Source organism: Pseudarthrobacter polychromogenes (genome assembly GCF_014644495.1).
Classification (GTDB): domain Bacteria; phylum Actinomycetota; class Actinomycetes; order Actinomycetales; family Micrococcaceae; genus Arthrobacter; species Arthrobacter polychromogenes.
Window position 1 is genome coordinate 1 of the sequence record NZ_BMKU01000013.1, and the last position, 53,178, is coordinate 53,178.

At 65.9% G+C, this 53,178-nt stretch carries 63 protein-coding genes; 39 read left to right on the forward strand and 24 right to left on the reverse strand.

Annotated elements, in window-relative coordinates:
- The 6 genes from IEX43_RS16940 to IEX43_RS16965 all read left to right on the forward strand — a co-directional run.
- Positions 1-645 (forward strand): lipoyl synthase (locus tag IEX43_RS16940; protein ID WP_188812871.1); only part of this gene is annotated, 645 nt, incomplete at its 5' end.
- Between the two features lie 53 nt (positions 646-698).
- Positions 699-1,532: a methylenetetrahydrofolate reductase gene (locus tag IEX43_RS16945; protein WP_188812873.1), complete on the forward strand. Its 834-nt coding sequence runs from the start codon at positions 699-701 to the stop codon at positions 1,530-1,532.
- Entirely contained in the window at positions 1,522-3,012 is a 1,491-nt protein-coding gene (gene cycA, locus IEX43_RS16950; protein WP_229666513.1) for a D-serine/D-alanine/glycine transporter, read from the forward strand. Before IEX43_RS16945 ends, cycA begins: the two co-directional genes overlap by 11 nt.
- Positions 3,009-3,929, forward strand: a complete 921-nt coding sequence (gene purU, locus IEX43_RS16955) for a formyltetrahydrofolate deformylase (protein ID WP_188812875.1) — start codon at positions 3,009-3,011, stop codon at positions 3,927-3,929. The genes cycA and purU overlap by 4 nt, the downstream gene beginning before the upstream one ends.
- 5 nt (positions 3,930-3,934) lie before the next feature.
- Positions 3,935-4,153, forward strand: a complete 219-nt coding sequence (locus IEX43_RS16960) for a hypothetical protein (RefSeq protein WP_188812878.1) — start codon at positions 3,935-3,937, stop codon at positions 4,151-4,153.
- 43 nt (positions 4,154-4,196) lie between these two features.
- Complete coding sequence (locus tag IEX43_RS16965) at positions 4,197-4,427, forward strand: hypothetical protein (protein ID WP_188812879.1); 231 nt, start codon at positions 4,197-4,199, stop codon at positions 4,425-4,427.
- A gap of 9 nt (positions 4,428-4,436) precedes the next feature.
- Here IEX43_RS16965 and IEX43_RS16970 read toward each other — a convergent pair whose 3' ends face one another.
- From IEX43_RS16970 to IEX43_RS16980, 3 genes are all read right to left on the reverse strand, one after another.
- Complete coding sequence (locus IEX43_RS16970; protein ID WP_188812881.1) at positions 4,437-4,601, reverse strand: hypothetical protein; 165 nt, start codon at positions 4,599-4,601, stop codon at positions 4,437-4,439.
- A gap of 252 nt (positions 4,602-4,853) precedes the next feature.
- Complete coding sequence (locus IEX43_RS16975; protein WP_188812883.1) at positions 4,854-5,276, reverse strand: universal stress protein; 423 nt, start codon at positions 5,274-5,276, stop codon at positions 4,854-4,856.
- Positions 5,277-5,324: 48 nt separating this feature from the next.
- A complete protein-coding gene (locus tag IEX43_RS16980; RefSeq protein WP_188812885.1) occupies positions 5,325-5,834 on the reverse strand; it encodes a hypothetical protein in 510 nt (169 codons plus the stop codon).
- Between the two features lie 229 nt (positions 5,835-6,063).
- Between IEX43_RS16980 and IEX43_RS16985 the strand changes: the two genes are divergently transcribed.
- From IEX43_RS16985 to IEX43_RS16995, 3 genes are all read left to right on the forward strand, one after another.
- Positions 6,064-7,272 (forward strand): aspartate transaminase, encoded by a 1,209-nt coding sequence (locus IEX43_RS16985; protein WP_188812887.1) that lies wholly within the window; start codon positions 6,064-6,066, stop codon positions 7,270-7,272.
- A 27-nt stretch (positions 7,273-7,299) separates the two neighbouring features.
- On the forward strand, positions 7,300-7,977 hold the full coding sequence (locus tag IEX43_RS16990; protein WP_188812889.1) for a 4-carboxy-4-hydroxy-2-oxoadipate aldolase/oxaloacetate decarboxylase: 678 nt from the start codon (positions 7,300-7,302) through the stop codon (positions 7,975-7,977).
- Positions 7,978-8,072: 95 nt separating this feature from the next.
- Positions 8,073-8,798 carry an AAA family ATPase gene (locus IEX43_RS16995; RefSeq protein ID WP_188812891.1) on the forward strand — a complete coding sequence of 242 codons (726 nt, stop codon included), beginning with the start codon at positions 8,073-8,075 and terminating at the stop codon, positions 8,796-8,798.
- A 392-nt stretch (positions 8,799-9,190) separates the two neighbouring features.
- On the opposite strand, the gene IEX43_RS17000 is transcribed toward IEX43_RS16995, so the two are convergent.
- A complete protein-coding gene (locus IEX43_RS17000) occupies positions 9,191-10,111 on the reverse strand; it encodes a LysR substrate-binding domain-containing protein (protein ID WP_188812893.1) in 921 nt (306 codons plus the stop codon).
- Between the two features lie 312 nt (positions 10,112-10,423).
- Between IEX43_RS17000 and IEX43_RS17005 the strand changes: the two genes are divergently transcribed.
- From IEX43_RS17005 to IEX43_RS17060, 12 genes are all read left to right on the forward strand, one after another.
- Positions 10,424-11,509 carry an ABC transporter substrate-binding protein gene (locus IEX43_RS17005; RefSeq protein ID WP_141000423.1) on the forward strand — a complete coding sequence of 362 codons (1,086 nt, stop codon included), beginning with the start codon at positions 10,424-10,426 and terminating at the stop codon, positions 11,507-11,509.
- A gap of 49 nt (positions 11,510-11,558) precedes the next feature.
- Complete coding sequence (locus tag IEX43_RS17010; protein ID WP_188812895.1) at positions 11,559-12,683, forward strand: ABC transporter ATP-binding protein; 1,125 nt, start codon at positions 11,559-11,561, stop codon at positions 12,681-12,683.
- Positions 12,680-13,600, forward strand: coding sequence for an ABC transporter permease (locus IEX43_RS17015; RefSeq protein WP_188812897.1), 921 nt, complete (start codon positions 12,680-12,682; stop codon positions 13,598-13,600). The genes IEX43_RS17010 and IEX43_RS17015 overlap by 4 nt, the downstream gene beginning before the upstream one ends.
- A 2-nt stretch (positions 13,601-13,602) precedes the next feature.
- Complete coding sequence (locus tag IEX43_RS17020; protein WP_188812899.1) at positions 13,603-14,433, forward strand: ABC transporter permease; 831 nt, start codon at positions 13,603-13,605, stop codon at positions 14,431-14,433.
- Between the two features lie 298 nt (positions 14,434-14,731).
- A complete protein-coding gene (locus IEX43_RS17025; protein WP_188812901.1) occupies positions 14,732-15,520 on the forward strand; it encodes a LamB/YcsF family protein in 789 nt (262 codons plus the stop codon).
- Between the two features lies 1 nt (position 15,521).
- Complete coding sequence (locus IEX43_RS17030) at positions 15,522-16,253, forward strand: 5-oxoprolinase subunit B family protein (RefSeq protein WP_188812903.1); 732 nt, start codon at positions 15,522-15,524, stop codon at positions 16,251-16,253.
- Positions 16,250-17,263: a 5-oxoprolinase subunit C family protein gene (locus IEX43_RS17035; RefSeq protein ID WP_188812905.1), complete on the forward strand. Its 1,014-nt coding sequence runs from the start codon at positions 16,250-16,252 to the stop codon at positions 17,261-17,263. Before IEX43_RS17030 ends, IEX43_RS17035 begins: the two co-directional genes overlap by 4 nt.
- Before the next feature lie 56 nt (positions 17,264-17,319).
- Positions 17,320-18,660: an MFS transporter gene (locus IEX43_RS17040; protein WP_188812907.1), complete on the forward strand. Its 1,341-nt coding sequence runs from the start codon at positions 17,320-17,322 to the stop codon at positions 18,658-18,660.
- A 65-nt stretch (positions 18,661-18,725) separates the two neighbouring features.
- Positions 18,726-19,475, forward strand: a complete 750-nt coding sequence (locus IEX43_RS17045; RefSeq protein ID WP_188731576.1) for an SDR family oxidoreductase — start codon at positions 18,726-18,728, stop codon at positions 19,473-19,475.
- A gap of 36 nt (positions 19,476-19,511) precedes the next feature.
- A complete protein-coding gene (locus IEX43_RS17050; protein WP_188812909.1) occupies positions 19,512-20,456 on the forward strand; it encodes a 2-hydroxyacid dehydrogenase in 945 nt (314 codons plus the stop codon).
- Positions 20,453-21,223: an SDR family oxidoreductase gene (locus tag IEX43_RS17055; RefSeq protein ID WP_188812911.1), complete on the forward strand. Its 771-nt coding sequence runs from the start codon at positions 20,453-20,455 to the stop codon at positions 21,221-21,223. Before IEX43_RS17050 ends, IEX43_RS17055 begins: the two co-directional genes overlap by 4 nt.
- Positions 21,223-22,317, forward strand: coding sequence for an L-idonate 5-dehydrogenase (locus IEX43_RS17060; protein ID WP_188812912.1), 1,095 nt, complete (start codon positions 21,223-21,225; stop codon positions 22,315-22,317). Before IEX43_RS17055 ends, IEX43_RS17060 begins: the two co-directional genes overlap by 1 nt.
- A 65-nt stretch (positions 22,318-22,382) precedes the next feature.
- Here IEX43_RS17060 and IEX43_RS17065 read toward each other — a convergent pair whose 3' ends face one another.
- Both IEX43_RS17065 and IEX43_RS17070 read right to left on the reverse strand, forming a co-directional pair.
- Entirely contained in the window at positions 22,383-24,092 is a 1,710-nt protein-coding gene (locus IEX43_RS17065) for a DUF5671 domain-containing protein (RefSeq protein ID WP_188812914.1), read from the reverse strand.
- Positions 24,089-24,553, reverse strand: a complete 465-nt coding sequence (locus tag IEX43_RS17070; RefSeq protein WP_104189438.1) for a hypothetical protein — start codon at positions 24,551-24,553, stop codon at positions 24,089-24,091. The genes IEX43_RS17065 and IEX43_RS17070 overlap by 4 nt, the downstream gene beginning before the upstream one ends.
- A 138-nt stretch (positions 24,554-24,691) precedes the next feature.
- Between IEX43_RS17070 and IEX43_RS17075 the strand changes: the two genes are divergently transcribed.
- Entirely contained in the window at positions 24,692-25,375 is a 684-nt protein-coding gene (locus tag IEX43_RS17075) for an NADPH-dependent F420 reductase (protein ID WP_229666514.1), read from the forward strand.
- Positions 25,375-26,520 carry a luciferase domain-containing protein gene (locus IEX43_RS17080; RefSeq protein ID WP_188812916.1) on the forward strand — a complete coding sequence of 382 codons (1,146 nt, stop codon included), beginning with the start codon at positions 25,375-25,377 and terminating at the stop codon, positions 26,518-26,520. Before IEX43_RS17075 ends, IEX43_RS17080 begins: the two co-directional genes overlap by 1 nt.
- A gap of 127 nt (positions 26,521-26,647) precedes the next feature.
- On the opposite strand, the gene IEX43_RS17085 is transcribed toward IEX43_RS17080, so the two are convergent.
- The 3 genes from IEX43_RS17085 to IEX43_RS17095 all read right to left on the reverse strand — a co-directional run bounded on the left by IEX43_RS17085 (position 26,648) and on the right by IEX43_RS17095 (position 27,876).
- Positions 26,648-27,052 (reverse strand): Hpt domain-containing protein, encoded by a 405-nt coding sequence (locus tag IEX43_RS17085; RefSeq protein WP_188812918.1) that lies wholly within the window; start codon positions 27,050-27,052, stop codon positions 26,648-26,650.
- A 143-nt stretch (positions 27,053-27,195) separates the two neighbouring features.
- A complete protein-coding gene (locus tag IEX43_RS17090; RefSeq protein WP_188812920.1) occupies positions 27,196-27,390 on the reverse strand; it encodes a helix-turn-helix transcriptional regulator in 195 nt (64 codons plus the stop codon).
- 3 nt (positions 27,391-27,393) lie between these two features.
- Complete coding sequence (locus tag IEX43_RS17095; protein ID WP_188812922.1) at positions 27,394-27,876, reverse strand: hypothetical protein; 483 nt, start codon at positions 27,874-27,876, stop codon at positions 27,394-27,396.
- 136 nt (positions 27,877-28,012) lie between these two features.
- Here IEX43_RS17095 and IEX43_RS17100 point away from each other — a divergent pair, with 136 nt between their 5' ends.
- The 4 genes from IEX43_RS17100 to IEX43_RS17115 all read left to right on the forward strand — a co-directional run bounded on the left by IEX43_RS17100 (position 28,013) and on the right by IEX43_RS17115 (position 31,041).
- Positions 28,013-28,813: an oxygenase MpaB family protein gene (locus IEX43_RS17100; RefSeq protein WP_188812924.1), complete on the forward strand. Its 801-nt coding sequence runs from the start codon at positions 28,013-28,015 to the stop codon at positions 28,811-28,813.
- Entirely contained in the window at positions 28,806-29,723 is a 918-nt protein-coding gene (locus tag IEX43_RS17105; protein WP_188812926.1) for a DUF817 domain-containing protein, read from the forward strand. Before IEX43_RS17100 ends, IEX43_RS17105 begins: the two co-directional genes overlap by 8 nt.
- Positions 29,720-30,517 (forward strand): GNAT family N-acetyltransferase, encoded by a 798-nt coding sequence (locus IEX43_RS17110; RefSeq protein ID WP_188812928.1) that lies wholly within the window; start codon positions 29,720-29,722, stop codon positions 30,515-30,517. Before IEX43_RS17105 ends, IEX43_RS17110 begins: the two co-directional genes overlap by 4 nt.
- Positions 30,518-30,603: 86 nt before the next feature.
- Positions 30,604-31,041, forward strand: coding sequence for a VOC family protein (locus tag IEX43_RS17115; RefSeq protein WP_188812930.1), 438 nt, complete (start codon positions 30,604-30,606; stop codon positions 31,039-31,041).
- A gap of 14 nt (positions 31,042-31,055) precedes the next feature.
- Here IEX43_RS17115 and IEX43_RS17120 read toward each other — a convergent pair whose 3' ends face one another.
- Positions 31,056-31,940, reverse strand: a complete 885-nt coding sequence (locus IEX43_RS17120; RefSeq protein WP_188812932.1) for a helix-turn-helix transcriptional regulator — start codon at positions 31,938-31,940, stop codon at positions 31,056-31,058.
- A gap of 151 nt (positions 31,941-32,091) precedes the next feature.
- Between IEX43_RS17120 and IEX43_RS17125 the strand changes: the two genes are divergently transcribed.
- Both IEX43_RS17125 and IEX43_RS17130 read left to right on the forward strand, forming a co-directional pair.
- Positions 32,092-33,132, forward strand: coding sequence for an NAD(P)-dependent alcohol dehydrogenase (locus IEX43_RS17125; RefSeq protein ID WP_188812934.1), 1,041 nt, complete (start codon positions 32,092-32,094; stop codon positions 33,130-33,132).
- Positions 33,133-33,240: 108 nt separating this feature from the next.
- Positions 33,241-33,420 (forward strand): hypothetical protein, encoded by a 180-nt coding sequence (locus IEX43_RS17130; protein ID WP_188731601.1) that lies wholly within the window; start codon positions 33,241-33,243, stop codon positions 33,418-33,420.
- A gap of 23 nt (positions 33,421-33,443) precedes the next feature.
- Here the strand turns inward: IEX43_RS17130 and IEX43_RS17135 are convergent, their stop codons facing one another.
- The 4 genes from IEX43_RS17135 to IEX43_RS17150 form a co-directional block, all read right to left on the reverse strand.
- Positions 33,444-34,481 (reverse strand): nitronate monooxygenase, encoded by a 1,038-nt coding sequence (locus tag IEX43_RS17135; RefSeq protein ID WP_188812936.1) that lies wholly within the window; start codon positions 34,479-34,481, stop codon positions 33,444-33,446.
- Positions 34,482-34,510: 29 nt separating this feature from the next.
- Positions 34,511-35,332, reverse strand: coding sequence for a CPBP family glutamic-type intramembrane protease (locus IEX43_RS17140; protein WP_188812938.1), 822 nt, complete (start codon positions 35,330-35,332; stop codon positions 34,511-34,513).
- Positions 35,333-35,543: 211 nt separating this feature from the next.
- Positions 35,544-35,741: a hypothetical protein gene (locus IEX43_RS17145; RefSeq protein ID WP_188812940.1), complete on the reverse strand. Its 198-nt coding sequence runs from the start codon at positions 35,739-35,741 to the stop codon at positions 35,544-35,546.
- 299 nt (positions 35,742-36,040) lie between these two features.
- Positions 36,041-36,292: a hypothetical protein gene (locus IEX43_RS17150; protein WP_188812942.1), complete on the reverse strand. Its 252-nt coding sequence runs from the start codon at positions 36,290-36,292 to the stop codon at positions 36,041-36,043.
- Positions 36,293-36,626: 334 nt separating this feature from the next.
- Between IEX43_RS17150 and IEX43_RS17155 the strand changes: the two genes are divergently transcribed.
- Positions 36,627-37,361 (forward strand): GAF and ANTAR domain-containing protein, encoded by a 735-nt coding sequence (locus tag IEX43_RS17155; RefSeq protein ID WP_188812944.1) that lies wholly within the window; start codon positions 36,627-36,629, stop codon positions 37,359-37,361.
- Between the two features lie 8 nt (positions 37,362-37,369).
- The gene (locus IEX43_RS17160; RefSeq protein ID WP_188812946.1) at positions 37,370-37,954 is read left to right on the forward strand and encodes a hypothetical protein; all 585 of its coding nucleotides are present in this window, start codon (positions 37,370-37,372) and stop codon (positions 37,952-37,954) included.
- A 56-nt stretch (positions 37,955-38,010) separates the two neighbouring features.
- On the opposite strand, the gene IEX43_RS17165 is transcribed toward IEX43_RS17160, so the two are convergent.
- Complete coding sequence (locus tag IEX43_RS17165; RefSeq protein ID WP_188812948.1) at positions 38,011-38,739, reverse strand: Type 1 glutamine amidotransferase-like domain-containing protein; 729 nt, start codon at positions 38,737-38,739, stop codon at positions 38,011-38,013.
- Between the two features lie 101 nt (positions 38,740-38,840).
- Between IEX43_RS17165 and IEX43_RS17170 the strand changes: the two genes are divergently transcribed.
- Both IEX43_RS17170 and IEX43_RS17175 read left to right on the forward strand, forming a co-directional pair.
- Complete coding sequence (locus IEX43_RS17170; protein WP_188812950.1) at positions 38,841-39,173, forward strand: ArsR/SmtB family transcription factor; 333 nt, start codon at positions 38,841-38,843, stop codon at positions 39,171-39,173.
- A gap of 12 nt (positions 39,174-39,185) precedes the next feature.
- Complete coding sequence (locus IEX43_RS17175; protein WP_188812952.1) at positions 39,186-39,683, forward strand: SRPBCC family protein; 498 nt, start codon at positions 39,186-39,188, stop codon at positions 39,681-39,683.
- 94 nt (positions 39,684-39,777) lie between these two features.
- Here IEX43_RS17175 and IEX43_RS17180 read toward each other — a convergent pair whose 3' ends face one another.
- On the reverse strand, positions 39,778-40,293 hold the full coding sequence (locus IEX43_RS17180; RefSeq protein ID WP_188812954.1) for a PaaI family thioesterase: 516 nt from the start codon (positions 40,291-40,293) through the stop codon (positions 39,778-39,780).
- Positions 40,294-40,454: 161 nt separating this feature from the next.
- Between IEX43_RS17180 and IEX43_RS17185 the strand changes: the two genes are divergently transcribed.
- Positions 40,455-41,048, forward strand: a complete 594-nt coding sequence (locus IEX43_RS17185; protein WP_188812956.1) for a DnaJ family domain-containing protein — start codon at positions 40,455-40,457, stop codon at positions 41,046-41,048.
- A gap of 59 nt (positions 41,049-41,107) precedes the next feature.
- Here the strand turns inward: IEX43_RS17185 and IEX43_RS17190 are convergent, their stop codons facing one another.
- Complete coding sequence (locus IEX43_RS17190) at positions 41,108-41,713, reverse strand: GNAT family N-acetyltransferase (protein ID WP_188812959.1); 606 nt, start codon at positions 41,711-41,713, stop codon at positions 41,108-41,110.
- A 292-nt stretch (positions 41,714-42,005) separates the two neighbouring features.
- Here IEX43_RS17190 and IEX43_RS17195 point away from each other — a divergent pair, with 292 nt between their 5' ends.
- Positions 42,006-43,328 carry an HNH endonuclease gene (locus IEX43_RS17195; protein ID WP_188812961.1) on the forward strand — a complete coding sequence of 441 codons (1,323 nt, stop codon included), beginning with the start codon at positions 42,006-42,008 and terminating at the stop codon, positions 43,326-43,328.
- Between the two features lie 8 nt (positions 43,329-43,336).
- Here IEX43_RS17195 and IEX43_RS17200 read toward each other — a convergent pair whose 3' ends face one another.
- Positions 43,337-45,514 (reverse strand): transglycosylase domain-containing protein, encoded by a 2,178-nt coding sequence (locus tag IEX43_RS17200; protein ID WP_188812963.1) that lies wholly within the window; start codon positions 45,512-45,514, stop codon positions 43,337-43,339.
- 177 nt (positions 45,515-45,691) lie between these two features.
- Between IEX43_RS17200 and IEX43_RS17205 the strand changes: the two genes are divergently transcribed.
- Positions 45,692-46,318, forward strand: a complete 627-nt coding sequence (locus IEX43_RS17205; RefSeq protein ID WP_188812965.1) for a PadR family transcriptional regulator — start codon at positions 45,692-45,694, stop codon at positions 46,316-46,318.
- Between the two features lie 46 nt (positions 46,319-46,364).
- On the opposite strand, the gene IEX43_RS17210 is transcribed toward IEX43_RS17205, so the two are convergent.
- The 3 genes from IEX43_RS17210 to IEX43_RS17220 form a co-directional block, all read right to left on the reverse strand.
- Entirely contained in the window at positions 46,365-47,675 is a 1,311-nt protein-coding gene (locus tag IEX43_RS17210) for an ammonium transporter (RefSeq protein ID WP_377102863.1), read from the reverse strand.
- Positions 47,676-48,044: 369 nt separating this feature from the next.
- On the reverse strand, positions 48,045-48,839 hold the full coding sequence (locus IEX43_RS17215; protein ID WP_188812969.1) for a carbon-nitrogen hydrolase family protein: 795 nt from the start codon (positions 48,837-48,839) through the stop codon (positions 48,045-48,047).
- A gap of 23 nt (positions 48,840-48,862) precedes the next feature.
- The gene (locus tag IEX43_RS17220; protein WP_104189493.1) at positions 48,863-49,099 is read right to left on the reverse strand and encodes a DUF2630 family protein; all 237 of its coding nucleotides are present in this window, start codon (positions 49,097-49,099) and stop codon (positions 48,863-48,865) included.
- Between the two features lie 57 nt (positions 49,100-49,156).
- Here IEX43_RS17220 and IEX43_RS17225 point away from each other — a divergent pair, with 57 nt between their 5' ends.
- On the forward strand, positions 49,157-49,555 hold the full coding sequence (locus tag IEX43_RS17225; RefSeq protein WP_104189495.1) for a DUF3592 domain-containing protein: 399 nt from the start codon (positions 49,157-49,159) through the stop codon (positions 49,553-49,555).
- Between the two features lie 11 nt (positions 49,556-49,566).
- On the opposite strand, the gene IEX43_RS17230 is transcribed toward IEX43_RS17225, so the two are convergent.
- From IEX43_RS17230 to IEX43_RS17240, 3 genes are all read right to left on the reverse strand, one after another.
- Positions 49,567-49,905, reverse strand: coding sequence for a DUF202 domain-containing protein (locus IEX43_RS17230; RefSeq protein WP_188812971.1), 339 nt, complete (start codon positions 49,903-49,905; stop codon positions 49,567-49,569).
- A 3-nt stretch (positions 49,906-49,908) separates the two neighbouring features.
- Positions 49,909-50,313 (reverse strand): YidH family protein, encoded by a 405-nt coding sequence (locus IEX43_RS17235; RefSeq protein ID WP_104189497.1) that lies wholly within the window; start codon positions 50,311-50,313, stop codon positions 49,909-49,911.
- Positions 50,314-50,387: 74 nt separating this feature from the next.
- Entirely contained in the window at positions 50,388-50,726 is a 339-nt protein-coding gene (locus IEX43_RS17240) for a YnfA family protein (RefSeq protein WP_188813053.1), read from the reverse strand.
- A 91-nt stretch (positions 50,727-50,817) separates the two neighbouring features.
- Here IEX43_RS17240 and IEX43_RS17245 point away from each other — a divergent pair, with 91 nt between their 5' ends.
- Positions 50,818-51,849: an LLM class flavin-dependent oxidoreductase gene (locus tag IEX43_RS17245; protein ID WP_188812973.1), complete on the forward strand. Its 1,032-nt coding sequence runs from the start codon at positions 50,818-50,820 to the stop codon at positions 51,847-51,849.
- A 222-nt stretch (positions 51,850-52,071) separates the two neighbouring features.
- Entirely contained in the window at positions 52,072-53,169 is a 1,098-nt protein-coding gene (locus IEX43_RS17250) for a ferredoxin reductase (protein WP_188812974.1), read from the forward strand.
- The last annotated feature ends 9 nt before the right edge of the window (positions 53,170-53,178 follow it).

Genomic DNA, 53,178 nt, shown 5'->3' on the forward strand with positions numbered 1-53,178 from the left:
GGCGTGGCCCGCGACGACCTCGAAGACGAGGGCGTGTGGCTGTACGCCGAAACGGTCCGGAAGATCCACGAGCTGAACCCCGGCACCGGCGTTGAACTGCTGATCCCGGACTTCTCCGGCAAACCCGGGCACATCAAAGCGATCTGCGATTCAAAACCTGAAGTGTTCGCGCACAACGTGGAGACCGTGCCGCGGATCTTCAAGCGGATCCGCCCGGCGTTCCGGTACGAGCGGTCCCTGGATGTGATCACGCAGGGCCGGAACCTGGGCATGGTGACCAAGTCCAACCTGATCCTGGGCATGGGCGAGACCCGCGAGGAGATCTCCGAGGCCCTGCGGGACCTGCATGAGGCCGGCTGCGACCTGATCACCATCACCCAGTACCTGCGCCCGAGTGAGCGGCACCTGCCGGTGGACCGGTGGGTCAAGCCGCAGGAATTCGTGGACCTCCAGGACGAGGCCACCGAGATCGGGTTCCTCGGCGTCATGTCCGGACCCCTGGTCCGTTCCTCCTACCGCGCCGGCCGGCTCTGGGCCACCGCGATGCGGAAGAAAGGCTGGGACATCCCCGCCGAACTCGCCCACATCGAGTCCTCCGGCAGCACCCGCCAGGAAGCCAGCTCACTCATCGCCAACACTGCGTGAGGCGGAACAGCCAGCGCTGAATCTCTCTGAAAACTGAAGCAAAGACAGGACCAATGATGTTCCCCGTCAGAATCGAAATCATTCCCTCCGAGGGAATCGTTGAGCAGGTCCGGGCCCGGGTGTCCGCGGCCACGCCGCTGAGCGTCACCTGCCTGCCGCACCACGGCATCGAGCGGACCATGCGCACCGCCGTGGAGCTGAGCGACGCGGGCTACCAGGTGGTCCCGCACCTCGCCGCCCGGGGCATCCGCAGCCGTGCAGAGCTCACCGAGATCATCCGCGGCTGCGATGCTGCGGGAATCCGTGAAGTCTTCGTCATTGGGGGAGACCGGAAGCAGCCTGCGGGCACCTACGACTCGGCGCTTCCGGTCCTCGAGGACATCGCCCAGTACACCAGCGGAATGATGCGCGTGGGCGTGGCCGGCTACCCGGAGGGCCACCCGCTGGTCAGCCCCCTGGACCTGCTGGACGGGCTGCTGGCCAAGCAGCACCTTGCCTCGCACGTGGTCACTCAGATGTGCTTTTCCGCCGGAAAGATCCACGACTACGCCGCGCTCCTGCGCCGCGAAGGCGTCCACCTGCCCCTCTGGGCGGGCGTGGCGGGGTCCGTCCCGCGGACCAAGCTGGTGGCACTCGCCACGCAGATCGGCGTCGGAAGTTCCCTGAGGTTCCTTAGCCGCAAGGGCCCGCTGGCCCGCAAACTCCTCAGCGGCGACCGGTACTCACCGGACTCCCTGGTGGCCGGGCTCGAAAACACGCCCGGCACCATCGCCGGCATCCACCTTTACAGCTTCAACAGCCTCGATGCGGTCCCCAACGATGCGGCCGCTTCTTCCCCTTCCGCACTCCAGACAGCTTTGATCCGAGGAGCAGCACGTGACAACTAGCCCTGTGACAACCCACCAGGAGCCGCATCTCGAGCGGCAGCTCACCAACAGGCACATCCAGCTGATCGCCATTGGCGGCGCCATCGGCACCGGCCTGTTCATGGGCTCGGGCAAAACCATTTCCGCAGCCGGACCATCGGTCATTTTTGTCTACATGATCATCGGCTTCATGCTGTTCTTCGTCATGCGGGCCATGGGCGAACTGCTGCTGAGCAACCTGAACTACAAGTCCTTCAGCGACTTCGCGGCGGACCTCCTGGGCCCCTGGGCGGGCTTCTTCACGGGCTGGACCTACTGGTTCTGCTGGGTGATCACCGGCATCGCGGACGTGATCGCTATAGCCGGCTACTCCAAGGAACTCTGGCCCGGCCTGCAGCTGTGGATCCCGGGGCTGGCCACGGTGGCCATTCTCCTGCTCCTGAACCTGGTGACGGTCAAGGCGTTCGGCGAGACCGAATTCTGGTTCGCGCTGATCAAGATCATCGCCATCGCGGCGCTGATCATCGTGGGCATGTTCATGATCTTCACCGGTTTCCAGTCCGACGCCGGCCCTGCCACCTTCACGAATTTGTGGAGCCACGGCGGGATGTTCCCGAACGAGTTCATGGGTTTTGTGGCCGGCTTCCAGATCGCGGTGTTCGCGTTCGTAGGCATTGAGCTGGTGGGCACCACAGCCGCCGAAGCGAAGGACCCGGAGAAGAACCTGCCCCGGGCCATCAACTCCATCCCCATCCGCGTGCTGCTCTTTTACGTGGGCGCCCTGATCATCCTGATGTCCGTCACCCCGTGGACCCAGTTCCAGGCCGGCCACAGCCCGTTCATCGCCATGTTCTCCCTGGCCGGCCTTGGTGCCGCCGCCACCGTGGTGAACCTGGTGGTGCTCAGCTCGGCCATGTCCTCGGCCAACTCCGGCATCTACTCCACCTCCCGCATGGTCTACGGCCTGGCACAGGAGGGGGACGCGCCGTCGGTCTTCCGCCACCTGTCCGCCCGCAAGGTCCCGCAGAACGCCCTGTTCCTCTCCTGCGTCCTGCTGCTTTCCGGCGTCATCCTGATGTACGCGGGCCAGGACATCGGCAAGGCCTTCGAAATGGTCACCACCGTCTCCGCCGTCTGTTTCGTCTTTGTCTGGTCCATCATCCTGGCCAGCTACCTGGCATTCCGGCGCCGGCGCTCCCACCTGCACGAGGCGTCCAAATACCGGATGCCCGGCGGGGTTCCCATGGTGTGGGTGGTGTTCGCATTCTTCGCCTTCGTCCTGTGGGCGCTGACCACGCAGGAGGACACCCTGCTGGCGCTGCTGGTCACGCCGGTGTGGTTCCTCATCCTCGGTGCCGCCTGGCTGGTGCTGCGCCGCCGCCCCGCGCACCTGGCCCGGTACGCCACGTTCAAGTCCGAGCTTGCCCAGGACCTGGATACCGAGGCGTCCGCAATTGACCGCGACTTTGACGACGCGTTGAACGATGGAGTGAAGAAATGAGCACGGTACCGGACACAACCCTCCCCAGCTCCCCGGCAGGTGCCGCGGCGCAGGACCAGCCAACCGCCGTCGAGCATGTCCTGACGGTTGACTGCGTGGAGTCACCCGGCATTGTCCACGCGATCTCGGAATTCCTGCTGCAGCAGGGGTGCGACATCATCGACATCAAGCAGTACGGGGACAAAGCGCAGGGGCACTTCTTTATGCGCGTGCACTTCGCCTCGGCGCAGGAACGGCAGAGTACCGGGGACCTGCGCCGCGGCTTCGCGCACGTTGCGGAGAAGTGGCAGATGAACTGGCAGCTGGAGCCGCACGGCCGGAAGCGCCGCGTGCTGGTGATGGTGTCCAAGATGGGCCACTGCCTCAACGACCTGCTGTTCCGCGCCCGCACCGGCGATATCCCGGTGGAGATCGTCGCCGTCGTCTCCAACCACCGCGACCAGGAAGGCCTGGTCCAGTGGCACGGCATCCCGTTCTTCCACGTGCCGGTCACCAGGGACACCAAGGCCGACGCCGAAGCCCGGCTCCTGGAGCTCGTGGACGCGTTCGACGTCGAACTCGTGGTCCTGGCCCGGTACATGCAGGTGCTCAGCGATGAGCTCTCGGCCAGGCTTGCGGGCAAAACCATCAACATCCACCACTCGTTCCTGCCGAGCTTCAAGGGTGCCAAGCCCTACCACCAGGCGTATGAACGCGGCGTAAAGACGGTCGGAGCCACCGCGCACTACGTCAACGCGGAGCTGGATGAGGGGCCGATCATCTCCCAGCAGGTCATCGAGGTGGACCACACGTATACGGCCGATGACCTGGTGGCCGTGGGCCGGGACGCAGAGTGCGTGGCCCTCCGGAACGCCGTCCGCTGGCACTGCGAGGGCAGGATCCTGCTGCTGGGCAACCGGACCGTGGTCCTGCGGTAGGCGCCATGAAACCGAGCGAACCACACAGCTGGCGGCGGGTGTCCTGGAACGCGCTGCCCGCGGGCCAGCCGGTGCGCCTCTCGCAGGACGGGCAGGCCATCGGCTGCGGCGTGGTGGACGGGACCACACCGGACGGCTCCATCATCTGGGTGGTCCTGGACGGCTGGCGCGAGCGCCGGATGTTCCACCGGGAGGACTTCGTCAAGGTGGAGATCAAGGGCTAGGCACGGCTGTTGACCGTTCCCGCGCAACCGGCAACGATGAAGTATGACTGACACCGCAGATGCCCCTTCTGGCGACGACGGCGCGGAGGAGGTTGCTGGCGTGGAGACGGTGGAGAGCATCGCGGACGAGATCCGTGACGAGATCCGCCTGGGCCACGTCCAGGACGACGTAAGCCACGTGCTCGAGGAACGCTTCGACGAGGCGGGCATCAGCCTGCGTCCAGAGGCCGTGGACGACCTTGCCGAGGACATCGAGAAGGATGCCTCGACCTAGGAATCCAGGCTAGGGCCAGTCGGCCAGGCGAAACTGCACGGGCTGCCGGATGCCGACCAGGAGGTCGCCGGTCCACTCGGCGACTGTGCGCTGCCGGCCCTCCAACGGATCCGAAATATCGGGCTGCTGAACATCCTCGCGGGCAGTCTGCGTAGCGTCGTCCGAGCGTTCCATGTATCCCCCTTGGCGTGCTGTTGAAGCTAACCGTAGGCAGGCCGGGACGGCAACGGAAGAGGGTTTATCTATCGACGGGATAAACTTGGCAAATCTTGAGCAAGAGGCGCATAAAGCAAGCGGACGACGGCGGGAGGTCCCGCCGTCGTCCGCTGTCCTTTTGCCCCGCTGCGGGAGTTTTTGTCCAGATATGCAGGGCTTAAGGCCCTTCAACCCTGCGTATCTGGACAAAAACTCTAAGGGTGGGGAGGGCTAGTCGTCGTAGGTGTTGGCGATGTAGACGTCGCACGGTGCGTTGTGCGCCACGCTGTTTGCCACGCTGCCGAGGAGCCGGCCGATGCCGCGCATGCGCCGGTTGCCGACGACGATCAGCCGGGCGTCGAGGCGCATGGCTTCCTTGATGAGGGCGTCAGCGGGCTTGCCGCGGGCGGCGAAGTAGCTGATCTCCACTCCCGGCCGCGTCTCGCCGAGGGATTTGGCGACCGTTTCGGCAGCCTCGGAGTTCCAGACCTTCACTTCATCCGAGCCGACGCCGAAGGTCTCGGACCGGTCCGAGTCGAATGCGGTGACGATGTGGAGGGAACCTCCCAGCGACTTTGCGAGGCCCAGCGCCACTTCCGCAGCCTTCCGTGCTGACGGGCTGCCGTCCACACCTACAACAACTACTCCGCTCATGCTTTGCTCCTTCGTTCTGTGTCCGTGGTTCAACGTCCACTGGCCAGTCTAGAGAAGTCCGGGCTGAAGACCCCACGTCATTTTGCGGATGTCCCCACTTTGCAGTCCGCTCACCGCGGCGAGCTCGAAGTCATCCATGATGCCGAGGCGGCGGGCGCAGGCCAGGAGGCTCAGCCGCCGCTCCTCCAGGGCAGCCTTTGCTTCTCCGAGTTCGGCCAGCTCCAACTTCAGCCCCACGATGACAGCCAACTGCTGATCAGGGTGTGCCCCGGACGGCAGCAGGTCATCAAAGGACAGGCCGATGGTGCGGATGGTCCAGCGGGAAAGCCCTGCAGCCTCGGCCAGGCGCGTCACCTTGATCCCGTCCCGGAGCGCCTGCGCGATGTGCTGGTTCAGGCGGACGGAGAGCGGACGGCTGCTGCTGGCGTTGAAGGCGATGCGCTGCCGGTTCGCCTTGAGCAGCCTGCGGAGCTTGTCCGCCTGCCGGGCGGCCGGGTCGGGTTTCGGCATTCCGCGGTAGCGGTAGTAACCGGCATCGTCCTGATGCGTAACGCTCACGATCACTCCTCGGTTCGGTGTGCCGCTGAACGGGCCGACGTACCTAGAAGGCTAGGCAGTAAGGCTCCGGGGCGGAAATACCAATAGTGCGTGGACCCATAACCGGAACGTGTGGGTGGGCCAGCCATAAGGGACGCTTATCCGCCCACGCACTTTAGGTCTTATCCACAGCAGCGGGATTTCCCTAGTGTCGAAGGAAACGAGCTCCTGACTCCCCTAGGAAGAGACCATGCCAGAATTTGTACCTGCCTCGCGGGTATCCCGCATCAAGTCCTCGGCCAGCGTGGCCGCCGCGGCCCGGGTGCGTGAGCTGAAGGCGGAAGGACGCCGCATCCTTGACCTGACAGTCGGCGAGCCGGACTTCGACACCCCGGAACACATCAAGGCGGCCGCCGTGGAGGCCATCACCCGCGGCGAAACCAAGTACACGTCCGTCACTGGAACTCCTGCACTGCAGCAGGCCATCCTCAAAACCCTCGAACTGCGCACGGGCCTGCACTACGCGCCGGCTGAGATCACCATCGGCGGAGGAGCCAAGCAGGTCATCTTCACCGCTTTCATGGCCTCCCTCAACGCCGGTGACGAAGTGATTGTCCCCGCCCCCTACTGGGTTTCGTACCCGGACATGGTGCTTGCCAACGACGGCACTCCCGTCGTGGTTCCCTGCGGCGAGGACTCCGGATTCAAGCTCACACCCGAGGCGCTTGCCGGTGCCATCACCGGCCGGACCAAGTGGGTCATCCTCAACGCACCGTCCAACCCCACCGGCGCCGTGTACTCCCGTGCCGAACTGCGGGCGCTCGCCGACGTCCTTGCCGTTCACCCGCACGTCTCTGTCCTTGCGGACGAAATCTATGACCAGATCTACTTCGGCGAAGGCAAGCTGGCCAGCCTGGTGGAGGTGGCCCCGGAACTCAAGGACCGGGTCCTGGCCGTCAACGGCGTGTCCAAGGCCTACGCCATGACCGGCTGGCGGCTGGGATACGCTGCCGGGCCGGCGCCGCTGATTGCCGCCATCAACAAGCTGCAGTCGCAGATTTCCTCCTGCCCGTCTTCCGTGAGCCAGGCCGCCGCTGCTGCCGCACTCACCGGCAGCCAGGACTTCGTCCGGGACAGCGTGGAGACCTACCGCAAACGGCGGGACACCGCCGTCGCCGCCCTGAACGCCGTTGACGGCCTGTCATGCACGACGCCGGACGGCGCCTTCTACACGTACGTGAACTGTGCGGGGGTCATCGGCAAAACAACGCCCGAAGGACAGGTCATCAGTAACGACCAGGACTTCACCCTCTACCTGCTTGATGCAGCCTCCGTGGCTGTGATCCAGGGCTCCGCTTACGGCCTGGGCCCGTACTTCCGGATCTCCTACGCAACCAGCCTGGACGTCATCGAGGAATCCATCGCTGCCATCGACAAGGCCGTCCAAGCCCTCACCTGACCCAACCCCACCGAAGGAAACAACGCCGTGATCCACGTCAAAACCACCATCGACCGCCCCAGCGCCGACGCCGTCAGCCGGCTGGCGAAGTTCTCGTCAGCCACCATCCACGAGGCACAGGGCCGTAGGGGCGCACTGAGCTCCCGCATCAAGCCCATCGACAGGTCCATGTCCTTCTGCGGCCCCGCCACCACCGTCCGCTGCGCACCGCGTGACAACCTGATGCTCCAGGTGGCCATCCACTACGCCCAGCCCGGGGACGTCATCCTGGCTTCCGCTGGGGAATACGAGGAAGCCGGGACGTTCGGCGACGTCCTGGGCAACGCCATGAAGGCCAAGGGCCTGGCCGGCCTGGTGACGGACTCCGGTGTCCGCGACACCCAGGACCTCATTGAACTCGGACTGCCCGTCTTTTCCGGCAGCGTGTCCATCAAGGGCACGGTCAAGGAGACCATTGGCCCCATCAACCACCCGGTGGTCTTTGGTGACGAAATCATCTATCCCGGTGACGTCCTGCGGGGCGACGCCGATGGTGTGGTGGTGGTCCGCAGGGACGAGATCGAGGAGGTCATCCGCCTCTCCCAGGAACGTGACGACGCCGAGCGTGACCTCATTGACCTGTACAAGGCAGGCGGCACCACCATCGATCTCTGCAACCTCACGGACGTCCTGAAGGCCAAGGGCCTGCTGGTGGAACAGGCCTAGCTGGGCTCTCCATCAGAGCACGAGCGTCAGCCGCCGGCCGGGCAATGGCCGGCGGCCTGCGCTTTCCCCGCCGCGCCGGCTGCGAGAATGGGCGCATGCCCCTCGACAGATTTCCGATCCGCCGGCTGGAAGAGGATCCATCCAACGTCCTTGACCGTCGGCAGTGGCCGGCAGTCCTGCCGCCGGTGGCACAGGTACTGGACGACGGGCTCGAACTGACGTCAGCCACCGTCCTGGTGGGCGAGAACGGTTCAGGGAAATCAACGATCGTGGAAGCGATAGCCCTGGCGTACGGTTTGTCTCCCGAAGGCGGGTCAACCGGTGCGCGGCACAGCACCAGGGCCAGTGAATCCCTGCTGGCCGATCACCTGCAGCTTGTCAGGAATGCGGGCACCACCAGGCGCGGTTACTTCCTGCGGGCCGAAACAATGCATGGCTTCTTTACCTACCTGGAGAAAAATCCCAGCACCTCGGGCCGGGACGATATCCGCTTCCACGACATGTCCCACGGGGAGTCGTTCCTGGGACTCGCGATCAACAGATTCCGCGGGCGGGGGCTGTGGGTGCTGGATGAGCCGGAGTCCGCATTGTCCTTCAGCGGGTGCCTGAGCCTCCTCGGAGTCCTGAAAGACCTCCTGGCGTCCGGGGAATCCCAGGTGATCATGTCCACGCACTCGCCGGTTCTTGCGGCCCTTCCGGGAGCCCGGATCCTGGAAGTAGGGCCGTGGGGACTACGCCCTCGGGGCTGGGAGGAGCTGGACCTCGTGGGCAGCTGGCGGTCGTTCCTTGATGCACCCCAGCGGTACCTCCGGCACCTCTAGTCCAGGCCGGAGCAGTGGGACCGTGCGGCCTACTGCGCGGGCAGTGGATACTCCGGCGGACCGAATGACGCATCCTCCAGGTGCCACACGGTGGACCCCCGGCCGCCGGCCGGCATGATGCTGCCTTCGAACACAAACACAGGCTCAACGGACCGGTCCTCCGGCCGCCAAAAACCATTGGCGGGGCAATGGAATCCGGTTCTGGCCATCAAACCCGGGCTTTTACCCGAATTTCTCCCCAAGGTGTTTATCTTTTTCACGGCGCGCTCCCATTGATCCGCACAAAAATTAATTCGCCGCAATTGTCCGGCTTTTCTTAGATTCTAGGATCGGCGGAGCGGGAATACTAAGACCAATGATGAGTGACGCGATAAGTGGAACCTATGGACCAGCTACCGTGAATATTTGCTGCTGAGCATTTCCTGCAGCATTTCCTTCACTACGAGCAGGACCGCGGACGCCGCCTCGGACAGCGGGTCATGATCGGGGGTGCACAGCGCAATCTTGCACTGCAACGCCGGATCCACAATGCGCAGCACCTGGAAGTCCTCCTCGTGGAACAGGGCGTCCGCAGCCGACTTGGGCATGATGGTGGCACCAAGATCGGCCCGCAGCAGCCGGGCAAGGGAGGGGACGGACTCCACTTCCCCCACCAGCCGGAGCTTCAGGCCCTTGCTGGCGAAGCCGGCCTCCACCGCCTGGCGCAGGGTGTGGATCTGCTCGGGCAGGAACAGCCCGTGGCGGGCCACCTCCTCAAGGGTGATGCCGCCGTCGGCCTGCTGCACCCCTGCCCTGCCCGCGTTGACCACGAAGTGCAGGTCCTCCACGATCATCGTGGTGAACTGCACGCCGCGGATAGGGCCGGGCTCGTAGATGAGTGCCATGTCCAGGCGGCCGTTCTTGATGGCCTCGCTGAGCACGCCGCCGTAGATTTCCGTGACGTGCAGGACGATGTCCGGGTACCGGCTGGCCACCTCGCTGATGATCCGCGGCGTCAGGCTTGAAGCCATGCTGTAGGGCGCAATCGCAATTGACACGCGGCCGGATGGTGCCGCCCCGGACCTGGCGACGTCCTGCCGTGCCTGGTCCACCAGCCGCAGGATGGACTGGGCATGCCGGTACAGCGTGTGCCCGGCGGCGGTGGGCTTTACCCCCTGCTTGCTGCGGATCAGCAGGCGCTGCTTGAGGTCGTTCTCAAGCGCCGAAACCTGCTGGCTCAGGGCCGGCTGGGCCACATGCAGCGCTGCCGCGGCCTTGGTGATGCTTCCTGAATCCACAATCTGCACGAAGTACGCAAGCTTCCGCGTATCCATGGCCGCCTTCTCTCTTTGCGGCGTCCTGAACCCCTAAAGGTCATAACCGGATGCTATGGAGGGATACGCAACTGGTCTTTGTGTGATGCATATCTCTGACACTAGGTTGAACCCAGAACGCTATTTCATGAGCAATTCATTCTACCCCGGCCAGGCATGCGATTTAACGATGACGTCAGACGCGTTCTGCATAAAGCCGGTGTTTACCGGAATAGGCGTTTTCTTTTACATATCCGAAATATGCACTCAATAGCTTCAAAGCATCCAAGGGTCCGCTACCAGCCCGGATTCTTCTTGAGAAAGAGACAGCAAATGCGAGCAACTATCAAAGGCAAAATGGCGGCCGTGGCCGCCCTCTCCGCAGCGGTTCTGGTCCTTTCCGGCTGCGGGGGCGGCAGCGAGGCAGCCGGCAGCGGCGGAAGCGCCACCTCGGGCGAGGTAAACCTCATTGCCTACTCGGGTGTCTGGCAGGACCAGTACACCGCTGCAGTGATCGAACCCTTCCAGGCCAAGTACCCGGACATCAAGATCAACTACGCCTCCAAGCGGTCTTCCGCCGAAATGCTCAGCGCCCTCCAGGGCCAGAAGAACAACCCCGCTACCGACGTCGCCATCATGGACAACTCCGTGTCCACCACCGGCAACAAGCAGGGCCTGTTCGAGAAGGTAGACGAGGAAAGCGTCCCGAACCTTGCCAACGTCCCGGAAAAGTTCCAGGACAAGGAAGGGTACGGACCGGTGGCGATGCTCGACGCCGTAGGCCTGGTGTACGACACCGCCACGTTCCCCGAGGCCCCGGACAGCTGGAAGGTCCTCTGGGACCCGGCCTACGCCGGCAAGATCAACGTCAACGCCCCGCCCTCCCTGCTGGGCCTGTCCCTGACCGCCATCACCTCCAAGATGGAGGGCGAGGACTACACCCAGGGCATTGACTCCGCCGTGACCCGCCTCAAGGAAATGGCGCCCGGCGTCCAGACGTTCGCACCCAACCCGGACGAATACCAGAACGTCATCACCGGCCAGACCGTCCTTGGCCTTGGCCAGAACGCCCGCGGCCAGTTCTACAGCGACCAGAGCAACAAGAAGATGGGCGTCACCTTCCCCAAGGAAGGCACCGTCTACCAGATCAACACCATCAACCTGGTGAAGGACGCCCCGCACTCCGAGGCTGCCAAGACCTTCGTTGACTACGCACTGTCCGCAGAGGCACAGACGGCCTTCGCCAAGGCACTGTTTTACGCACCCTCCGTCACCAATGCGGAACTGCCCGCCGATGTGAAGGACCGCGTAGTTCCCACCGACGGCTCCCTCAACATCGTCCCGCTGGACGTCGAATTCCTGTCCTCGGCCCGCGACAAGTGGACCGACACCTGGAAGCGCCAGATCATCACCAACTAGCGCCTGCCGGCGCCCCCTCCCCAACTTCCCCTTCAGGAGAACTGAAACCGTGACTGAACCCAAACTGTCGATCGTTGATCTGACCAAAAGATACGCAGCAGATCTTGACCCCGCCGTCGACCGCCTGAACATGGAAGTTGAGGAGGGGCACCTGGTGGCACTCCTCGGCCCGTCCGGCTGCGGCAAGACCACCACCCTCCGGATGGTTGCCGGCCTCATGGACCCCACCGCCGGCTCCATCGTGGTGGACGGCAAGGAAATCACCCACACCCCGGTGAACAAGCGCGGCATGGGCATGGTGTTCCAGTCCTACGCCCTGTTCCCGCACATGAATGTGGAGCAAAACGTGGCGTTCGGCCTGGAAATGCGCCAGGTTTCCAAGGCTGAGCAGAAGGCACGGGTGGCGGCCGCCCTGGACATGGTCCAGCTGGGCCACCTCGGCAAGCGGCAGACCAAGGAGCTTTCCGGCGGCCAGCAGCAGCGGATCGCCCTGGCCCGCGCCCTGGTGGTGGAGCCCACCCTGCTCCTCCTGGATGAACCCCTGTCCAACCTGGATGCCAAACTCCGCGAAACCATGCGCACCGAAATCCGATCCATCCAGCAGCGCACCCGGGCAACCACGCTCTTCGTCACGCACGACCAGGACGAGGCCCTGGACATGGCTGACCGGATCGCCGTGATGAACGGCGGCCTGATCGAACAGTTCGGCTCGCCCACCGAGGTGTACGAGCGGCCGCGCACGCATTTCGTCGCCAACTTCATTGGCCAGGCCAACTTCCTGGCCGCCCGCGTCGGCGCGGAAACGGGACGGGCCAACCTGGCAGGCGAAAGCTACTACAAGGTGGACGTGGACGGCCTGGGCCGGTTCGGCGCCATTGGGTCCGCCGGCCTGTCAGGCAGCAGCCACGAACTGGTCATCCGCCCGCACCGGCTCAATGTGTCCCTGCACCCCGGCGCAGCGCAGGCACCACTCGCCGGCACCATTGAACGGGTCAGCTACACCGGCGATGCGCTTGCCGTCGCGGTCCGCGTCGGGGACCAGCAGCTGCACGCGCAGATGCTGACCAGCAGCGGCGACCTGCCCCGCATCGGAGACGCCGCCTACCTCTCCTGGGCGGCCGACGACGCCTACCTCCTCCCAGCAGCCGCCCAGCCGGGGAGGCTGGCAGCATGACGGTCCTGGAAGCCCCCGCCGCGCCGGAACGGCCCAGGGCCCAGGACGAGGGGCAGCTCGAACGGGCCACCGAGCGGCGAAACCGGCGCACCTACCTGGCGCTGCTGCTTCCGGGCCTGCTCGGCCTGCTGGTCAGCTTCGTCTTCCCGCTGGCGTACATGGTCCGGATGTCCTTCAACCAGGGCGCACCGGACGGCGTCATCGTCGAGACGTTCACCCTGGACACCTACATCCAGCCCCTCACCGACCCCTACTACTGGCGGGTCACGCTGGACACCTTCCAGATGGGCGTCACCGTCGGCATCCTCTGCGTCATCGTGTCCTACCCGGTGGCCCTCTTCCTCGCACGGAGCACCAGCAAATGGCGCGGCCTGCTCATCGCCATCGCCATCGCCCCGCTGCTCACCTCCGCCGTGGTCCGCACCTACGGGTGGATGGTCATCCTGGGAACCAACGGGCTGATCAACTCCTCGCTCGGCGGCCTGGGCCTGATCGACACACCCCTGAAGCTCACCAACAACATGACCGGCGTGACCATCGGCCTGGTGGAAATCTTCATGCCGTACGCAATCCTTGCCATGATCTCCGGGTTCGGCAGGCTAAGCCCCCAGCTTGAAGAGGCCGCCGGTTCCCTCGGAGCCAGCAAATTCAAAGTCTTCACCCGGGTAACACTGCCGCTGTGCCTTCCCGGCCTCCTGACGGCGTTCCTGCTGGTCTTCGTCCTCTCCATCAGCACCTTCATCACCCCGCGGCTCCTGGGCGGCGGCAGCGTGCAGGTGCTGGCCACCGAGATCTACGACCAGACCACCGGCTTGCTCAACTGGCCGTTCGCCGCCGCCCTGTCCGTCATCCTGCTGGTGCTCTTCGGCCTGATCATCGCCGTCTACCAGCGCCTCACCAAGAAAATCGGAGGCTGACCGTGAGCAGTGCCAACGCAAGCAGCGCCAAAGTCTTCAAACCGCGCTTCAACCCCGCCAAACCCGCCTTCGGCGCGCTGGTGTTCCTGCTGTACCTGTTCCTGCTGGCACCGCTCCTCATTGTGTTTGTGGTGTCCTTCGCGTCCAACCAGTACCTGTCCTTCCCGCCGGAGGGGATCACCCTGAAGTGGTACGAGATGCTGCCCCAGGAAAGCACATTCATGGAGGGCATGAAGGTCAGCCTGATCGTGGCCGTCATCGTCACGCTCATTGTCCTCGCGCTGGGTGTGCCGGCGGCGCTCGCGCTGGACAGGTTCGAATTCAAGGCCAAGGCCGCCGTGCAGTCGTTCTTCCTCTCGCCGCTGCTGATCCCCAGCATCGTCCTTGCCCTGGGCATGGTGCTGCTCTTCGGTCCGTTGGAACTGAACAACACCTACGCCGGCATCATCATCGGCCACGTGGCTATCACCATCCCGTTTGTCATCAGGACCACCCTGATGAGCCTGGCCACGACGGACACGTCCTGTGAGGCGGCCGCACGCATCCTGGGCGCCGACTCCTGGACGGTGTTCCGCCGCGTGACCCTTCCCATCATCCAGCCGGGCGTGATCGCCGGCGGCGTCATCGCCTTCATCGTCTCCTTCGATGAAGCCGTGATCTCACTGTTCGTGGCCGAATCAGGCCTGCCAACCCTCCCCGTGCAGGTGCTGAGGTACGTGGAAAACTCCGCGGACGCCGCCGTCGCAGCCCTCTCCGTGATCCTCATCCTCATCTCTCTTGCCGTGGTGGTGGTCGTGGAACGCGTCATGGGACTGCGCAAAGCCCTGCGCTGACTCCTCCTGCCCGTACAACCAAACAGTCCCGCCCGTACAACCAAACAGTCCTGCCCGGTCCGCACCAGCGGGCCGGGCAGGACGCCGTCCAGAAGAGGCACAGGTCATAACCGGCACCTATCCCGTGACACCGATTACGTCTTTGTGTGATCAAAGTCCCGGTGCCAGACTTTTTCTACAAGCCCGGTAATCCGGGCCCGGGACCGCAGCCCCATCCGGCTGGTCCACAGACTTCCGCTTCCGGCAGCTGCCGCTTCCCCTGGCCAGCGCCGCGCCACCACCCCCAAGGAGGGCTCACATGGGACCCATCGTTGATCTCGTTGCAGATCTTGGAGAAGGCTTCGGCACGTACTCCATGGGCGACGACGCGGCCCTCCTGGAAGTAGTGTCCAGCGCTAACATCGCCTGCGGCTTCCATGCAGGGGACCCGGACATCATGAACACCACGGTCGCCGAGTGCGTGCGCCGCGGCGTCAGCATCGGTGCCCACCCCAGTTTCCCGGACCTGCGCGGCTTCGGCCGGCGCACCATGGACCTCACCGCTGAGGAAGTCCGCAACGACGTCCTGTACCAGTTCGGAGCCCTCGGCGCCTTCGCCGCCTACCATGGCGCCGCCGTCGTGCACCTCGCACCGCACGGACGCCTGGGCAACCTCGTAGCCACCCGGCCCGACTATGCCCAGGCCGTGGCGGACGCCGCAGCACGCGTCAGCCCGGACCTCATTGTCCTGGCCCAGGACGGCGAGCTTGCAGACGCCGCAAAAGCGCGCCAGCTGCCCGTGGGCATTGTGGGCATCGCAGACCGCGCCTACGAGGCGGACGGCACCCTGGTGCCACGCAGCCGCCCCGGCGCCGTCATCCACGATGCCTCCGCCATCGTGGACCGCACCATCCGCATGGTCTGCGAGGGCGTGATCGAAACCGTCGCCGGAACCGACCTGCCGATCGTCGCCGACACCATCCTGCTCCACGGGGACACTCCGGGCGCGGTCCGGCTGGCACGCCAGGTCCGCAGCGAACTGGAGCGCGCCGGTGTGACCATCGCCCCGCTCGCCCAGGTCCTGGCCGCCAAAGTGGAAGCCGCCTGACATGCCCGCCGTTTCCACACCAGCGCTGCCTCCGGTGGAGGTCTTCGAATCCGGGGACGCTGCCCTGCGCGTCGTCGCATCTTCCGCGGACCGGGAGGCCAACTGGGCCACCGTCCATGCCCTTGCCGAGTGGCTGGACGCCGCCGGAGCCGACGGCGTCCACGGCGCGGTGCCGACGTACGACTCCCTGCTCGTGGAGTTCGACCCCGGCGTCACCTCCGCCCGCCAGGTCCGGGCCTTCGTACTGCTGGGCCTGCGCCAGCTCGAATTCACCGGCGCGCCCGCCCGCGCCCCCCGCGAGTTCAGCGTCCCGGTGGTCTACGGCGGCGAGTACGGACCCGACCTGGAACGCGTAGCTGAACAGCAGCAGCTGTCAGTCGAGGAAATCATCACGCTGCACACGGCCAAGTCCTACGTGATCCGCTGCCTGGGCGCACCCGCCGGATCGCCCATGATGGACGGCCCCGACTTCCCGCTGCCGGTCCCGCGTCTCAAGGACCCCCGCCTCTCCGTCCCTGCCGGGGCTGTGTCCGTGGCCGGCCGCCAGGCAGTGATCGCCCCCGCGGCCGCACCCGGCGGATGGTGCGTCATTGGCCAGACCCCGCTCACCGTCCTCGACGCAGCGGCCGAACCGCTGGTTCCCTACGTCCCCGGCGACGTGCTGCGGTTCCACCGGATCCCGCCGGAGGACTTCGCCACGTACGCCGGCCGGAAACTGGAGGCAGCACGATGAACGGTTCCCTGGTCATCCAGCAGCCCGGCAACTCCGTGGTCACGGACCTTGGCCGCTTCCGGGGACCCCGGTTCGGGCTGCCCGTGAACGGCGCGCTGGACCAGTTCTCGGCCCGGGCGGCGAACATCCTCGCCGGCAACGCGGACAACTCACCGCTCCTGGAAATCACTGCCCTCGACTTCCGGATGCGCGCCACCACGGACATCCTGATCGCCGTCACGGGAACGCCCCTGCACCTCACAGTGGGCGGGCGCGAGTGCCAGCAGTGGGAGCCAGTGTCCGTGCGGGCGGGGGAAACAGTGGCGCTGCGCCGGCTCGACGGCGGCCTCCGGGCCTACGTAGCGGTCCACGGCTCAGTGCACGCGCCGGTCCTCCTGGGCAGCTGCGCGCCGGACACCGTGGTGGGATTCGGGCTTCGGCTTACGGAAGGCACGGAACTGAGGACCTTCAAGAGCGTCCCGCCCATCCGGCAGCCGTACTTCGACCTGCCGCTGTTCCGCCTGGGCCTGACCCGCCCGGAGTTCCACAGCACCGCAGTGGTGGATGTGACGGACGGCCCCGATGTGGACGAATTCGGCGGGACCGCGGACCTGCTCTACAGCACCGAGTACACCGTCAGCGGCCGGAGCAACCACATCGGGCTGCGGCTGGGAGGGGCACTTCCGGAACGCCAGTCCACCGCCGAGGTGCTGTCCAGGGGAGTCCCGGTCGGAGCCATCGAGGTGCCCTCCCGGGAGGAACTCCTGGTTCTGCACCGTGGACGCGGGGTAACCGCCGGCTACCCCGTCCTGGCCGTGGTGACCAGCCGCTCGCTGGACGTCCTGGCGCAGGCCCGGCCCGGCCACAAGATCACGTTCCGCAAAACCACCGTCCCGGAGGCAACAGCGAAACATCGGGCAGCGCTGAGGGAACTGGAAACCCTCCGCTCCACGGTGGGCACCGTTTTCTCCCTCCTCGGCGTGGGAGGTCCCCCGGGCCCGCCCCGGCTTGCACCCGCCGCCGGAAGCTGAAGACTCTCGCTTCCCCCGAAAAGCATTGTTACCATCCCCTTTAAGTAAGGAACGCCATGTCCACCTCAACGCATGCGGCCCAGCCGCACCAGGAGCGGCTCAGCAGCAAGCAGACCCGCAAGGTCGTCACGGCCGGCTGCGTCGGCATTTTCGTGGAACTTTATGACAACGGCATCTTCGCCTTTATGGCCGGAACGCTTGCCCTCGTCTTCCTGGCCCCCGGAAACCCGGACAACGCACTCCTGTTTGTCTTCGCCGGCTACGCCGTCTCCTTCTTCGTGCGCCCCCTCGGCGCCGTCGTCTGCGGTTACCTCGGTGACCGGATCGGGCGGCAGAAGCTCCTGGTGTTTGTCATCCTGCTGATCAGCGTTGCGACCGCGGGCATCGGCCTGCTGCCGCCGTACGCGGCCATCGGCGTCGCGGCCCCCATCCTGCTCGTACTGCTCCGCATGCTCCAGGGCTTTTCCGTTGGCGGTGAAGCTGCAGGCGCAATGACCTTCCTCGCCGAGCACGCTCCCGAGGGCAAGCGCGGCGTCATCACCTCATACGCCCAGATCGCCTCCTTCGCAGCCCTCCTGACCGGCACCCTGGTTGCCTACTCCATGTCCCCCTGGCTCACCCAGGAAGCGATCGACGGCGGTGGCTTTGGGTCATTCGCTTGGCGTATCCCGTTCCTGGTGGCCATCCCCATGGGCATCATCGGCTGGTACATCCGCAAAGCCATCAGTGACACCCCCAACTTCGAAAAGCTCAAGGAAGAAGGCGGGCTGTCCGCCAACCCGCTCAAGGAGGCTTTTGCCTCGCCCGAGCACCGCCGCGCCATGCTGCTGGCACTCTTCATCCCGCTGATGAACGGCTCCGGCTACTACGTCCTGTTCTCCTACATGCCCACGTTCCTCAAGGGCAAGCAGCTGAACTTCACCATCGGCGAGGCCCTGCTGGTCACCGCCTGCAGCCTGGTGGCCATCTGCATCGCCATCCCCTTCATGGGCGCGCTCTCGGACCGCATCGGCCGCAAGAAGGTCATCGCCGGTTCCGCCATCGCCATGGCCGTCCTGGGCATCCCTTCGTACGCGCTGATTGCCACCGGCGAGATGGCACTGGCCATTTTGGGCGCCTCCATCATGGCAGTGGTCTTCGCCGGGCACACGGCAGTCATCCACATCCTCATCGTGGAGCTCTTCCCCACCCGCGTCCGGTACTCGGCCTACGGCCTGGGCTACAACATCTCGTCCGCACTCTTTGGCGGCACCGCGCCGCTGCTGATGACCTGGCTGATCTCGTCCACGGGCAACATCTACATGCCCGCGTTCTACGCCGTGATCACCGCGCTGGGCACCCTTGCCGCGGTCAGCACGGTCAAGGACAGGGCGCACCTGCCGCTCCGCGACGCCTGACTTTCCACTTTCCCGAATTTCCGCTACCTGCGCAGCACGCTGCTGCACCTTCCTAGGAGACCTGCATGTCCTTTTCCGACTACTCAACGGCCCTCGTCACCGGTGCCTCCACCGGCATGGGCGCCGCGATCGCCGAACGCCTAACAAAGCGCGGACTCACCGTCCACGCCCTGGCCCGCAACGAGGACCGCCTGAAGGAACTCGCGGACAAAACCGGCGCTGTGCCCCACGTGGTGGACCTGACGGACACCGCGGCGCTGGCCGCCGCCGTCGGGAACCTCCAGGTGGATGTCCTGGTGAACTGCGCCGGAGTGTCCCGGCCCGGCAACATCCTGGACTCCAGCGAGAGCGACATCGACGAGCTGGTGGACGTCAACCTCCGCGGCCTGCTCCAGCTGACCCGGCTGGTCCTGCCCGGGATGGTGGAACGCGACCTGGGGCACGTCATCAACGTCAGCTCGATCGCCGGCACCTACAACTTCTACGGCCACACGGTGTACCACGCCACCAAGGCCGCGGTGCACCAGGTCTCCCGGCAGCTCCGCAACGACACTGTGGGCAAGCGCATCCGCGTCACCGAAATCTGCCCGGGACGCGTGGAGACTGAGATCTTCGGCCGGAACATGGGCGGCACGCCCGAGGCAATGGAGGAGGCATGGAAGACCTACTACGAGGGGTATGAATCGCTCACCACCGATGACATCGTCAACGCCATGGATTACGCCATCGAAACACCCCGGCACGTGAATGTTGGCATGCTGGAGCTTATGCCCACCTTCCAGGTCCCCGGCGGCCTGACTTTCGACCGCCGCTAGCCCCAGCACTCCCGCCCCAGATTGATAGGTCTTCCCATGCAAACAGTCCGTACCGTCAGCTTCCCCGACCAGCAGCTCCTGGACGATCTCTCACCCCTGCCCGAAGGGCTGCAGGGAGTGGTCTGGGACCTGGAGACAGATCCCGACGACGGGACGCTGCCTGAGATCGACGGCGTCATCCTGCCGTACATCAATGCCGGCGCCGTCCTGGGATCCCTCGCCAAGGTACCCGGCCTGAAGTACGTACAGACCCAGTCCACCGGATACGACGGCGTGATTGAGGCTGCCGGGCCGGCCGCGGGCGTGGCGAGCGCGTCCGGAGTCCACGCGGCGGCGACGGCGGAGCTCGCCATCGGGCTCATCCTGGCCAAGCTGCGCGGCATCGACCAGGCGGTCCGGGACCAGCAACACGGCCTCTGGCGGCCGGAGCGGCGCCAGTCCCTGGCGGACCGGCGGGTGCTGCTGGTGGGCGTGGGCGGGATCGGGCAGGAGGTGGCCCGCCGGCTTGAGCCGTTCGAGGTCACCGTCACCCGGGTGGGCAGTTCGGCCCGTGCTGATGAACACGGCGAAGTCCACGCATCCTCGGAACTGACAGCGCTGGCCGCCACGCACGACATCCTGGTGTCGGTACTGCCCCTGAACGGGCACACCCACCAGCTGATCGGCGAAGAGGTCCTGGCTGCCCTGCCGGATGGCGCCCTGGTGGTGAACGTGGGCCGCGGCTCCGTGGTGGACACCGCAGCCCTGACCAAGGAGGTCCTGTCGGGGCGCCTGCAGTGCGCCATCGACGTCGTCGATCCTGAGCCCCTGCCGCAGGACCATCCGCTGTGGTCCACGCCCAACGCGCTGATCACTCCCCACGTGGGCGGCAACGCCTCGGCGTTCCAGCCGCGGATCCTCAGACTCCTCCGGAAGCAGCTCGAGGCGCTCGCCGCGGGCCAGTCCCCGGCCAACCTGGTGCAGGCAGGTCCCTTCGCATGAGTTCACTTTTTGACCTGACCGGGCGGGTTGCGCTGGTCACCGGTTCCAGCCGGGGGATTGGCAACGCGCTGGCGCGGGCGCTGGCCGACGCCGGGGCCACGGTGGTGCTGAACGGCATCAACGGGGAGCGGCTCAAGGATGCCGCTGCCGCGATGGCTGCCGACTTCGCGCCCGGGCGGGTGCACAGCGTCGCCTTCGACGTCACGAGCGACGCCGAGGCCGCCCGCGGGGTTGCTTGGGTGGAGGATCACGTGGGGCCGCTGGAGGTCCTGGTGAACAACGCGGGCATCCAACACCGGGTGCCCATGCTGGACCTGGACGTGAAGGACTGGGAACGGGTGATTTCCACGGACCTGACCAGCGCCTTCCTGGTGGGACGCGAGGCTGCGCGCTTCATGATCCCGCGCGGGCACGGCAAGATCATCAACATCTGTTCCGTGCAGACAGACCTTGCCCGCCCCACCATCGCCCCCTACATCGCGGCGAAGGGCGGGCTGCGGAACCTGACCCGTGCCATGACGGCAGAGTGGGCGGCGTCCGGGCTGCAGATCAACGGGATCGCTCCGGGGTACATCCACACGGAGATGACCCAGAACCTGGTGGACGACGAGCAGTTCAACTCCTGGATCCTGGGCCGCACCCCGGCCAACCGGTGGGGGACAGTGCAGGACCTTGCCGGACCCGCCGTGTGGCTGGCGTCCCGGGGCTCGGACTTCGTCAACGGACAGACCATCTTTATCGACGGCGGAATGACGGTGGTGGTCTGATGGCAAGGCCAACAACGCCCACGACCACAACCCTTCCCGTCACCGGCCCGGCCGTGGTGGCCCATGCCGCGGGGGACCTGCGGATCGACGAACTGACCCTTGCTTCACCCGCCCCGGATGAAGCCGTGATTGAGGTGCACTACGGAGGCATCTGCGGCTCGGACCTGCACTACTGGCTGCACGGCGCCGCCGGTGAATCGATCCTGAAGGCGCCCCTGGTGCTCGGGCATGAGATCTCGGGGACCGTGGTCCGGGCCGCAGCAGACGGAACCGGACCCGCCGCCGGTACTGCGGTGGCGGTCCACCCGGCAACACCAGGCCCCGGTGCTGCACGGTATCCGGCGGACAGGCCCAACCTTTCGCCGGGCTGCACCTACCTGGGGAGTGCAGCGCGTTTTCCGCACAGGGACGGCGCGTTCAGCCGGTACGTGAACCTCCCCACGCGGATGCTCCGGACGCTGCCGGAGGGCATCGGCCTGCGCACTGCGGCCCTGATCGAGCCCGCAGCCGTGGCGTGGCACGCCGTGGCGAGGGCGGGGAACGTTGCCGGGAAGACCGCGCTGGTGATCGGCAGCGGCCCCATCGGTGCCCTGGCCGTGGCGGTCCTGAAACGCGCCGGAGCGAGCCGCATTACCGCCGTCGACATGCATGAAAAGCCGCTGGACATCGCCAAGGCCGTAGGGGCGGACCAGGTGATCACCGCCGGTGATGCCGAGGCGATCGCCGCTGTCGAGGCCGACGTCGTGATTGAATCCTCCGGCAACCACCACGGCCTCGCCTCCGCTATCCAGGGCGCAACCCGCGGCGGCACCGTGGTGATGGTGGGGCTGCTGCCCACCGGACCGCAGCCGGTGCTGATCTCCCTGGCCATCACCCGGGAACTGGAGCTCAAGGGTTCCTTCCGCTTCAATGACGAGATCGACGACGTTATTGCCGCCCTGGCAGACGGCTCACTGCAGATCGACCCCGTCATCACGCATGAATACCCCGTCGGGGAAGCCCTGGAAGCCTTCAGCGTGGCGCGCAACTCGGCCGAGTCCGGGAAAGTGCTGCTGAGCTTCGGCGAAACCCACCCAGCCTCCGCCTCCGCCTAGAGTTTTTGTCCAGATATGCAGGGATAAGTGCCGCTGAAGCCTGCATATCTGGACAAAAACTCCCGCTATTTTGGCGGGCTGTGCAGGGGTATGACTTCCAGCCTGCTGTGCCCCACGAGTACCAGTACGTGCTGCGCCGTGACTCCGTCCAGGGCGGCCGCCACCTGGCTCACCGTTTCAGCCGGAGCTTGAGAAGCTTCCCCCGCTGAATCTGCACTGGCCGCTGGAAGGGCCGGGCCGCCGTCGTCCGCCCGCAGCCAGACGGTGACCCTGGCACCGCCCGTTGCCTCGGCAATGCCACGTGCCAAAGCCTCGGGGTCCGCGTGCTGCCCCATGACCAGGGTGAGCTGCTCGATGGTCCGTTTCCTGGCTGGCTGGGCGGCCGCGAGGAGGGCGCGGTCGTGCCGCCACAGGGCGAAGTGGTACCCGGCCACAAGGGCGGCTGCCACCAGGAGCCCGAACGGTGCGCGGATGCGGTCCAGGAGGCTGCCGCCCGTGACGTCCCCCAGCAGGAACTCGAAGACCCGGTAGCCGATGACCAGGAGCGTTATGAGTGCCACCACGGCGCTGACGCCAAAGAACGCGATGAGGTACACGCGGCGTCCGGGCGGGATGGCGTCGGCGGCCTGCGGCTGGTTCCGGGGCTTCCACGCCAGCCACCAGACCGGCCCGCCCACCAGGAGGGAACTGATGCCGCCAAGGAGCAGTGTCCGCGTTGCACCTCCCGCCAGCGGAGACACTGCGGCTGCCAGCAGTGCGTTCACCACAACGCCCACCCCGGATGCCGAAGCAGCCAGGGCAACCGCGGACGTCACCAGGAGGCTTGCACGCATGGTGGCGGGGGAACGGCGGATGGACGCGGTGCGGTGGTAGCGCCACACCAGCGCCCCCACGAGTGTGGCGGCCACGGCCGGAGCCAGTGGCTCCAGCAGTTCGTTCATGGGATCGTCCCGGTCGAACGCCAGCCGCAGGAGCACAAACAGGACCACGCCGGCCCCGCCGAGGGCGGTGATGCCGGCCGCGAAAACGCCGACGATGATCATGATGCTGTCAACCAGGTTGGTCTGGAAGCGGCGCCCGCCTTCCCGGAACCAGTGCCACCACCAGACCACGGTTCCGCCCGCCGCCCACACCAGCGAGCGGAGCACGGAGTACCACCAGGGCTCAACGGTCACCGTCAGGGGGAAGCCGCGGACAGCGACGTCGAGCAGGCCGCTGAGCGCGGCGATGCCGGCGCCGGCCCCGAGCAGCAGGCCAAACACTGAGCCGACGACGGCCCTCACGTCGTCCAGGTGGACGGTGGGCTTCCGGGGGTGCTTCCACATCCACCGGTGCCACGCCCAGATGGCCGCCCAGACGACGGCGTTGGCAAGCGCCGGCGCCCAGTCACTGTCCCGCCGTCCTATGAGTGACGCCGCCATCCCCAGCAGCGAGGTGGTGAAGATGATCAGGGAAACCCCGTACATGGCGGTGATGTAGAGGCCCCACCCGGCGGACCTGCGCTCTGCCTCGTCGTCGAGCCTGCGCCAAACGAACCACCACAGAAGCAGGGCGAGCGGACCGCCGATCAGGGTGAAGGCCAGGGACCGGGCGAGTCCGGCCACGTCCGTGGATGCCAGCACAGCCCCTGACGTGAAGAGCCGGTCCAGCAGTCCGCTGAGGCCACTGGCGGCAATCACCACCAGAGCGAAGAGCAGGGCGTACTGGATGAGCCGGCGCAGCGTCACCTGGGCGAGTCCCGCCGGTAAAACGGTCAGGCCTGCCGGGGCGCTCATGGTTTGACCTGTGTTCCGGTGCATGCCATGAGCTGGTACGGCGCCTGGCTGATCTTCCAGTCTCCGTCCGCCTTCACCAGGGAGAAGATGTCTTCCATCTCGTACTCGGAGGGGCCGAAGGGGCCGTCCTGGGACGAGTTGACGATCGAGACCCGCACGGTGGCTGACTGGTCCCGCTCCGACGTGGACACCAGGACTACCCGGGCGGGCCGGGGCTCACCGAAGTACGAGCCGCGGCAGATGGTGCGGGCTGAATCCGTGAGGTATGTTTCGGCAGTTGCGAGGTCGCCGTCGATCACTGCGGAGCTGTACCGCTGGACAACTCCGGCAGGGCTGGCCTCATCGAGGGGTTCCGGATCTCCGCGGGAGAACACCACGGCGAGGGCCACCACCACCAGCAGGCCGATGACCCCCAGCAGCACGAGGAGGATCCGGTCCGGTTTTCGCGCTGCATCAGTCATGGCGCCAGTATGCACTTTCGGCACGACATTTGCTGGTGTCTTTCGGCCCAAAAATAAATGCTTGACAGTTCAACTAAACGCACGTACATTTAGTTGTAGCTTCAACTAGTAATCCGCAAACCGGCAGAACAGAATCCCATGACAAACCTCCTGGCCCGCATCTTTGGAAAGAAGAACCCCATGACTGACATCACCATCATCGGCAACGGCAACATGGCCCGCGGCATCGCAACCAGGGCCCTGGCAGCGAACAAGACCGTCGAGATCCTCAGCCAGGATGCGGGCAAGGCCCAGGCCCTCGCGGCTGAACTGGGTGCCGGCGTCACCTCCGGCACCACGGCGCAGGATCCCCGGGGCGGCATTGTTGTCCTCGCCGTGCCCTTTGATGCCGCCAAGTCCGTCGTCAGCACCTACGGCGCAGCGCTCGCAGGCAAGACCATCGTGGACATCACCAACCCGGTGAACTTTGAAACCTTCGATTCCCTGGTGGTTGAGCCGGGGACGTCCGCCGCAGAGGAAATCGCTGCGCTGGCACCGTCCAGTGCAAGCGTCGTCAAGGCCTTCAACACCACCTTCGCCGGCACCCTGGTGGCCGGGGAGTCGGACGGCCAGCCCCTCGACGTCTTCATCGCAGGCGACGACGACGCAGCCGCCCGTGCGGTCAGCGGCTTTGTCAGCGCCGCCGGAATGCGCCCCCTGGTTGTAGGACCGCTCAAGCGTGCCCGCGAGCTCGAGGGCTTCCAGTTCGTCCTGATGACCCTGCAGGCCAACCCTGAATTCGCAGACTTCAACTGGGACACCGGGCTCAAGGTCACCAACTAATGAACATCCCGCACGTGGTGGCGACCGCCGGATCGTCGGATCCGGCGCAGCCGCTGGTGGTGTTGCTGCACGGCAGGGGTTCGAATGAACGCGAGATCATCGGCCTTGCAGAGCACCTGCCCACCGGTCCGGCCTATGCGGCTGTGCGGGCTCCGATAGCTGAAGGTGGCGGCTACGCCTGGTTCCAGAACCGTGGCATCGGCAGGCCTGTCGAGGAGTCCCTGCGCGAAACAATGGCCTGGTTCCGGAGCTGGCTTGACGCCGCTGCTGCGGCCGGCCGGCCCGTGGTGCTGGTGGGATTCAGCGGGGGAGCGGCGTTCGCAGGCGGCCTGCTGCTTTCCGATCCGCAGCGCTTTGCCGGCGCGGCGATCCTGTACGGCACCCTGCCCTTCGACGCAGGGGTGCCCCTTTCTGTGGCTCGCCTGGCCGGGGTGCCCGTCTTCGTTGCGCAGGGCGAGCGGGACCGGATTATCCCGGCAGACCTGCTGCGGCGGACGTGGGATTACCTCCTCACGGACTCCGCCGCCCCAGCCTATGCCCGCCGCGATCCGGGTGGTCACGGAATCACGGGTGAGACGCTGGCCGAGCTCGGCGGCTGGATCCGTGAACGGCTTGCGTTCCTTGCCCGGTCGCGCGCCAATGGCGGCACTGACGTGAAGGCCGTGTGGACCGGGATGCGGGAGGAGAGCCTGCCGCTTCGTGTTGGACATCGTCCGCAGGTGTCATGGACTATTCCGCAGGAACAGCGAAGCGACAACGCGCCGCGGGAGTTGCAGGACAAACTGCTGTCCCGCATCAGCACGCTGGCCGGTGTTTCCACCCGGCAGTCTGCCATTTCGGTGCCCGGAGCCACGGGGCTCATGCTGGGCCCCGCTCCTTCTGCGACTCCGGACGGTTTCCTGGTGCCGTCCGTGGGGGAGTTCGCCCATCAGCATCCGGCCCACGACGGCTCACTCCACGTTGCCTTGCCCTCGGTGCTGGCCGCGGAGGCGGTAGCGAAGGGCTGGGCGGTTGCCCATCCACTGGCCGGCGTCCGGCTCGCCCGTGGCATGGTCCTGGTTTATGGTCCCCGCGACGACAGTGAACTTGAGGCGGTTGCAGCCATCGTCCAGACCAGCCACTACTACGCCACACTGCAGGTCTGACGGCCTTGGACCGGGCCGGCACCGGCGGGCCAGGCTCAACCGGAACGGACGACGGCGGGAGGTTCCGCCGTCGTCCGCTTGCTGTGCCAAGGCCCCAACGTAGTCCGCCGGACACAGTGCCTTCGGTTCAGGGACCCTTCCCCAGGTGGTCCTGCAGGACATAGATGGTGCGCTGGGCGCACTGCTTGAGCCGCCGCAGGTGCTCCGCTGCAAGCCGGGGTAAAACCACGGCCGGGTCGGCGGTCCTGGCTTCCTCCCGCAGCGACTTTTCAAGCTCCAGGGCCAGCGCGGCGAGCCTCTCCGCGCCCACCATCTGGCTGGCGGTCTTGAGGCTCAGGACCGCATCCATGGCACCCGGCAGGTCCCCGGTGGTCAGGGCAAGCCGTACCTTTTGCAGCCTCTGGGGCATCTGTGCGATGAAGGCCTCAACGAAGACCTTCCACACGCCCTCGTCATCGTCGAGTTCGTCGCGCAGCCGCTCCAGTACTGCGGGGTCCAGGAGGGGCGGGGCGTAACCGTCCGGCTGGGTCATGTCGGTGCCTCGATGCAGCCCATGAGCCCCCTTGCGGCCGGAATGCCCGCGGTGATGCCCGCGGGCTTTCACAGGACGCTACGGGCAGCGGGGATAGAGGGCACGAGTGGTGGGTACTCGATTTTCTGCGGGCGTTGCTCGTGCTAGCCCCCGGGCGTGAAGATGTCCTCGATGGTGCAGCCGAAGAGTGATGCCAGGCGGAAGGCCAGGGGGAGGGAAGGATCGAACCGGCCCTTCTCGATGGAAATGACGGTTTGCCGCGATACTCCCAGCGCATCGGCCAGCTTTTGCTGCGACCAGCCATGTTCCCTGCGCAGTTCCGGAAGGGTGTTTTCCAATGGCTACCCTCGTCTCCGGTTGACGGTGTAGCGCACTCCCGCGGACAGCATTCCCACGACGCTTACGGCCAGCAGGCCCACGGACCCCTCGATTTCAAGGGGCGTCAGGAAGAGTACCGCTGTCCCGAGGCCGGAAAAGATCAGCAGGTCGTGGAATGCTCCTGCTGCGGCATTGTCATACCAGCGCGATTCCACGGATTCCTCCGGGCGGGAGGCCGCTCCCTTCAGGGAATCCCGGTCAACAAGGAACGCCCAGGCGAGTGCACACATGGGCAGGACCATGAGGGCTGCCACGATGGCGGCACCCAGCAAGGGCTGCTGCGGAGCAAAGCCTGCCAGGGCGGCCGCTGCCGCGATCAGCGCGGCGAGAAGGATCCCCAGGGGGATGGCGGGCATCATGGCTGGTACTGTGCGGGTGCCAAGCCGGGCCCGTCCCCAGGCGGTGCGCACCGGATTCCCTGCCGCACTGTTCTTGTTCTCCGTCATGTCAGGCCCCCAGTTCTTGTCGGTGATCGATGCCTTCAGTGTAAAGCGAACTTGACTGTAAAGTAAACTTGTCCATTGCGGCGGGCTACTGGACCGGGCCGGGGCCATCGCCTGGGCCCTCCGGTACCCTGAGGGAATGGCGCGGGAACTTGCGGACTTGAACGCGGAGGTCATCCTGCTCGCGGGAGCGGGACGGGCCATCCTGCTGCAGCTTGCAGACCCCGGCGTGGGCCGCGGCGTTGCAGAGCACAGCAGCTTCACGGACCGCCCCATCAACAGGCTTAAGGGCACCCTGACCTACGTGTATGCCGTCACCTACGGGACTGACGAACAGGTCAAAGAGGTCCGCCGCAGGGTGAACCGAGCCCACGTTCCTGTCCGCCGCGATGCCGATCACGAAACACCCGGCTACAACGCGTACGACCCCGAGCTGCAGCTGTGGGTCACGGCAACGCTCTACGACACCGCCCTGGTCATCATTGAGAAAATCTACGGCCCGCTCGACGACGAGTCCGCCGACGCCATGTACCGGGACTACGCAAAGCTGGGGACAGCCCTGCAGCTTCCGCCGGACATGTGGCCAAAGGACCGTGAAGCGTTCGGCCGGTACTATGACGCACGCATGGCCGGTCTCCGGGCGAGCGACGCCGCCATCCGCGTGGGCCGCGGACTCCTCTATCCACAGCGTGCAGCACTCTGGTACCGCACCATCATGCCGTTCGCCCGGTTCCTGACGGCCGGCCTCCTCCCGGACCAGCTGCGGAATGACTTCGGCCTGCCGTGGAGCGGGCGCCATGAGCGCCGGTTCCACCGCACCATGAAAGCCCTCGCCGTGGCCTACCCCAGGCTGCCGCAGCGCCTCCGGCACTGGTTCAAAAACTACTGCCTCTCCGAGTTGGACACTTTCTCCCGCCGGGCAGGCCGCGCAAGTGCTTAGCTCCACTCCGCTGGAGGCGCGGCTTGACGAGCAGGCGCGCCGTTTCCTGGCCAGCGCCCCTTCAAGCCGCGTCCGGCCAAAGCTCACCGAATTCGTGGTCTTCGGCCTGAAGCAGGGGTGGGAGTGCATCTTTGGCGCCACCCTGCTTGCGGTGCTGATGGCCGCACGGCTCTGGTACCCGGACGGGGCCGGACTGGCCAGGAACGATTTCCTGACCCTCGCCGCAGTGATGATCCAGGTCCTCATGGTCGCCTTCAGGCTGGAAACCCTGAAGGAGCTGCGGGTCATCATCCTGTTCCACCTCGTGGGGACGGTGATGGAGCTTTTCAAGACCGACGCCGGCTCCTGGTCCTACGAGGCCGAGGGCTTCCTGCGGATCGGGGCGGTCCCGCTCTTCAGCGGCTTTATGTACGCGGCCGTCGGGTCCTACATGGTCCGCGTCTACCGGCTGTTCGACCTGAGGTTTGCCCAGTATCCGCGGCGCTGGATCACGGTGGCCGTGGCTGCGGCCGTCTACGTCAACTTTTTCAGCCACCACTACATCTGGGACGCACGCTGGGTGCTGCTCGCCGCCGTCGTGATCGTCTTTGGCCGGTGCGTGATGCACTTCAGGGTGTTCAGGAAGCACTACAGGATGCCGTTGCTGATCGCCTTCCTGCTGGTGGCGCTGTTCATCTGGGTGGCCGAGAACATCGCCACCTGGTCCGGCGCATGGCTGTATCCCAGCCAGGTGGACGGCTGGCAGCCCGTTGGGATGGAGAAGCTCGTGGCCTGGTTCCTGCTGATGATCATTTCAGTGGTGCTGGTGGCCTGGGTCTACAAACCGCAGCCGCCCGCGGAGACACCGCCTGACGGGTCCGCGCCGGCCAAGCACACCATCCCGGCGGCCACCAGTAAGCTCGCGGAATGAGTGAATCCGCACGGTTCCTGGCTGCCTACGATGAACAGTTGCGCACGGATGCCGAGACTCCCGGCGCCGTCTCGGTGAAGAGACACGGGCCGTTGCACCTCGCGGCGTTCCGGGACGGCCGCGGCTTTGTGACGTACCGGGATCTTGGGGATGCCGGCACTGATGCCCTCCGCCCGCTGGTCCGTGGGGCGGTGGACTACTTCCGGGCTGATCCCGGGGTCACCCGGGTGGAATGGAAGACGCGCAGCCACGACCACGCCCCCGGGCTGCATGAGGTGCTGCTGGCGCACGGCTTTGTCCCTGATCCGCCGGAATCCATCATGATCGGCGGCGCGCAGGCGCTCAGCTCTCCCGTGCCGCTCCCCGATGGGGTGGTGGTGCGGCAGGTGGTGGACGAACCGGATGTCCGGGCGATGTGCGCCATGCAGGATGAAGTCTTCGGCGATCCGGAGTCCGACGGGATGGCCGATGCCCTGCTGCACCGGCTCTCACTGGGTGACGGGATGCAGCTGTGGGTGGCCGAGGCAGACGGCCGGATTGTCAGTGCCGGCCGCCTCGAACCGGTGGAAGGCACCGCCTTCGCCGGGATCTGGGGCGGCGCCACGCGCCCGGAATGGCGCGGCCGCGGAATCTACCGGGCTTTGACCGCCCGCCGGGCACAGTCGGCCCTCGGCCTGGGCAAAACACTCATCCACAGCGATTCAACCGAGTTCTCCAGACCCATCCTGGAGCGCTCCGGGCTGGTCAAGGTCTCCACCACCACGCCTTACCGCTGGCGGCGGGAGGGCAGCTGACCGCCACCGTTCCTGCAGCGCCGCAAAGCAGGACAGGCGATACAGTCTTCCCGATCGTTCCCGCGTGCCGTCTGTATGCTGGGCGAATGACGGCACCCCAGATCTATGTCAGCTTTCCCGGCACAGCCCGCGAAGCGTTGAGCTTCTACGCGGACGTTTTCGGTGGAGAGCTCTTCCTGCACAGCTATGAGGATTTCGGGCGCAAGGACGGCCCGCCGGATGCGATAGCCCATGGAGTGCTCAAGGGCGTCGTTGCCGTAGCGGGTTCGGATGCCGCGGAAGGGCAGAACAGCGTCCGTCTTCAAGGGGTCATGCTCTCGTTGCTGGGGACCGCCGAGCCGGAGGTCCTCCACGAGTGGTTCGACAAGCTCGCCGTGGACGGCCGGGTGGTGGACCCGCTCGGTCCCAAGGTCTGGGGCGCATCCGACGGCCAGGTTATCGACCAGCACGGCCTCCACTGGCTCATTGGCTACGAATCCGGACTTGAGCCTGCGGAGCCCGTCCAGGAAGGGCAGCCCGCCTAGCTTCGCAAGCCCGGCTAGCCCCGCGCGTTCGCCTGCGCCAGCTCCGCGATGTTCTCCGTCACCGCCCAGGTGGCCAGGAGCTTCAGGGCTTCCTCGGCCGGGCTGCCGGGAGTGGCAGGGTAGACCGTGAGCGAGTGCCCGGGGTCCTCCTCCAGGCCCAGGACCTGGTAGTTCAGTTCAAGGAGTCCCACCACGGGGTGCTGGAAAAACTTGGTCCCGGAATAGTGCCGCCGGACGTTATGGGCGGCCCAGCGGGTGCGGAACTCATCGCTGCGCATGGACAGCTCGCCAATGAGTTCCGCAATGCCCTTGTCATGCGGGTTGCGGCCGGCCTCGCGCCGCAGGATGGCCACGTTGGCGCTCGCCGCCCGCTCCCAGTCCGTGTAGAAGTTGTGCGCCCTGGGATCAAGGAAGATAAACCGTGAATGGTTGGCCGGGCGGGCGGGCCCCCTGTACATGTCCGAGTACAAGGCGTAGCCGAGCGTGTTGGCGGCCACGATGTCCAGCCTGTTGTTCCCGATGAAGGCCGGTGCCCCGGTGATGGTGTCCAGGAGGTACCGCAGTTCGGGCCGCACGCCTGCCGGGACCGGCGCGGAGGCACGCTTCCGGCCGGACATATTGGCGGTCCTGGCGAGGTCGTACAGGTGGTCGTGTTCGGCGCGGTCCAGCTCCAGCGCCCCGGCGATCGCGTCCAGGACGCTGTCTGAAACACCCGAGAGGTTCCCGCGTTCCAGCCGCGTGTAGTAGTCCACGCTGACGCCGGCGAGCCGGGCCACTTCCTCCCGGCGCAGTCCGGGCACGCGCCGCCGCCCGCCGTACGGTTCAATGCCCGCTTGTTCCGGAGTGATGCGCCCCCGGCGCGTGGAGAGGAACTGCCGTACCTCGGCTCGGTTATCCATACAGGACACGTTACGTCGAAGCCGGAGCCCTGAGGGTAGGACTGCCAGAACCAGTTTCAACAGGGCCACCGCTAGGGGCCGCCGTATCCGGTTGGATGGAACCCAGCCCCTGTAGCATTTCCATAACCCCCAACAGAACCCCAGGAGACCCATGACTACCGTCAAGGCCTATGCATCCCCGTCCTCCACTGAGGACCTCATTCCCACCACCATCGAACGCCGCGAGGTGGGACCCCACGACGTCCTGATCGACATCAAGTTCGCCGGCATCTGCCACTCGGACATCCACACCGTCCGCGGCGACTGGGGACCGCAGCAGTACCCGCTGGTTCCCGGCCACGAGATCGCCGGCGTCGTCACCGAGGTTGGCTCCGAGGTGACCAGGCACGCCGTGGGCGACCGCGTAGGCGTCGGCTGCATGGTCAACTCCTGCAAGGAGTGCGAGAACTGCCTGAAGGGCGAGGAGCAGTACTGCCTCAAGGGCAACGTGGGCACCTATGGCGCGGTTGACCGCGACGGCACCATCACCCAGGGCGGCTACTCCACCCACGTCGTGGTGACCGAAGACTTCGTGGTCCGGATCCCCGAAGGACTCGAGCTCGACGTCGCCGCGCCGCTGCTGTGTGCCGGCATCACCACCTTCTCCCCGCTGCACCATTGGGGCGCCGGACCCGGCAAGAACGTTGCCGTCGTCGGCCTCGGCGGGCTCGGCCACATGGCTGTCAAGATCGCCCACGCCATGGGCGCCGAGGTTACGGTGCTGTCCCAGTCGCTCAAGAAGCAGGAAGACGGCCTGAAGCTGGGTGCAGACCACTACTACGCCACCAGCGACGAGAGCACCTTCAGCGACCTCGCCGGCACGTTCGACCTCATCATCAACACCGTGAGTGCCTCGATCGACATCAGCTCCTACCTGCAGCTGCTGAAACTCGACGGTGCCCTGGTAAACGTTGGCGCCCCCGCCGAACCGCTCCCTGTCAACGCGTTCGCGCTGATCGGCGGGCGCCGTTCCTTCGCCGGTTCCATGATCGGCGGCATCCGCGAAACGCAGGAAATGCTGGACTTCTGCGCCGAGCACGGCATCGGTGCTGAGATCGAGGTCATTCCCGCAGAGAAGATCAACGAGGCCTACGAGCGCGTCCTCGCCTCGGACGTCCGCTACCGCTTCGTGATCGACACCGCCACCCTCTAGAAAAACAGCCCGTTCGACGGGCGGCCGGTCCCGTGAAGGGGCCGGCCGCCGTCGTGTGCCGGAGGGGTTTGTTGCCATCCGCAGCTGCGGACGTAACGAATAACCGGCATGAACTACTACACCCCGGCGGCGCAGGACCGGGCCCGGGACGCCGCATCTGATGCCATCGAGAAAGTGCTCAACGGCATGTCCGAACCGTTGAGCCGGCATGCCCTGAACGCCCGCTGGAAACGGGCCTGCGAAGCCATGGACAGGTTCCTGGAAGCGCAGGACACGGGCGAGGAATAGGCCAAGCCTAAAACTCTCCCGGGCTACGGCGTAAGGGAAGCCAGGATGGCCGAGGCGGGACCCGCCGTCGTCCGGTTGAAACCGGTTCCGGCCCACAGGTTCAGCCAGTCCGCGTCCCCGGCAGCTGCTGCTGCTGCGCGCAGGGGAGTGGTGAGGTGGTGGATCTCCGGGTAGCCGTCGGGGGCCTCGCCATCGTGGCGGCGCATGAATTCGTTGTACAGTCCGCGGGCGTTCCGCCCCGAAAAGGCCCGGGTGACCGCTGTGGAGGTGAAGCGCCCCGAGGACAGGGCCAGCCGGTGGGCTGCCTTGGTGCCGGCCTCGTCCGCGCGGAGGAACGCCGTGCCCGCCTGGACAGCCAAAGCTCCGCGGGAGAGGGCAGCCTGGACATCGGCGCCCGTGGCGATACCGCCGGCCGCTATCAGCGGCACTCCGAGGTCCGCCAGTTCTTCAAGCAGGCCGTGCAGGGACTCACCTTCCGGGCGTCGCGCTGTGTCAAAGGCGCCGCGGTGCCCTCCCGCTTCCGGTCCCTGGACGCACAGCACGTCAACGCCTGCTTCCAGGGCGCGCACGGCTTCAGGCCGCGACGTTACCGTCCCGATAACGCAGGAGCCCCGTTGCTGCAGCGCGGAGATGACGGCGGGTTCCGGCACATCGAAGGTGAAGGAAACCGCCTCGGGGACATGCTCCAGCAGGACCTCGATCTTGTTGTCCCAGTCGTCGTCGTCATGGCGCGGATCCCCCAGGGTGACGCCAAAACGCTCTGCGTCCGGAGCCAGGGACAGGGCGTACTGTTCCAGCGCCCCGGGGCTGATGGCCGAGGGCTGCGGGACGAAGACATTGACGCCGAGAGGGGCTCCGGTCAGCCGCCGCGTTGCCTCGATCTCCGCCTTCACCGCAGCTGCGGCCTTGTACCCGGCGGCCAGGAATCCCAGTCCTCCCCGGGAGCTCACCGCCGCTGCCAGCTCCGGCGTGGACGGCCCGCCCGCCATCGGCGCCTGGATCACCGGCAACGGCAGGGAGGCGATGTCAAAACGGGCGTTGCCGCCGGAGGGTGCATCCAAGATGGTGGTTCGCTTTCAGGCTGCGGGTATTAGTAAATGAAGATGTCGATCCACTCGCGGTTGTGGGCATGGATCAGGACCAGGAACAGCACGAAGTCGAACAGCAGGTGGACGCTGACAATGTAGGACAGCGACTTGGTCACCGTAAACAGCCGGGCCTGCAGCAGGGCGAAGGGGAAGATGAAGAAGGGCGCCCAGGAATGGAAGCCGAGCTCCCACAGGAAGGACGTGAACAGGACCGCCTGCAGCAGGTTGGCCTGCCAGTCCGGCAGGTGGCGGCGCAGCAGCGTGAACGCGGTGCAGATGAAGAAGAGCTCGTCCCAGATGCCCAGCACGTTGGTGCCGAGGAAGAGCCGTGCGATGCCGTCCGGGTCGCTGACAGCCGGCCAGTTGGTGTAGACGCCGGTCCGGATCATGTACACCGGCATCAGCGCATACCCGATCACCAGGACGGCAGGCAGGTACCACTTTTCGGCGCGCGTCCACGGCTGCCCCGTCCTGATGGGGAAGCGGATGGCGTGGTCCTTGGTGACGAACCTTGAGACCGAATAGGGAATCCCGACGGCGAGGATCATGGCGGTTCCCATGACCAGCATGTGCTCGGTGCTGATGTCCGTGGTGATGGGGACCAGGCTCATGGCCGTCAGGCCCACGGCGATGAGGGCGAGGTCGATCAGGAGGCGCCTGCTGATGAAACCGGCCAGGACCAGCGCGGCGGCCAGGAGGAGGAAGCCGGAGAGGCGGTCTTCCCGGGCAAACAGCAGGAAGCCCGACGCCGACACAAGGGCCGAGGGGATCAACGACAGCGACGCCGGGCCCGGCTGTGCTGTGCCTGCCTGGTCTGGGCTCATCTTTGCTGGGCCCGGTGCGGCGGGGTCGGCTTGCGCCCGTGGTTTCTGCCTCATGGTTACCTTTGATGCTCGGACGGCGCTTCCGCTTGGATTCCACACATTTTACTTGCCGCGTGCCGGGCCGGGACAAGGACGCCCTGCCGCGCTTAAAGGCAAGCGGACGACGCCGGGGAGTGCCGGCGTCGTCCGCTTGCCTTTCAGGGGTGGCCGCTTAGGCGGAGACCAGTGCCTTGCCTTCGCCGCGCAGGCTCAGGGTGAAGGTGTTGGGCCCGCTGCACGTCACGGCGACGCGGCAGGTGGTGGTGTTGTGCCGCGCGGAAAGCTCGCTGACAGCGGAGTCAAGGGTGTGGTGCAGGGCGGACCGGTCCCAGATTTTCAGGGTCACGGAGTCAGTGGCATCGAACGTCATTATTCAACTTCCATTTCTTGCGGTGGGCGGCCTGGAATCTTCATTGACCAGGCCGTGGCCTCGTCTATGAGGCGGTACTGCATGGGAAAGCGCGTTCCCGTACTTCCATGGTGCAGGTTGCCGAAGGGGTTGGCAACCGGATTTGGCCGGATGTGACCAAGCACACCGGCCCTCGGCAGTCACTCCTTCGCCGGGAGATCAAGCCTGCCGATGCCTTTCCATAGTGCCCAGCGGCAGGGGCCAGCCTCAAGAATGTTGCGCGTGAGTCTCATCACGTCCCACCTCTGCGGGACCTGTGGTCACAGTGTGTCCTCTTCCGTCATTTCCGTCATCGCCGTGGCGATCAGGTTCACCTGCGCGGCCGGTATGTCCAAAGCCTCGTGGAGATAGGCATCGAGGGATACCTCATCGATGTCGCCGCCGATTCCGTAGTAGTAGATCCACAGCTTGTCCAGCGGCAGTTCCGTGTCCCGGAAGCGCCGGGCAGTTCCCTTGCGTTCTTCGGCGGCCCGGTCCGGCTGCTCGGGCCCGTCGGCCCCAAGGGGATGCATCCTTACCCTCCGTCGCTGTTGGGTGCGGGGAGCCCGGCTCCTTGCGCGATGTCATGGGCGATCGCTTGGATTTTGCGGCGGCCGCTGCCCTGTTTGCCGCATGGCCCGGGAACGTCACCAGATGTCCGCTGTCCAGAAATCTCCTACTGCCGACATTACGCCGGTCCGTTAACGATGCATATGCCGGAGCCGCCCAGGTTGCTAGACCGGTTCTGCTTGCCAGCATTACGGTCTGCGCTGCTGACCATCCGCTGCCCAACCCCCAGCCCAACCCTCAGCCCAACCCTCAGCCCAACCCTCAGCCCAACAAGGGGCGGGGCCGTAAGATGGGCCCATGTCGAGTTCACCGGAGAAAGAACCCCTTGAAGAGCTCCAGAGCATTCTGGTGGGCGCGGAAAACGTTGTTGAGTTCCTCACCGGGCTAGCCGGGCTTGCCGCTGCATCGGTTTCCGAAGCGGCGGGTGACCACATTGAGTGTGCAGTCACGCTCAAACTACGGCGCAAGCCCACCACTGTTGCCGGCAGCAGCCAGCGCGCGGTGGAACTGGACCAGGTTGAGCAGGCCGTAGGTGATGGTCCCTGCATCAAAGCGCTGCGGGAGATGTCCCCGGTGATCATTGACGACGTCTCGCTGGACCCCCGGTGGCCGGAGCTGAGCCGAAAGCTGTTGGAGGCAAACATCCACAGTTCCCTCGGGGTGCCCCTGGAGATCAGCAGCGAAGCCAGTGTTGCCTTGAATTTCTTTGCGTCCAAGCCGGGCATGTTCACCGCAAGTGTCTATGAGAAGGCCCTGGGCTTCGCTGCAGCCGCCCACAACACGCTTCATCTCTCTGTCCGCCTCGACACAGCGCAAAGCCGGGCGGAGAACCTGGAAGCTGCCATGCAGAGCCGGACCGCCATCAACCTGGCCTGCGGCGTCATCATGGCCCAGAACAGGTGCTCCCAGGCGGAAGCGATGGACATCCTGACCAAAGTGTCCAGCAACCGCAACCAGAAGCTGCGGGACGTCGCCGCGGAGCTGATTGAACAACTGACCGGCGACAGGGTCAAGACGCACTTCGACGCATAAAGAACCCGATGGCTGCCCATCGCCTCGGCGCTGCTGTCCGCCTGTGCCTGCTCCTCGCGGCGGCAGCCATCGTGGGCGGTATGTTTGGTTTCCTGCTGGTGTGGGGTCCGTTGGTGGTTCCCGGATGGGCTCTTGGCGCCTCGCTGCTCGTACTTTCGCTCGCCCTCGCAGTCGTTCGCGCATTTCTGCTCCGCCGGAACGCTGCATCGGGCGAGCAAAGGTCTGCCCGCAGGCGTTCCCCGCTGTGGGTGGGCATTGCAACGGTGGCCGGAGTTTGCAGCGTCATCGGTGGGGTAGGTGACCTTGGTGCTACCTACACCGTCCTGCGTCCCCCGGGCCCCGGTTTCTGCCAGGCCGCAGTGAGAGAGCATTCGTTCCTGTTTGCCGGTGGCGGTGAGTTGTACGCAGTGGGCCTTGGTGGCTTTGGCAGGCCCGTCAGTTCTTGGACCGCCGATGATGGATACCAGCCCATTGCGTCCGGCTCCTACGACTTCACGTGGGAAGCCGAAGGTGCGCTTCTGACCGTGCACGGTGGCATCGACCCCGTTTGGCCGGCCTTGCACGACTTTGACTGCCCTGCACGCGGCAGCTGAGTGTTCCGGGCCTGTTGTGGCTACAGAACTGCCCCGCAAGAGGCTGTGATTTACCCTCAGTCCGCCCGAAGCACGGAGACGCTGCAGGCCGTGCCGGCCCAGCGGATGTCCCAGCAGTTGCCGTGGCCCAGTACCTCGAAGCTGTCGTCGTCTGCCGCTGCCAGCACCAGGGCGGTGTTCTCGTCCACGGCCACGGCCCTCTCCACCAGTCCTGCAGCCACGGCTCCCAGCGCGCGGCTGAGCGTGCCGGCCTGGGCGGCGTGGACATCGACCGCGAACGGGGCCAGGCCCAGGCCGTCCCGGATTTCGAGATCGGCCAGGCCCTCCGAGCATTCTTCGCCGCAGACCTCAATGCCGCGGCTCCGGTAGCCGCCCACCAGCGCCCTGCGGGGAGCGATCATGGCACCGGCGGAAAAGCCGAGGTAGGGCACGCCGCCGGCCACGGCCCGGGAAATGGCGGTTGCCGACGCGGCGAGTCCTTCCCAGTACGCCGGCGTCAGTCCACCGCCCACCACCAGCCCGTCGACGCCGTCGAACACCGAAGGGTTGGCAGGCGCGCCCGCACCCAGCAGGACCGGCACCACCTCAATCGGAATCCGTGCGAGCAGCGGATCAACATAGGCCGGGAGGAGGCTTTCCGGGTTCTCGCCGCGGTCATGAACTACCACCGCCACCCGCACGGGCGCCTTCTGGCGGGCACGCTGGCTGACGGCCTGGGCGAAACGGTCAAAGACTTCCGGAAAGGCCAGATGGTCCGGCCCGGCGCCGGCAAGGAAGATGCTCATGGCCTTCAAGATACCGGCCCCAACGGCCTTTGCGCCGAAGTGGGAACCCCGTTTCCGCAGGCCATTGACAGCCTGGGCGGGCAGGACTATCGTACAACCAAATGGTTGTAGATCAGCTCCGTGAAGTCGAACTGGACCGCCTGTTCCAGGCGTTCGCAGATTCCACCCGACGTGACATCGTGCGCCGCGTGACGGTGGGGGAGTCTTCGGTTTCCGGTCTCGCTGCCCTCTATGCCATGAGCTTCGCCGCAGTCCAGAAGCACGTTGCGGTGTTGGAGCGCGCATCCCTGGTGACCAAGGAAAAGCGCGGAAGGGAGCAGATTGTGCGGGGTAACCATGAAGGCCTGCAAAAAGCCCGGCGGCTGCTCGACGAGTATGAGGCGATCTGGCGGCAGCGCGTCGACCGGATCGCAGACATTCTGGCTGAAGGATAGAAAGGTTACGCAATGCCTGTTATCAGTTCCACCAAGAATCCCGAGGCCCTCAGCCTCACCCTCGTGGCGGAGTTCGACGCCGGCGTCGAGCGCGTCTGGCAGATCTGGGAAGACCCGCGCCAGCTGGAGCGCTGGTGGGGTCCGCCCAACTATCCGGCCACGTTTGACCGGTTCGACTTCCAGCCCGGCGGGAAGGCCGACTATTACATGACCACCCCCGAAGGCGAGAAGCCCCGAGGTTGGTGGAAATTCAGAACCATCGAGCCGCCGCGCAAGCTCGAATTCGATGACGGCTTCGCTGACGAAACCGGAGCGCCCCTGGATGCCATGGGCAGTGCCCATGCCGCTGTAGACCTGGAGGACATCGGCGGCCGCACCCGCATGACCATCATGTCCATCTTCGATTCCGAAGAGCAGATGGAAGAGATGGTCAAGATGGGCATGGAGGAGGGCATGAAGGAGGCCTTAGGCCAGATCGACGCGATCCTGGCCGAACACGCCAACGCCTGAGCGGCCTCCCGCTCCACCAGCGCAACTGAAGCGTACGACGGCGGGACGTCCCGCCGTCGTACGCTTCAGTCTTTCCGGGGCTGGCTGCCAGGCCCTACCGGGCCGGGGCCGCGGCGAATACCAGGAGTGAACTGGTGGCGGTGGCCAGGAGTTCACCGGCCGGCCCGAGGATGCGCCCCTCGGCGAAGATGACCCGCGACCCTGGTTTGGTCACGGTCCCCTCGGCCCGCAGCACGCCGTGCTTCAAGGTGATGGGGCGGAGGTAGCTGACGGAGAGGTCGATGGACGTGTAACCGAATCCGGCGGCCAGGGTGCTGTGCCCCGCGCACCCCACAACGGTGTCCAGCAGCGTGCAGGCCAACCCGCCGTGCACCATGCCCAGCGGGTTGTAGTGCGCTTCGGCCGGCCGGCATTCGAATTCCACGCGCCCCGGCTCAACCCCAACAAGGGCCAGGTTCATCAGGGACGCCATGGGCGGCCGCGGAATGGTTCCGTCCCGCATGCCGGAGAGGTAGTCCAGCCCGGACAGCCGGGACAGGTGCTCAAGGCCCACGCGTGGATCTGTCCAGCTGAACGTTGCCGAGCGCTCCGGTGTTCCGTTGGTATCCATGGCACTGCCTCCTCCGTGTGGACCCCGCCTGCCCAGCCTAAACGAAGCGAAGCCGCCCGGCTCCAGCTCCGTGCCGTTGTTCGGGATGGGCGTTGAACCCGGACAAAGGCTTCTGAATACTGGAAGGAAGGCATTGGCACGAACGTGAGGCGGTGGCGGCAATGGGGAGCGGTGCAGCGGAGTACCGGAAGCGCCTGGAGCGTGCCGCCGAACTCCGCACCTACCGCGGGGCAGGCATTACCGCGGAGGAAGAAGCGGAGCTGGACGCCCTTGACGAGAAGGAGCGGGAGAAGCGCAAGAAGGTGAGCGACTCCGCCCGGGCGGAGTACCTTGTCCGCGATGCCATGGCGCAGGGCAAGTTCGACAACCTCAAGTACGCCGGCAAGCCGATTCCCGGGCTGGGGGAGTCCTACGATCCCGACTGGTGGGTCAAGGGCCTCATCCAGCGGGAAAACATCAGCGGCCTCGGGCCGGCGGTCATCCTGCTCCGGAAGGAGGACGCCGAGCTTGATGCCAGGCTCGACGCCCAGTACACGGAGCAGCAGGTGCGGGATATCCTGCAGGATTTCAACCGCCGCGTCGTCGACGCCCGGCGCCAGCTGCAGGGCGGTCCGCCGGTCATCACCAAAACCCGGGACGTTGATGAGGAAGTGGGCCGGTGGCGCCAGCGCCGTGCGGCCCGCCCCGCCGAGCCTCATGCAGAACCGCAGCCTGCGCGCCCATGGTGGCAACGGCTGTGGAAAGGTGCAACGTAGCCGGACGTACGACGGCGCTGCGTCCCGCCGTCGTCGTCCTCGCCTGGGTGGTCCTCGCCTTAGTGGGGTCCCTGGCTTGGTGCGGGGGCTGTCGCTTCAAACAGCTCGCACAGCGCGTTGTAGTAACTGTTTGTCTGCCCGCAGTGCTTCATTCCGACCCGTAAACAGACGTTCTGCGAGGCTGTGTTGGCTGGCGCGGTCACTGCCACCACCCGTTCCAGGCCGCTTGCAAACGCGTAGGACAGGACCGCTGCCGCAGCTTCAGTTGCATAGCCATGCCCCCAGTGGTCCGGGTGGAAGTGCCAGCCTATTTCGGTGTCCCCTGAGGGCTCCAGGGGCAGGGAAGCGCCCGAGGCCGGAATGGACTTCAGGAGCAGGGTGCCGGCAAGCGGGGGAGTCTGGTCGTAACCCTGGCCCTGGCCTGACGGTCCGTACTCCCCTTGCGGTAGCCCTTTCAACTCCACTGCCCAGGCGCCGTGGACGAAGCTGTCCATGTGCCGCCAGGCGCGGATGCGCTCGTCGGCCTGGGACCGGTCCCGCATCACCTGGGGATGGTTGCCGATGAAACGCTGCACCTCCCAGCGCGAGTAGAGGTCCAGTACAAAGCCGGCGTCCTCCGGCTCCCACTGCCGGAGAACCAGCCGCTGGGTTTCGAGGATCTTCACCCCGCCAATCCTGCCAGAGGAGGGGCGGGCTGCTGCTGTTTTCTGGTTTTCCACACAGGGGATTGAGGGCGCGCAAATTGTCGGTGGTCTTTGGCAGAGTTGGGTCATGGCAATTGGTGGGCTTTTGGAAACGGGGCAGGCATGGCGCCGGCCTGATTTGTCTGTGACTCGTCGCTCGCCTGCTGCCGGCACTCCAGTTGACTCCGTTGCGCCGCCGGTTCCTGGTGTGCTGTCCGTGGCTGACGTCTCGCGTTCCCTGGCTTCCGTCCGTCCTGCTTCTACTGGTCCGGGGATGATTGATCAGTTGCGGGAGCTTGAGGACCTGAAATCGCTGGCGGCTGCGCAACAGGCCCGGATTGCTGTGGCTTTTGATCTTTCACAGCGGCGGGAGCAGGCCGCGGCCGGTGTCCCGGCCAAGGAGCGCGGCGCCGGTGTTGCCGCGCAGGTCGCGTTGGCGCGGCGGGAGTCCCCGGCCCGCGGCGGCCGCCTCCTGGGCCTGGCCAAAGCCCTCGTCACCGAGATGCCCCACACCCTGGCCGCCCTGCAGTCCGGGCAGTTGAACGAATGGCGTGCCACCCTGATCGTGAAGGAAACAGCGTGCCTGTCCGCCGAGGACCGGTGCGCGGTGGATAAGGAACTCGCCGCCGACACCGGCACCCTGACAGGTGCAGGGTCACTGGCAGGGGCCGGGGACCGGGCCATCATTGCCGCGGTCCGGGCTGCCGCGTACCGGCGCGACCCGCACTCCGTTGCCAGACGAGCCGCCCATGCGGTGAACGACCGGACCGTGACGCTCCGCCCGGCGCCGGACACCATGGCCCGCCTGACCGCCCTGCTGCCCGTCGCCCAGGGGGTGGCCGTCTACGCGGCCCTGACCCGGCATGCGGATACGTTGCGGTCCTCTGGGGACGAACGGTCCAAGGGCCAGATCATGGCCGATCAGCTCGTTGGGAACGTTACCGGCACCCCTGGCGGGGTCGCCGGCATCGAGGTGCAGCTGGTCATGACCGACCGCACCCTGTTCCAGTGCGACAGCGAACCCGCCCGCCTCGCAGGCTACGGCATCGTCCCCGCCGAATGGGCCAGGAAAGCAGTCCGCACCGAATCAGAAGCTAACGCCGGGGAACTGAACATCTGGCTCCGCCGGCTCTACACCGCCCCCGGAACTGGAGAACTTCTCGCCATGGACTCCAAGGCCCGGCTCTTCCCGCCCGGGCTCCGACGGTTCCTCCAGGTCCGCGACGACACCTGCCGCACCCCCTACTGCGACGCGCCCATCCGCCACCACGACCACATCACCCCCTGGCACAATAACGGCACAACCACCAGCACCAACGGCCAAGGCCTCTGCGAAGCCTGCAACCACAACAAAGAAACACCCGGATTTTCAGCCAAACCCGTACCCGGACCACGACACACCGTGGAACTCCACACCCCCACCGGCCACACCTACCACTCCACCGCACCACCACCACCCGGCACGGGCACTCCGTCCCGCCGTCGTGATTTCCATCTGCAGCCACGAGCCCCCGGGAAACAACCGCGGCTCAAGGACCAGGGGCACCAAACAAAGCCCACCGTGCAGGTGGTTGGCCGTGCCGGCGTGGCCGGCTGAAATCGAACTTAGGGGCGGGGACTGGGGGACGGACTCGGGCCCATCATCGATGGCGGAGGAGCCGGGAACGGATTGGTGGGATACAGCGGGGCAGCCTGAAGCATGTAGTTGGCCCACTGCGGCCCGGCAATCATGTAGCCGTCCAGGCGGGGATAGAAAGTCCCGTTGATGGTCACGTTCTGCCCTGCCCGCTTCTGTCCCTCCAGTGCGTCGCCGAAGAAGGACGCGGTGGCAATACCGGTGGTGTAGCCAACGATCCAGGTGGACCCATTGTTGTTTGAGGTGCCGGTCTTGGCCGCCACCGGGAACTTGTCATGGGTCTTGGGGTTGATCCACACGCCTGAACCCCTGACGAGCACATCCTGCAGCACATTGTTGACTCCACGGGCCACGTCCGGCTTCACAGCGTCACGGCACTCCGCGGGCTGGGCGGGAAGATTGCCCCCGGCCTCATCCTTGACGTCCACCAGGGCGATGGGTGTGCAGTAGCGGCCGTCATTGGCAAACGTGGCAAAGGCGTTGGCCAGGTGAAGGGGAGCCACGCCGATAGCGCCGAGAAGGTTGCCCAACTGATGCATGTTGACCGGCGCTCCATCGAGTCCGCTGTGCAGCCCCACCGCGTCCACCATCTTCTGGATACCGCAGAAATCCAGCTGCGCGGCCGTGGCGAACGTGGCGGTGTTGATCGAGTTGTACAGCCCGTAATTGATGGGCATCTTCCGGTAGAAGCCCTCCTCGGCGTTCTGGAGGTCGTCAGCTGCGCCCAGCGTAGGGTTGTTCTGCGCGGTGTTGTAGGCGCCCATCACCTTCCCGCAGCTGGACCGCCACGGGAAGTCCAGCGGATAGACGCGCCGTGAAGCATCCACCTCCGCAGTCAGGGACTTGCCCTCGTTAAGCCACTGGGCAAAGGTGAACGGCTTCATGGTGGACCCGGGCTGGAAGCCGCCCGCTCCGTTGAGGTCATTTCCCTGCGGGTCCTTGGCATCCACGTTGAAGTTCAGGTGCGTGTCGAACTTCCCCGGTTCCGGCAGGAACACCGTGTTCTGGGCCATCGCCAGGATCTTGCCGGTCCCGGGCTGCACGGTGACCAGGGCGGCACCCCACCGGTCCGGGTTCGGTCCTGCCGTGCCATCCACCTGTGCCTGGGCGGCTGCCTGCAGCCTGCTGTCCAGGGTGGTGACAATGGTGAGTCCGCCGCGGTAGAGCTTCCGCTGCCGTTCTATCAGGCTGGGCCCGTACGCAGGATTGTTCAGGATGAGATGGGACACGTAGTCGCAGAAGTAGGGCGCCATGGCCGCGTAGGCGCAGCCCTGCCGTTCCGGACTGATCTTCAGTTCAATCGGCGTGGCCACGGCTTCATCGTGCTGAGCCTGCGTGATCCTGCCCTGGAGCAGCATCTCCGAAAGCACCTGGTCCCGGCGGACGATTGATTTGTCCGGGTTGATCGCAGGGTTGTAGAACGTGGGGCTGTTGACGAGCCCGGCCAGCAGCGCAGCCTGCGGAATGGTGAGGTCCTTGGCGGTGGTGCTGAAGAAGTAGCGCGACGCCGCCTCGATGCCGTAGGCGTCGCTGTTGAAGAAGACGATGTTCAGGTAGCCCTCAAGGATCTGCTCCTTGGTGAACTCCTTTTCCAGCGCAATGGCCAGCTTCATCTCCCGCAGCTTGTCACCAACGTCCTTCTGTCCGGAGAGGATCACCTCGTCCGGCCTGTCCTGCGACAAGCGCGCTTCGTTGATCACGTTGGTGACGTACTGCTGCGTGATGGTTGAGGCACCCTGCTGGCCACCCTGCGTCAGGTTGGACACCACGGCCCGCACGATCCCCTGGGGATCGATGCCCGCGTGTTCGTAGAACCTGCTGTCCTCGATGGCAATGATCGCGTCCTTGATGTGGGGAGACATCTGGTCCAGCGGAATCCTGACGCGGTTCTCGGCAAAGAAGGTGGCGATTGGCTGGCCGTCGGCGGTGAGGACTTTGGTGGATTGCGACGGCGGCTGGACAGTGAGTTCCTCGGGCAGGCTGTCGAAGAAACCAATGGAATTACTGACGCCGAATCCCGCTGCCGCCACCGCCGGAACCACCAGGCTGGCGGCCAGGACCCCGCACATGGCACTCGCCGCCAGGAACCCCAGGAACCTTCCCAGGGCAGCGCCGAAACCGCTTCTGCGCTTCCTTTTCTTCGCCATCATTCAGCCCTCGAGCTTGGAGGTCTCAAAAGACTACGCCCGTCCAACGGCACTTTGAGGTGCCGAAAGGTCATGATTTGATCACACTCACGATCTTGACCAGGCGATAGTTAACGACATATCGTTAACTATCGCCGAAGAGGTCGATGAATTATCCTGTGAAAGGACGATGCCACGATGAAAGGCATACACGAAGAGAAATTTCCCGGCGCTGAATTCCGAAACGAGCCATTCGGGCGGGGCAGGGGCCGCAGGGGGCCGCATGGACACCGCGGGGGTGGCTTTGGTTCTGGTTTTGGGCCGGGGTTTGGGCCCGGTTCCGGACCCGGTTTTGGATCAGGGTTCGGTCCGGGGTTCGGCCGTGGCTCACGGCGGGCCAGCAGGGGGGATGTCCGGGCAGCAATCCTCTCGCTCCTGGCCGAGTCACCCTCCAACGGTTACGGACTGATCAAGACGATTGCCGAAAGAACGGAGGGCGCGTGGCGGCCCAGCCCCGGGTCCATTTACCCCACGCTGCAGCAACTCGTCGACGAGGACCTGATCTCAGCCCTCAGCGAGGGCCGCGGGACGGAGTTCACGCTCACGGACCGGGGCCGGGCCTATGTGGCCGAGCACGGTGAGGAAATGGACAATGCCTGGAATGCCGGGCCGGACAACTCCGACCGCGAGTTCCATCAGAGCATCGGCAAGCTGATGGGAGCCATCCACCAGTTCCGCGGTGGTGTTAGCGAGGAGCAGCGCGCCGCAGCCATCGAAAAAATGGATGAGACCCGGCGGGCGCTGTACAAGATCCTGGCCGACTAATCGCGGCGGTTGCAACCCGGCTTCCCGGCCATAACCGCCGCGCCGGTCAAGCGAAGGAGTTTTCCTTAACGCGCGTGGCGCTCTTGCTGGGCCGGTCGGCGGCATCTGCCATCTCTGCTGCGGGGGAGTGGGAAACGGGATGCTGCGGATTGAATCCCGCGCCAATTTCACCGAAGGCATAGGCGCTCTCAGCGTGTTCAGCAAGGTCCACTCCAGCGGTTTCCGCCTCAAGGCTGACCCTGAAGCCGATGGTCGTGTTGATGGCGCGGCCAATGACAAAGGTTCCGGCGCCGGAGAGCAGCAGGGTGATCACCACAGCCGCCGTCTGGGCAATCAGCTGCTGCGCACCCCCGCCGTAGAGGAGTCCGCCGCCCTGGCCATCCACGGGAAGGGCGATGAAGCCGAGCGCAAGGGTGCCGATGAGTCCGGCGCCGAGGTGCACGCCCACAACGTCCAGCGAATCGTCCAGGCCGAAGCGGTACTTCAGGTCAACGAACACGGCGCAGGCAGCTCCGGCCACGAAGCCCAGGCCGACAGCGGCCACCGGGCTGATGTTGGCGCAGGACGGCGTTATGGCCACGAGCCCGGCAACCACACCCGAGGCGGCACCGAGTGACGTGGGATGACCATGGCGGATCTTTTCGGTGACCAGCCAGCTCAGCATCGCCGCGGCGGGAGTCACCAGGGTGTTCACCCAGATCAGGCCTGCCTGCTCAGCAGTTGTTGCCGCGCCGCCATTGAAGCCGAACCAGCCGAACCACAGGATGGCGGCACCCAGCATGATGAAGGGAATGTTGTGCGGACGGTGGTTGGGGTCCTTGGCGAAGCCGTGGCGCTGCCCCACGATCAGGGCCAGGACCAGGGCTGCGGTCCCGGAGCTGATCTCCACCACTGCACCGCCGGCGAAGTCGATGACCTGGCCGAACACGGCGGTGACTGCCCCGCCGGCGCTCATCAGACCCCCGCCCCAGACCATGTACGCGAGCGGGCAGTAGACCACCGTGATCCAGAGCGGTACGAACAGTGCCCAGGCGCCGAACTTTGCGCGGTCGGCAATCGCGCCGCTGATCAGCGCCACCGTGATGATCGCGAACGTGGCGCTGTAGCCGGCTTTGATCAGGTCGGGGGAGCCCATCAGGTTCTGCAGGCCGAAGTTGGCGAAGGGGTTGCCGAAGAGGCCCAGCACACCGTCGCCCGTTGTCATGGAGTAGCCCCACAGGACCCACACCACACCAACGATCCCGGCGGAGATGAAGCTCATCATGATCATGTTGAGGGCGGCCTTGGCGCGGGTCATGCCGCCGTAGAAGAGGCCCAGTCCGGGCGTCATCAGCAAAACCATCGCGGCTGAAATCATCAACCAGACATGTTGGACAGAAATCTCCACCTGCGGGTCCCTTCGCGTTGCGCCAGCGGGGCGCTCTTTGCCGGCCCTCGCACTTCCCCCGGCCTCTATGCTTGTCCTCCGGTGTTTCCGGAAAGGCGCGCAAAAGTTGCGGCTGCGTTACGCAATCAGCCCTTGCATGAAGTTCACGCGTCGATCATGTTTCAAGCGTGTTAACCGGCGCCCTCCATACGGAGGTGCCCTTGCGGCAAAAAGCCCCAGGCCGGCGCAACGGCGCGGGACGGACCGCGCGGAAGGTGAGGACCGTCGTCGTCCGCGATGAACTGGCAGGTTTCCTGCGCGTAACCGGCGGCTCACCCTCCCGGGGCGGCAGTGAAGGGGTCAGAAGTGCCGTGCGTTGGCCAGCACCGGAAGTTTGCTGCGCACCTCATCCACAACGGACGGGTCGATATCAACGACGGCTAGTTCCGGCCTGCCGCCCAGCGCCACCACGGCGGAGCCCAGGGGGCCGATCACCGCGCTGTGCCCTATGCCCGTAGGTGCGCTCCCTGCAGGACCTGCGCCGATGGTTTCCGGGTCCCCCTGGCCGCAGGCCACCACGAACGTGGTGCTGTCCAGGGCGCGTGCCCGCACCAGGAGGTCCCACTGCTCAGCCTTGCCCTCACCGGCTCCCCAGGACGCGCATACGATGTTGACCTGCGCCCCGGCCCGGGCGTTGGCAGTGAAGAGGGCCGGGAAACGGACGTCGTAGCAGGTGGCAAGGCCGAAGACCGTGCCGTTGAGCTCAAAGGTCACCGGAGTTTCACCCGCGTCAACGGTCTTCGATTCTGTAAAGCCGAAAGCGTCGAAGAGGTGGACCTTGTCGTAGGAGGTATCCACGCCGTGGCCCGTGACCAGAAGGGTGTTGCGGACCCGGCCGTCCTTCCCCGGAGTGAACATGCCGGCCACGATCGCAATGCCCAGGTCCCGCGCAACGGCCCGGACTTCGCCGGCCCAGGGGCCGTCCAGTGGCTCCGCTACATCGCGGAGGGAATGGCCGAAGGCGCGCATGGCGGCCTCGGGAAACACCACCAGTTCCGCACCGGCGGCTTTCGCCTGGGCAGCATAGTCCCGGATCAGTCCCAGGTTTTCTGCGGGGTCCGCACTGCTGATGATCTGGGCGACAGCCAGACGCATGGACGCTCCAATCTGTGGGGCCGCTACTGTTTGTAGCCTTCTACTTCGCTGACGGGCCGGGCTTCGGCATCGTTGGGGTTCTCACCGGAGTCCGACTTGGCCCGCCGCTGCCGCAGCAGGTCCCAGCACTGGTCCAGGCTTTCCTCCACCTGCTTCAGCCGCGCCTTGTCCGGCACCTGCCCGTCCCCGGAAGCCTCCCGCAGTGAGTGCTCCTCCTCAACGAGGGCCTGGATGCGCGTCAAAATATCCTGATCGTTCATGGCTTCCCCTTACTCCCCGGACCGGTTACCCCAGCGTACGCCTGTACCATCTGAATCATGCCCACTGTGCTTGATATGGCAGGTCCAATCCTGGAAATGCTGACCTGGATGTGCCTGCCCGCCGGGCTCGCACTGCTCTTCTACACAGGCTTCCTCCGCCGCTTCGTTCATCCGTGGGCTGTGGCTGAAGCGGTGGTGTACTCCGACAGCACGGGCGTGGGCTTCCGCTGGTTCGACCGCAAGTACCAGGTGCACCACGCCCCCATGTCACCCCACGACATCAGGGAGCTGGCCGTGGGCGAAACCCTCCCTATCTACTACCACCCCAAGCGCCCCACCCAATGGCAGACCGCTGCGCCGGAAGAGGCAGGCAGGACCGCATCAGTACTGGGCCGGTGCCTGACGGGCATCGGCGCCGTGGCGTTCCTTGCCGGCTTTATCCTGCCCATGTTCTAGCCACGGCCGCTCTATCCAATGAGCACCACGCCAATGCCGAGGGCACCCAGCAGCACCCCGGCGAAAGCCGTCCACAGCACGGCGGTGATATCGGCGTCGTGCATTTCCTCGCGGATGCCGTGCGAGCTCACGCTGTAGCGGCGCCGCTGCGTGAAGTAGATGCCGGCGGCCGTTCCGGCCGACACCGTGAACAGGAGCAGGATGGGCAGGCCATGCTGCGGCAGCCAGCGCAGGAAAATCGCGCTGACTGTCACCAGGGCCAGCATGGTCCTGCCCCACGCAAGAGTGGTCCGTTCAGGCTGCAGGCCGGGATCCCCATGCAGTGGCGCGGGACCGCGGGATGGTGCCACGGGTCAGGGCCAGAGAATGAAGATCAGGACGACGGCGGCCGCCAGGGCGCCGGCGGCGGCCAGCAGCGGCACGATGAGCGGCAGCGGCAGCGGCGCCTTGTTGCGCATGCTGCGTTCCACCCGGAGCCACCGGACAGCGGAGCCGGCGCTCAACAGCATGCCGAGCAGAAGCAGGACCACCGCCAGGCCCTTTCGGACCGGTTCCAGGAAGAGATCCGAGGTGAAGGCCTCAATGGCGATTCCGCCGGCCAGCAGCGCGAGGGAGGTGCGGATCCAGGCAAGGAACGTGCGCTCATTGGCCAAGGTGAAACGCGGGTCCGGTTCCTCCCCGCCAGGCAGCAGGCGTTCGGCGATTTTCCCGCGCGACGGCGGAACGGGGGCGCTGGCGGGCTGCTCGCGGTTGGTCACGGAGCCAGTTTAGCTACGCGGCTGGGTGCATCCTCTGCTCCACTGTCCGCCGCTGCGCTGTGCCCTGGTCGGCGCTAGGCCCCGCTGCGAGGGGCGAACATGATCACGGCCACGCCCAGCAGGCAGATCAGTGAACCCGTGATGTCCCAGCGGTCCGGCCGGAAACCGTCAAAGACCATTCCCCAGGCAAGGGACCCGGCCACAAACACCCCGCCGTATGCCGCCAGGATCCGGCCAAAGTGAGCGTCCGGCTGGAACGTGGCCACGAAGCCGTAGGCCCCCAGGGCGATGACGCCCAAGCCGGCCCACCACCAGTCCTTTCCTTCACGCACTGACTGCCACACCAGCCATGCGCCGCCGATTTCCGCCGCAGCAGCCAGGACAAACAGCACCACGGTCTTGGCGATGCTCACAGCTTCATCAGGGATACCCACGACGCCATCATGCCAGCCGGATTCACAAGGGGGCGGGAATGCCGGGGGCCGGGCCAGGGTTGGGCCGTGTATGGAGCGCATCGGATTTCTCTCATTTGGCCATTGGGGTCCCGGGCAGGGCTCCCGCACCAGGACCGCCGGTGATGCACTCCTCCAGGCCATCGACCTGTCGGTGGCCGCGGAGGAGCTCGGGCTGGACGGAGCATTTTTCCGGGTGCACCACTTCGCCCGGCAGCAGGCCTCGCCATTCCCGCTTCTGTCCGCCATCGCCGCGCGCACCACCAGGATCGAGATCGGCACAGGCGTCATCGACATGCGGTACGAAAACCCGCTCTACATGGCCGAGGAAGCCGCGGCCGTGGACCTGATCAGCGGCGGCCGGCTGCAGCTCGGCATCAGCCGCGGGTCACCCGAGCCCGCCCGCCAGGGGGCGGCAGCATTCGGGTACGTGCCCGGCCCCGGAGAAACGGACGCGGATAGGGCCCGCCGGCACACCGCCCTCTTCCGGAAGGCAATCACCGGCGCGGGGGTTGCGGAAGCGGACCCGCGGTACGCAGGCGGAGCCGTGGGGCTCCTGCCCGTCCAGCCACAGTCGCCCGGGCTCGCCGAGCGAATCTGGTGGGGAGCCGGAACCCGGAAGACGGCGGTCTGGGCCGCGGAACTGGGCATGAACCTGATGAGCTCCACGCTGCTGACCGAGGACACCGGCGTGCCCTTCCACGAACTCCAGGCCGAGCAGATCCAGCTGTTCAGGGACGCTTGGGCTGCAGCGGGCCACGAGCACACACCACGGGTATCGGTCAGCCGCAGTGTCCTGCCCATCGTGGATGAGGAAGACAGCCGCTTCTTTGCCGGTGCCGCCCTTCGGGACGGCCGGGACCAGGTGGGCATTATCGACGGACTGACTGCCAGGTTCGGGAAGAGCTACGCCGGCGCCCCGGACGTCCTGGCGGAGCAATTGGCTGCGGACACCGCCGTCCAGGCGGCTGACACCCTCCTGTTGACCGTGCCCAACCAGTTGGGCGTTGACTTCAACGCGAAGCTGCTGGGCAATATCGTCCGGCATATCGCGCCTGCGCTGGGATGGAGCCCGGGCTCCTGAACAGGCGCAACGCCCCTTGGACGGTAAAAAATTCTCCCCTGCGGGCCCTGTCCGCGATATACTAAGCAGGCTTATTGAACCATTACGGAACTTTCCGCGTTGCCGAACCGTTACTCTTAGAGTGCGGCTTGGGGGCTTAGCGCCATTACTACAGCGTGACTGCGGAACGGTCATATGACGGAGAGAGAGAAATATGGCTCGCGCCGCTCTAGGCTTAATCCCATGATCCGGTTACGTCAGCTGGCCCAGGCGGCCACTGTCCTCACCACGCCCCTGTCGCCGGAGGACATCCTAGCCCTGTTCAATCCCGTCTACTCTGCGCGCCAGCTTCGTGGCGTGGTCACGCGCGTGGTGCAGGAGACGGCACAGTCAGCAACTATCTTCTTCCGGCCCGGCCGCGGCTGGCACTCGCACCTGGCAGGCCAGTGGGCACGCATCGGCGTCGAGCTGGACGGCGTCCGCCATTGGCGGTCGTATTCCCTCAGCACGCCTGCCGGCAAGGACCCCGCCATCACGGTCACTGATGTTGGGGCGGTGTCCGGCACCCTGGTGCGGACCACCAAGCCGGGCGACGTCCTGTTCCTGGCTCCTCCGCAGGGCGATTTCGTGCTTCCGGAGCACCCCCGCCCCCTGCTGATGGTCACTGCGGGCAGTGGCATCACGCCCGTCATGTCCATGATCCGCACCCTTGTCCCGCGTCGTCCGGACGCCGACGTCGTGCTGGTCCACTCGGCCCGCACCCCCGGAGACAGCCTCTTCCGCGAGGAACTCGCGGAGCTGGCGGACCAGTTCCCCAACTTCCGCCTCGCCCACTGGTTCACCGGCGAGCAGGGCCGCATGGACCTCACCAACACCTCCCAGCTGGACGAGATTTGTCCCGACTGGAAGGAACGCGCGGCTTATGCCTGTGGTCCGGACAGCTTCCTGGACGACGCCGAGGCGCTGTGGAAGCGCGCGGCGCTCACCACGGCAGCGCCGGGTTCCGACGTTGCAGTCGCAGGCAGTGCCGGCAACCTCATGATCGAGCGCTTCAACACCACCTTCGACGCCGGAGTGGGGCACGACGGCGGGCTGGTCACCTTTGAGGCCTCCGACCGTGAGGTGGAGGCCGACGGCGACACCCCCATCCTGGACGTGGGGGAGGACGCTGGGGTACTGATGCCCAGCGGTTGCCGGATGGGCATCTGCCACAGCTGCCTGACCCCACTCCTGTCCGGGCAGGTGAGGGACCTCCGCACCGGGGAAGTCCACGGCGAACCCGGCCAACTGATCCAAACGTGCGTCTCGGCAGCCGCCGGACCCGTCAACCTCGAAATCTGAGGAGCATCA

What these genes read in the sequence shown, in the direction of transcription:
- IEX43_RS16945 (WP_188812873.1), top strand. Translation starts at nt 699, where the DNA reads ATGATGTTCCCCGTCAGAATCGAAATCATTCCCTCCGAGGGAATCGTT.
- purU (WP_188812875.1), top strand. Translation starts at nt 3,009, where the DNA reads ATGAGCACGGTACCGGACACAACCCTCCCCAGCTCCCCGGCAGGTGCC.
- IEX43_RS16960 (WP_188812878.1), top strand. Translation starts at nt 3,935, where the DNA reads ATGAAACCGAGCGAACCACACAGCTGGCGGCGGGTGTCCTGGAACGCG.
- IEX43_RS16965 (WP_188812879.1), top strand. Translation starts at nt 4,197, where the DNA reads ATGACTGACACCGCAGATGCCCCTTCTGGCGACGACGGCGCGGAGGAG.
- IEX43_RS16970 (WP_188812881.1), bottom strand. Translation starts at nt 4,601, where the DNA reads ATGGAACGCTCGGACGACGCTACGCAGACTGCCCGCGAGGATGTTCAG.
- IEX43_RS16975 (WP_188812883.1), bottom strand. Translation starts at nt 5,276, where the DNA reads ATGAGCGGAGTAGTTGTTGTAGGTGTGGACGGCAGCCCGTCAGCACGG.
- IEX43_RS16985 (WP_188812887.1), top strand. Translation starts at nt 6,064, where the DNA reads ATGCCAGAATTTGTACCTGCCTCGCGGGTATCCCGCATCAAGTCCTCG.
- IEX43_RS16995 (WP_188812891.1), top strand. Translation starts at nt 8,073, where the DNA reads ATGCCCCTCGACAGATTTCCGATCCGCCGGCTGGAAGAGGATCCATCC.
- IEX43_RS17000 (WP_188812893.1), bottom strand. Translation starts at nt 10,111, where the DNA reads ATGGATACGCGGAAGCTTGCGTACTTCGTGCAGATTGTGGATTCAGGA.
- IEX43_RS17005 (WP_141000423.1), top strand. Translation starts at nt 10,424, where the DNA reads ATGCGAGCAACTATCAAAGGCAAAATGGCGGCCGTGGCCGCCCTCTCC.
- IEX43_RS17015 (WP_188812897.1), top strand. Translation starts at nt 12,680, where the DNA reads ATGACGGTCCTGGAAGCCCCCGCCGCGCCGGAACGGCCCAGGGCCCAG.
- IEX43_RS17025 (WP_188812901.1), top strand. Translation starts at nt 14,732, where the DNA reads ATGGGACCCATCGTTGATCTCGTTGCAGATCTTGGAGAAGGCTTCGGC.
- IEX43_RS17030 (WP_188812903.1), top strand. Translation starts at nt 15,522, where the DNA reads ATGCCCGCCGTTTCCACACCAGCGCTGCCTCCGGTGGAGGTCTTCGAA.
- IEX43_RS17035 (WP_188812905.1), top strand. Translation starts at nt 16,250, where the DNA reads ATGAACGGTTCCCTGGTCATCCAGCAGCCCGGCAACTCCGTGGTCACG.
- IEX43_RS17040 (WP_188812907.1), top strand. Translation starts at nt 17,320, where the DNA reads ATGTCCACCTCAACGCATGCGGCCCAGCCGCACCAGGAGCGGCTCAGC.
- IEX43_RS17045 (WP_188731576.1), top strand. Translation starts at nt 18,726, where the DNA reads ATGTCCTTTTCCGACTACTCAACGGCCCTCGTCACCGGTGCCTCCACC.
- IEX43_RS17050 (WP_188812909.1), top strand. Translation starts at nt 19,512, where the DNA reads ATGCAAACAGTCCGTACCGTCAGCTTCCCCGACCAGCAGCTCCTGGAC.
- IEX43_RS17055 (WP_188812911.1), top strand. Translation starts at nt 20,453, where the DNA reads ATGAGTTCACTTTTTGACCTGACCGGGCGGGTTGCGCTGGTCACCGGT.
- IEX43_RS17060 (WP_188812912.1), top strand. Translation starts at nt 21,223, where the DNA reads ATGGCAAGGCCAACAACGCCCACGACCACAACCCTTCCCGTCACCGGC.
- IEX43_RS17065 (WP_188812914.1), bottom strand. Translation starts at nt 24,092, where the DNA reads ATGAGCGCCCCGGCAGGCCTGACCGTTTTACCGGCGGGACTCGCCCAG.
- IEX43_RS17070 (WP_104189438.1), bottom strand. Translation starts at nt 24,553, where the DNA reads ATGACTGATGCAGCGCGAAAACCGGACCGGATCCTCCTCGTGCTGCTG.
- IEX43_RS17075 (WP_229666514.1), top strand. Translation starts at nt 24,692, where the DNA reads ATGACAAACCTCCTGGCCCGCATCTTTGGAAAGAAGAACCCCATGACT.
- IEX43_RS17080 (WP_188812916.1), top strand. Translation starts at nt 25,375, where the DNA reads ATGAACATCCCGCACGTGGTGGCGACCGCCGGATCGTCGGATCCGGCG.
- IEX43_RS17085 (WP_188812918.1), bottom strand. Translation starts at nt 27,052, where the DNA reads ATGACCCAGCCGGACGGTTACGCCCCGCCCCTCCTGGACCCCGCAGTA.
- IEX43_RS17095 (WP_188812922.1), bottom strand. Translation starts at nt 27,876, where the DNA reads ATGACGGAGAACAAGAACAGTGCGGCAGGGAATCCGGTGCGCACCGCC.
- IEX43_RS17100 (WP_188812924.1), top strand. Translation starts at nt 28,013, where the DNA reads ATGGCGCGGGAACTTGCGGACTTGAACGCGGAGGTCATCCTGCTCGCG.
- IEX43_RS17110 (WP_188812928.1), top strand. Translation starts at nt 29,720, where the DNA reads ATGAGTGAATCCGCACGGTTCCTGGCTGCCTACGATGAACAGTTGCGC.
- IEX43_RS17115 (WP_188812930.1), top strand. Translation starts at nt 30,604, where the DNA reads ATGACGGCACCCCAGATCTATGTCAGCTTTCCCGGCACAGCCCGCGAA.
- IEX43_RS17120 (WP_188812932.1), bottom strand. Translation starts at nt 31,940, where the DNA reads ATGGATAACCGAGCCGAGGTACGGCAGTTCCTCTCCACGCGCCGGGGG.
- IEX43_RS17125 (WP_188812934.1), top strand. Translation starts at nt 32,092, where the DNA reads ATGACTACCGTCAAGGCCTATGCATCCCCGTCCTCCACTGAGGACCTC.
- IEX43_RS17130 (WP_188731601.1), top strand. Translation starts at nt 33,241, where the DNA reads ATGAACTACTACACCCCGGCGGCGCAGGACCGGGCCCGGGACGCCGCA.
- IEX43_RS17140 (WP_188812938.1), bottom strand. Translation starts at nt 35,332, where the DNA reads ATGAGCCCAGACCAGGCAGGCACAGCACAGCCGGGCCCGGCGTCGCTG.
- IEX43_RS17145 (WP_188812940.1), bottom strand. Translation starts at nt 35,741, where the DNA reads ATGACGTTCGATGCCACTGACTCCGTGACCCTGAAAATCTGGGACCGG.
- IEX43_RS17150 (WP_188812942.1), bottom strand. Translation starts at nt 36,292, where the DNA reads ATGCATCCCCTTGGGGCCGACGGGCCCGAGCAGCCGGACCGGGCCGCC.
- IEX43_RS17155 (WP_188812944.1), top strand. Translation starts at nt 36,627, where the DNA reads ATGTCGAGTTCACCGGAGAAAGAACCCCTTGAAGAGCTCCAGAGCATT.
- IEX43_RS17160 (WP_188812946.1), top strand. Translation starts at nt 37,370, where the DNA reads ATGGCTGCCCATCGCCTCGGCGCTGCTGTCCGCCTGTGCCTGCTCCTC.
- IEX43_RS17165 (WP_188812948.1), bottom strand. Translation starts at nt 38,739, where the DNA reads ATGAGCATCTTCCTTGCCGGCGCCGGGCCGGACCATCTGGCCTTTCCG.
- IEX43_RS17170 (WP_188812950.1), top strand. Translation starts at nt 38,841, where the DNA reads ATGGTTGTAGATCAGCTCCGTGAAGTCGAACTGGACCGCCTGTTCCAG.
- IEX43_RS17175 (WP_188812952.1), top strand. Translation starts at nt 39,186, where the DNA reads ATGCCTGTTATCAGTTCCACCAAGAATCCCGAGGCCCTCAGCCTCACC.
- IEX43_RS17180 (WP_188812954.1), bottom strand. Translation starts at nt 40,293, where the DNA reads ATGGATACCAACGGAACACCGGAGCGCTCGGCAACGTTCAGCTGGACA.
- IEX43_RS17185 (WP_188812956.1), top strand. Translation starts at nt 40,455, where the DNA reads ATGGGGAGCGGTGCAGCGGAGTACCGGAAGCGCCTGGAGCGTGCCGCC.
- IEX43_RS17195 (WP_188812961.1), top strand. Translation starts at nt 42,006, where the DNA reads ATGATTGATCAGTTGCGGGAGCTTGAGGACCTGAAATCGCTGGCGGCT.
- IEX43_RS17200 (WP_188812963.1), bottom strand. Translation starts at nt 45,514, where the DNA reads ATGGCGAAGAAAAGGAAGCGCAGAAGCGGTTTCGGCGCTGCCCTGGGA.
- IEX43_RS17205 (WP_188812965.1), top strand. Translation starts at nt 45,692, where the DNA reads ATGAAAGGCATACACGAAGAGAAATTTCCCGGCGCTGAATTCCGAAAC.
- IEX43_RS17210 (WP_377102863.1), bottom strand. Translation starts at nt 47,675, where the DNA reads ATGATTTCAGCCGCGATGGTTTTGCTGATGACGCCCGGACTGGGCCTC.
- IEX43_RS17215 (WP_188812969.1), bottom strand. Translation starts at nt 48,839, where the DNA reads ATGCGTCTGGCTGTCGCCCAGATCATCAGCAGTGCGGACCCCGCAGAA.
- IEX43_RS17220 (WP_104189493.1), bottom strand. Translation starts at nt 49,099, where the DNA reads ATGAACGATCAGGATATTTTGACGCGCATCCAGGCCCTCGTTGAGGAG.
- IEX43_RS17225 (WP_104189495.1), top strand. Translation starts at nt 49,157, where the DNA reads ATGCCCACTGTGCTTGATATGGCAGGTCCAATCCTGGAAATGCTGACC.
- IEX43_RS17245 (WP_188812973.1), top strand. Translation starts at nt 50,818, where the DNA reads ATGGAGCGCATCGGATTTCTCTCATTTGGCCATTGGGGTCCCGGGCAG.
- IEX43_RS17250 (WP_188812974.1), top strand. Translation starts at nt 52,072, where the DNA reads ATGATCCGGTTACGTCAGCTGGCCCAGGCGGCCACTGTCCTCACCACG.